General features: G+C 48.7%; 49 protein-coding genes, 1 tRNA gene and 2 pseudogenes (2 of these 52 cut by a window edge). 27 read left to right on the top strand and 25 right to left on the bottom strand.

Annotation, left to right across the window (positions count from 1 at the left end; all coding sequences use genetic code 11):
* From ruvA to H6G50_RS14885, 8 genes are all read left to right on the top strand, one after another.
* A protein-coding gene (gene ruvA / locus H6G50_RS14920; protein ID WP_190717605.1) for a Holliday junction branch migration protein RuvA crosses the window boundary here: on the top strand, positions 1-229 show its final stretch. The gene continues 395 nt to the left of window position 1, outside the view; only the last 229 of its 624 coding nucleotides appear in the window; its start codon lies off the left edge, out of view; it ends in the stop codon at positions 227-229.
* A 219-nt stretch (positions 230-448) separates the two neighbouring features.
* Positions 449-1,183 carry a class I SAM-dependent methyltransferase gene (locus tag H6G50_RS14915; protein ID WP_190717603.1) on the top strand — a complete coding sequence of 245 codons (735 nt, stop codon included), beginning with the start codon at positions 449-451 and terminating at the stop codon, positions 1,181-1,183.
* Between the two features lie 34 nt (positions 1,184-1,217).
* On the top strand, positions 1,218-1,973 hold the full coding sequence (locus H6G50_RS14910) for a glycerophosphodiester phosphodiesterase family protein (RefSeq protein ID WP_190717601.1): 756 nt from the start codon (positions 1,218-1,220) through the stop codon (positions 1,971-1,973).
* A 446-nt stretch (positions 1,974-2,419) separates the two neighbouring features.
* Positions 2,420-4,111: a beta-carotene ketolase CrtO gene (gene crtO, locus H6G50_RS14905; protein WP_190717599.1), complete on the top strand. Its 1,692-nt coding sequence runs from the start codon at positions 2,420-2,422 to the stop codon at positions 4,109-4,111.
* Between the two features lie 216 nt (positions 4,112-4,327).
* Positions 4,328-5,545, top strand: coding sequence for a phosphoadenosine phosphosulfate reductase family protein (locus tag H6G50_RS14900; protein WP_190717597.1), 1,218 nt, complete (start codon positions 4,328-4,330; stop codon positions 5,543-5,545).
* A 6-nt stretch (positions 5,546-5,551) separates the two neighbouring features.
* Positions 5,552-6,031 carry a PIN domain-containing protein gene (locus H6G50_RS14895; RefSeq protein WP_190717594.1) on the top strand — a complete coding sequence of 160 codons (480 nt, stop codon included), beginning with the start codon at positions 5,552-5,554 and terminating at the stop codon, positions 6,029-6,031.
* Complete coding sequence (locus H6G50_RS14890) at positions 6,012-6,206, top strand: hypothetical protein (protein ID WP_190717592.1); 195 nt, start codon at positions 6,012-6,014, stop codon at positions 6,204-6,206. Before H6G50_RS14895 ends, H6G50_RS14890 begins: the two co-directional genes overlap by 20 nt.
* A gap of 25 nt (positions 6,207-6,231) precedes the next feature.
* A complete protein-coding gene (locus H6G50_RS14885) occupies positions 6,232-6,483 on the top strand; it encodes a winged helix-turn-helix domain-containing protein (RefSeq protein WP_190717590.1) in 252 nt (83 codons plus the stop codon).
* 34 nt (positions 6,484-6,517) lie between these two features.
* Here H6G50_RS14885 and H6G50_RS14880 read toward each other — a convergent pair whose 3' ends face one another.
* From H6G50_RS14880 to H6G50_RS14850, 7 genes and pseudogenes are all read right to left on the bottom strand, one after another.
* Positions 6,518-7,774, bottom strand: coding sequence for an ATP-binding protein (locus tag H6G50_RS14880; protein WP_190717588.1), 1,257 nt, complete (start codon positions 7,772-7,774; stop codon positions 6,518-6,520).
* Positions 7,775-7,914: 140 nt separating this feature from the next.
* Complete coding sequence (locus tag H6G50_RS14875) at positions 7,915-8,313, bottom strand: DUF262 domain-containing protein (protein WP_190717586.1); 399 nt, start codon at positions 8,311-8,313, stop codon at positions 7,915-7,917.
* A 151-nt stretch (positions 8,314-8,464) separates the two neighbouring features.
* Positions 8,465-10,426 (bottom strand): DNA sulfur modification protein DndD, encoded by a 1,962-nt coding sequence (gene dndD / locus H6G50_RS14870; RefSeq protein ID WP_190717584.1) that lies wholly within the window; start codon positions 10,424-10,426, stop codon positions 8,465-8,467.
* Positions 10,423-11,798: pseudogene (dndC, locus tag H6G50_RS14865) on the bottom strand (DNA phosphorothioation system sulfurtransferase DndC). The gene dndD and the pseudogene dndC overlap by 4 nt, the downstream one beginning before the upstream one ends.
* Before the next feature lie 131 nt (positions 11,799-11,929).
* Complete coding sequence (dndB, locus tag H6G50_RS14860; RefSeq protein WP_347239940.1) at positions 11,930-13,015, bottom strand: DNA sulfur modification protein DndB; 1,086 nt, start codon at positions 13,013-13,015, stop codon at positions 11,930-11,932.
* A gap of 143 nt (positions 13,016-13,158) precedes the next feature.
* Positions 13,159-14,331 (bottom strand): aminotransferase class V-fold PLP-dependent enzyme, encoded by a 1,173-nt coding sequence (locus H6G50_RS14855; RefSeq protein ID WP_190717583.1) that lies wholly within the window; start codon positions 14,329-14,331, stop codon positions 13,159-13,161.
* Between the two features lie 120 nt (positions 14,332-14,451).
* On the bottom strand, positions 14,452-14,733 hold the full coding sequence (locus tag H6G50_RS14850) for a hypothetical protein (protein ID WP_190717581.1): 282 nt from the start codon (positions 14,731-14,733) through the stop codon (positions 14,452-14,454).
* A gap of 274 nt (positions 14,734-15,007) precedes the next feature.
* Here H6G50_RS14850 and H6G50_RS14845 point away from each other — a divergent pair, with 274 nt between their 5' ends.
* The 3 genes from H6G50_RS14845 to H6G50_RS14835 all read left to right on the top strand — a co-directional run bounded on the left by H6G50_RS14845 (position 15,008) and on the right by H6G50_RS14835 (position 17,325).
* A complete protein-coding gene (locus tag H6G50_RS14845; RefSeq protein ID WP_190717579.1) occupies positions 15,008-16,450 on the top strand; it encodes a TM0106 family RecB-like putative nuclease in 1,443 nt (480 codons plus the stop codon).
* A gap of 219 nt (positions 16,451-16,669) precedes the next feature.
* The gene (locus tag H6G50_RS14840; RefSeq protein WP_242032839.1) at positions 16,670-16,915 is read left to right on the top strand and encodes a hypothetical protein; all 246 of its coding nucleotides are present in this window, start codon (positions 16,670-16,672) and stop codon (positions 16,913-16,915) included.
* Between the two features lie 77 nt (positions 16,916-16,992).
* Positions 16,993-17,325 (top strand): antibiotic biosynthesis monooxygenase, encoded by a 333-nt coding sequence (locus H6G50_RS14835; protein ID WP_190717577.1) that lies wholly within the window; start codon positions 16,993-16,995, stop codon positions 17,323-17,325.
* 197 nt (positions 17,326-17,522) lie between these two features.
* Here H6G50_RS14835 and H6G50_RS14830 read toward each other — a convergent pair whose 3' ends face one another.
* From H6G50_RS14830 to leuB, 4 genes are all read right to left on the bottom strand, one after another.
* The gene (locus H6G50_RS14830; protein ID WP_190717576.1) at positions 17,523-18,023 is read right to left on the bottom strand and encodes a hypothetical protein; all 501 of its coding nucleotides are present in this window, start codon (positions 18,021-18,023) and stop codon (positions 17,523-17,525) included.
* Between the two features lie 30 nt (positions 18,024-18,053).
* Positions 18,054-19,253: a hypothetical protein gene (locus H6G50_RS14825; protein ID WP_190717574.1), complete on the bottom strand. Its 1,200-nt coding sequence runs from the start codon at positions 19,251-19,253 to the stop codon at positions 18,054-18,056.
* A gap of 111 nt (positions 19,254-19,364) precedes the next feature.
* Positions 19,365-19,718: a hypothetical protein gene (locus tag H6G50_RS14820; RefSeq protein ID WP_190717572.1), complete on the bottom strand. Its 354-nt coding sequence runs from the start codon at positions 19,716-19,718 to the stop codon at positions 19,365-19,367.
* An 82-nt stretch (positions 19,719-19,800) separates the two neighbouring features.
* On the bottom strand, positions 19,801-20,889 hold the full coding sequence (gene leuB, locus H6G50_RS14815; RefSeq protein ID WP_190717571.1) for a 3-isopropylmalate dehydrogenase: 1,089 nt from the start codon (positions 20,887-20,889) through the stop codon (positions 19,801-19,803).
* Positions 20,890-21,051: 162 nt separating this feature from the next.
* Here leuB and H6G50_RS14810 point away from each other — a divergent pair, with 162 nt between their 5' ends.
* The 6 genes and pseudogenes from H6G50_RS14810 (at position 21,052) to H6G50_RS14785 (ending at position 26,013) form a co-directional block, all read left to right on the top strand.
* A complete protein-coding gene (locus H6G50_RS14810) occupies positions 21,052-21,456 on the top strand; it encodes a hypothetical protein (RefSeq protein WP_190717569.1) in 405 nt (134 codons plus the stop codon).
* Between the two features lie 25 nt (positions 21,457-21,481).
* Complete coding sequence (locus tag H6G50_RS14805) at positions 21,482-23,617, top strand: NACHT domain-containing protein (protein ID WP_190717567.1); 2,136 nt, start codon at positions 21,482-21,484, stop codon at positions 23,615-23,617.
* 187 nt (positions 23,618-23,804) lie between these two features.
* Positions 23,805-24,005 (top strand): hypothetical protein, encoded by a 201-nt coding sequence (locus H6G50_RS14800; protein WP_190717565.1) that lies wholly within the window; start codon positions 23,805-23,807, stop codon positions 24,003-24,005.
* 211 nt (positions 24,006-24,216) lie between these two features.
* A tRNA-Leu gene (locus tag H6G50_RS14795) sits at positions 24,217-24,286 on the top strand.
* A 487-nt stretch (positions 24,287-24,773) separates the two neighbouring features.
* A pseudogene (locus H6G50_RS14790) lies at positions 24,774-24,959 on the top strand (Uma2 family endonuclease); the annotation flags it as partial.
* A 499-nt stretch (positions 24,960-25,458) separates the two neighbouring features.
* Entirely contained in the window at positions 25,459-26,013 is a 555-nt protein-coding gene (locus H6G50_RS14785; RefSeq protein ID WP_190717648.1) for a Uma2 family endonuclease, read from the top strand.
* Positions 26,014-26,126: 113 nt separating this feature from the next.
* Here H6G50_RS14785 and gpmI read toward each other — a convergent pair whose 3' ends face one another.
* From gpmI to H6G50_RS14770, 3 genes are all read right to left on the bottom strand, one after another.
* Positions 26,127-27,725, bottom strand: coding sequence for a 2,3-bisphosphoglycerate-independent phosphoglycerate mutase (gene gpmI, locus H6G50_RS14780; protein ID WP_190717564.1), 1,599 nt, complete (start codon positions 27,723-27,725; stop codon positions 26,127-26,129).
* Positions 27,726-28,043: 318 nt separating this feature from the next.
* Entirely contained in the window at positions 28,044-29,327 is a 1,284-nt protein-coding gene (gene argA / locus H6G50_RS14775) for an amino-acid N-acetyltransferase (protein ID WP_190717562.1), read from the bottom strand.
* A gap of 38 nt (positions 29,328-29,365) precedes the next feature.
* On the bottom strand, positions 29,366-31,264 hold the full coding sequence (locus tag H6G50_RS14770) for a protein phosphatase 2C domain-containing protein (RefSeq protein ID WP_190717560.1): 1,899 nt from the start codon (positions 31,262-31,264) through the stop codon (positions 29,366-29,368).
* Between the two features lie 211 nt (positions 31,265-31,475).
* Here H6G50_RS14770 and H6G50_RS14765 point away from each other — a divergent pair, with 211 nt between their 5' ends.
* Both H6G50_RS14765 and H6G50_RS14760 read left to right on the top strand, forming a co-directional pair.
* On the top strand, positions 31,476-31,907 hold the full coding sequence (locus H6G50_RS14765; RefSeq protein ID WP_190717558.1) for an NfeD family protein: 432 nt from the start codon (positions 31,476-31,478) through the stop codon (positions 31,905-31,907).
* A gap of 41 nt (positions 31,908-31,948) precedes the next feature.
* Entirely contained in the window at positions 31,949-32,935 is a 987-nt protein-coding gene (locus H6G50_RS14760) for an SPFH domain-containing protein (protein ID WP_190717556.1), read from the top strand.
* A gap of 19 nt (positions 32,936-32,954) precedes the next feature.
* Here the strand turns inward: H6G50_RS14760 and H6G50_RS14755 are convergent, their stop codons facing one another.
* Both H6G50_RS14755 and folD read right to left on the bottom strand, forming a co-directional pair.
* Complete coding sequence (locus H6G50_RS14755; protein ID WP_242032838.1) at positions 32,955-33,137, bottom strand: hypothetical protein; 183 nt, start codon at positions 33,135-33,137, stop codon at positions 32,955-32,957.
* Between the two features lie 190 nt (positions 33,138-33,327).
* Positions 33,328-34,197 carry a bifunctional methylenetetrahydrofolate dehydrogenase/methenyltetrahydrofolate cyclohydrolase FolD gene (folD, locus tag H6G50_RS14750; RefSeq protein ID WP_190717553.1) on the bottom strand — a complete coding sequence of 290 codons (870 nt, stop codon included), beginning with the start codon at positions 34,195-34,197 and terminating at the stop codon, positions 33,328-33,330.
* Positions 34,198-34,394: 197 nt separating this feature from the next.
* On the opposite strand from folD, the gene H6G50_RS14745 reads away from it, so the two are divergent.
* Together H6G50_RS14745 and H6G50_RS14740 are read left to right on the top strand one after the other, a co-directional pair.
* Complete coding sequence (locus tag H6G50_RS14745) at positions 34,395-34,727, top strand: hypothetical protein (protein WP_242032837.1); 333 nt, start codon at positions 34,395-34,397, stop codon at positions 34,725-34,727.
* A 50-nt stretch (positions 34,728-34,777) separates the two neighbouring features.
* The gene (locus H6G50_RS14740) at positions 34,778-37,999 is read left to right on the top strand and encodes an alpha-mannosidase (protein WP_190717551.1); all 3,222 of its coding nucleotides are present in this window, start codon (positions 34,778-34,780) and stop codon (positions 37,997-37,999) included.
* A 743-nt stretch (positions 38,000-38,742) separates the two neighbouring features.
* Here the strand turns inward: H6G50_RS14740 and H6G50_RS14735 are convergent.
* A complete protein-coding gene (locus H6G50_RS14735; protein WP_199303002.1) occupies positions 38,743-39,654 on the bottom strand; it encodes a methyltransferase domain-containing protein in 912 nt (303 codons plus the stop codon).
* Positions 39,655-39,714: 60 nt separating this feature from the next.
* Here H6G50_RS14735 and H6G50_RS14730 point away from each other — a divergent pair, with 60 nt between their 5' ends.
* Positions 39,715-40,665, top strand: a complete 951-nt coding sequence (locus H6G50_RS14730) for a glycosyltransferase family 2 protein (RefSeq protein WP_190717550.1) — start codon at positions 39,715-39,717, stop codon at positions 40,663-40,665.
* A gap of 514 nt (positions 40,666-41,179) precedes the next feature.
* Here H6G50_RS14730 and rppA read toward each other — a convergent pair.
* The 4 genes from rppA to H6G50_RS14710 form a co-directional block, all read right to left on the bottom strand.
* The gene (rppA, locus tag H6G50_RS14725; RefSeq protein ID WP_190717548.1) at positions 41,180-41,881 is read right to left on the bottom strand and encodes a two-component system response regulator RppA; all 702 of its coding nucleotides are present in this window, start codon (positions 41,879-41,881) and stop codon (positions 41,180-41,182) included.
* A 57-nt stretch (positions 41,882-41,938) separates the two neighbouring features.
* A complete protein-coding gene (locus H6G50_RS14720; RefSeq protein WP_190717546.1) occupies positions 41,939-42,328 on the bottom strand; it encodes a hypothetical protein in 390 nt (129 codons plus the stop codon).
* A 295-nt stretch (positions 42,329-42,623) separates the two neighbouring features.
* Positions 42,624-42,713, bottom strand: coding sequence for a photosystem I reaction center subunit XII (psaM, locus tag H6G50_RS14715; protein WP_190717544.1), 90 nt, complete (start codon positions 42,711-42,713; stop codon positions 42,624-42,626).
* Positions 42,714-42,864: 151 nt separating this feature from the next.
* The gene (locus H6G50_RS14710) at positions 42,865-44,196 is read right to left on the bottom strand and encodes a hemolysin family protein (RefSeq protein WP_190717542.1); all 1,332 of its coding nucleotides are present in this window, start codon (positions 44,194-44,196) and stop codon (positions 42,865-42,867) included.
* 84 nt (positions 44,197-44,280) lie between these two features.
* Here H6G50_RS14710 and H6G50_RS14705 point away from each other — a divergent pair, with 84 nt between their 5' ends.
* Positions 44,281-44,598: a hypothetical protein gene (locus tag H6G50_RS14705; RefSeq protein ID WP_199303000.1), complete on the top strand. Its 318-nt coding sequence runs from the start codon at positions 44,281-44,283 to the stop codon at positions 44,596-44,598.
* A 92-nt stretch (positions 44,599-44,690) separates the two neighbouring features.
* On the opposite strand, the gene H6G50_RS14700 is transcribed toward H6G50_RS14705, so the two are convergent.
* Both H6G50_RS14700 and H6G50_RS14695 read right to left on the bottom strand, forming a co-directional pair.
* A complete protein-coding gene (locus tag H6G50_RS14700) occupies positions 44,691-45,662 on the bottom strand; it encodes a DUF6208 family protein (protein ID WP_190717541.1) in 972 nt (323 codons plus the stop codon).
* Between the two features lie 168 nt (positions 45,663-45,830).
* Positions 45,831-48,326, bottom strand: coding sequence for a protein kinase (locus H6G50_RS14695; protein WP_190717539.1), 2,496 nt, complete (start codon positions 48,324-48,326; stop codon positions 45,831-45,833).
* 239 nt (positions 48,327-48,565) lie between these two features.
* On the opposite strand from H6G50_RS14695, the gene H6G50_RS14690 reads away from it, so the two are divergent.
* Both H6G50_RS14690 and H6G50_RS14685 read left to right on the top strand, forming a co-directional pair.
* Positions 48,566-50,107, top strand: a complete 1,542-nt coding sequence (locus H6G50_RS14690) for a pitrilysin family protein (RefSeq protein ID WP_199302983.1) — start codon at positions 48,566-48,568, stop codon at positions 50,105-50,107.
* Between the two features lie 58 nt (positions 50,108-50,165).
* Entirely contained in the window at positions 50,166-51,644 is a 1,479-nt protein-coding gene (locus H6G50_RS14685) for a pitrilysin family protein (RefSeq protein WP_190717537.1), read from the top strand.
* Between the two features lie 240 nt (positions 51,645-51,884).
* On the opposite strand, the gene H6G50_RS14680 is transcribed toward H6G50_RS14685, so the two are convergent.
* Positions 51,885-54,671, bottom strand: a complete 2,787-nt coding sequence (locus H6G50_RS14680) for a leucine-rich repeat domain-containing protein (protein WP_190717535.1) — start codon at positions 54,669-54,671, stop codon at positions 51,885-51,887.
* 153 nt (positions 54,672-54,824) lie between these two features.
* Here H6G50_RS14680 and H6G50_RS14675 point away from each other — a divergent pair, with 153 nt between their 5' ends.
* Entirely contained in the window at positions 54,825-55,475 is a 651-nt protein-coding gene (locus tag H6G50_RS14675; protein ID WP_190717533.1) for a Uma2 family endonuclease, read from the top strand.
* A gap of 537 nt (positions 55,476-56,012) precedes the next feature.
* Complete coding sequence (locus H6G50_RS14670; RefSeq protein WP_190717531.1) at positions 56,013-57,164, top strand: hypothetical protein; 1,152 nt, start codon at positions 56,013-56,015, stop codon at positions 57,162-57,164.
* Positions 57,165-57,466: 302 nt separating this feature from the next.
* On the opposite strand, the gene H6G50_RS14665 is transcribed toward H6G50_RS14670, so the two are convergent.
* On the bottom strand, positions 57,467-57,671 hold the end of the coding sequence (locus H6G50_RS14665) for a DUF928 domain-containing protein (protein WP_190717529.1). It continues 608 nt past the right edge of the window; the window shows 205 of its 813 coding nt (coding positions 609-813); the start codon falls outside the window, past its right edge; it ends in the stop codon at positions 57,467-57,469.

The following is a 57,671-nucleotide window of genomic DNA, read 5'->3' as shown; positions in this document are numbered from 1 at the left end:
AAAAACAAAAATGTCGCAATGGCGGCAAGTTTCTGGCGTTCGCGCCGATGCTGCGGCGGCCCCCTCCCTAGCAATTTTAGAAGATGTCGAAATGACGTTAATGGCGCTGGGCTACGAGAATCAAGAAATCGAACAAGCACTGTCGGCGCTGGGGAAAGATGAATTATTGCTCAAAAATCCGGCAGCCGAAGAATGGATTCGGCGCGCGATCGAATGGTTGAGTCAGTAGCAGAGTGAAGCGCGATCGCGATTCTGCGATCGCGCGTTCTGACACAACCAGCCAACTGGGATAAATACCGAGAAAACTGGGTGATGGGGAGTAGTCCCAGAGGAGAGAATTAAAGCTATAATCGCTTCGAGGAATTAGAGAAGCCGCCGATCGCTGCTTACCCCGAACGATTCGCTCGAAAAGAAGGTAGAGTAGCGAGAATAGAAAAGTAATTTTTCAATGTCAGAACCATCCGAACTCCCCCGACAGAAAGTTCAACGCTTAGCCGCCGAAGCGATCGCGCGTTCCGATCCCTCCGGTTGGTTTGAAGTGATGTACGCCGAAGCAGAAGGCGATCCCCAGCAAGTCCCGTGGGCGCGCCTCACGCCCCATCCCACCTTGCAAGAATGGCTGGAGGCAACAAATCTCAGCGGTGCGGGAAAATCCGCCCTCGTCATTGGTTGCGGGCTGGGTGATGATGCCGAAGCGCTTTCCAAGCTTGGTTTTGCGGTGACTGCCTTCGATATTTCGCCCAGCGCGATCGCGTGGTGCAAGCAGCGTTTTCCCCACTCCAAGGTTCACTACATCGTCGCCGATCTCTTTAAGCCCGATCCCGCCTGGAATCAAGCCTTCGATCTGGTGGTTGAAATTCGCAACCTGCAAGCGTTGCCGATCGCGGTTCGCTCCCAGGCGCTTGCCGAAATTGCCTCGGCTGTTGATGCGGGCGGAACGCTCTTTCTCGTCACCCGCTTTCGCGATACCGAAGCCGCACCCGAAGGGCCGCCCTGGCCGCTCTCAGAAAACGAAATCGCTCAATTTCAGCAACTCGGCTTGACAGAAATTGAAAGACGTGCATTCGATGAAGGTACGCCCGATCCGATTCCCCACTTGCAAATCCTGTTTCGCCAACTGGATTTTAATCGCGTTTGGCTGACCCAAACCATAGAAACGCGACAAGGTGGAGATTGGGATTAAACCCTATAGACTCGCTCCCAAGAAAGCAAAAGCAATGGACTTTGAAATTGTGGCTCACCGTGGGTATTCGGCGATCGCGCCCGAAAATACCCTTGCGGCCTTTGCTGCGGCGATGGAAGGCGGCGCGAATGCAATTGAATTTGACGTTCGCCTCTGTGCCGATAATGTTCCCATCCTCATCCACGATGCGACAGTCAATCGCACCACGGACGGGACAGGCAATGTCAGAGATCTGACACTCGAACAACTCAAACAATTAGATGCGGGACTGTGGTTTAGCGATCGCTTCATCGGCGAACGCATTCCCACGCTTGCCGAAACCCTCGATTTTCTTCAAGATACGCCCGCTAGCGTTTGCGCGGAAATCAAAGATGGCGATGATTGGTCGTCGGAGGATATCGAGCGTTTAATTGAAACGATCCGCGCGCCGCTACGCGGATCCCTGCGGGATCGCAACTGGGAAAGCCGCTTTCGCATCGCCTCGTTCAGCGATGAATTCGTCGATCGCGTCGCCGCGATCGCTCCAACCCTCCCCCGCGCTTACTATCCCCTTACGCCCGCCGACTACCAAGAAAAAGTTCGCCAACTCAAAAGCGAAAAAGATACCATGCTCCTGTGCGAATATCACCTCCTCCTCGAAAATCCCCACCTCATTAAAATCAGTCGCAACTGCTGCATTGATGTTGGCGCTTGGACCGTCGATCGCGCGGAAGATTTAGAAGCGCTCGTGCGCCTGGGAGTCAAACAAATCGTGACCAATACATTGCTGAATTCAAAATCCAACATTTAAACGGCTTTTTTCAATAAAATTCAAGCAATTTTGAAAAGCTTTAAAAAATCTGTAAATCCTTCGGAATCTCGGATAAGCTCAATTGCTCTCGTCTGTTGATTTTTAAGGTTTAATTAACGATCTAAAATTCCCCCTCGTTCTTTTCTAGAGTATGGTAGATAACAGGCAAGTTTTAGGCGGTTAACTTTAGATGCAATAGTCCAACCAATTCAAGGTAACGCTCCATAAAATTGGGGATTGTAATTCCCGTCTGCGCTTAACTTCATTCCATGCAGCTTACTCGAGAACTGGTTTCACTTTACTAACCGTTAATCTAAGAACTTGAATGTTTACTTTGTCGCTCGGTTGCTAGCCATTTAAATTAATAGCTGTCGAGCCAGCATTAACGTAAGTTGCCACCGAGCGAGCGACATCGATCGAGTTCGTTTCCACACAATCACCCAACAATGCAGTCTTACGATATTGTCATCATTGGCGCAGGTCATAATGGACTAACTTGCGCGGCTTACCTCTTAAAAGAAGGCTATACCGTAGCCTTGCTCGAAAAACGTCCGATTCCGGGCGGTGGAGCCACAACCGAAGAACTCATGCCCCAAGATGCCCCCGGTTTTCATTTTAACCGCTGCGCGATCGACCACGAATTTATCCACTTAGGGCCGGTTGTCCAAGAATTAGAACTGGAAAAATATGGACTGGAATATCTCTATTGCGACCCAGTAGTCTTTTGTCCCCATCCCGATGGCAAGTATTTTCTAGCCCGTAAATCCGTTGAAGAAACCTGCGCCGAAATTGCCCGCTTCAATCAGCGAGATGCCAAAAAATACGCCGAATTTATCGATTTTTGGCAGCGACTCCTAAAAGGAATTACGCCAATGTTTAACGCGCCGCCCAAATCGGTAACAGACATTTTAGGCAATTACGACCTATCCAAACTGAAAGATTTATTATCCGTCATCGCGGTTCCGGGGCGAACGCTGGATTTTTTCCGCACTCTACTCTCTAGCAGCGAAGATATTTTACACGAATACTTCGATTCAGAATTCATTAAAGCTCCCTTAGCGCGATTAGCTGCGGAAATGGGCGCGCCGCCCAGCCAAAAGAATTTGGCTCTCGGGGCGATTATGCTGGGGATGCGACACGATCCCGGTATGGCGCGTCCGAAAGGCGGTACGGGCGCTTTAACGGCTGCTTTAGTCAATCTCGTAACCAGTCTGGGCGGCAAAATTTTCACCGATCGCTCGGTTGAGAAAGTTCTCGTCGATGATAAGCGCGCAGTTGGAGTACGCGTCGCTGGAGGAGAAGAGTATCGAGCCACCAAAGCCGTCATTTCCAACATTGATGCCAAACGGGTCTTTCTGCAACTGATGGATGGGGTAGAAGTTGACAAGGCGGACGAAAACCTGCGAGAACGGCTCGATCGCCGCATTGTCAATAACAACGAAACAATTCTAAAAATCGATTGCGCCCTTTCCGAAGCCCCTAAATTTATTCACCACGAGCATAAAGATGAGTATTTAATCGGCTCGATTTTAATTGCCGATTCGGTAAAGCACGTGGAAATTGCCCACAGCGATCCCAGCATCGGGCGCATTCCCGACGAAGATCCTTCTATTTACGCGGTTGTGCCGACGGTGCGCGATCCTTCGATGGCACCCCCAGGACAACACACGCTCTGGATTGAGTTTTTTGCCCCGTACCAAATCGAAAATCGTCAGGATGGGCTGAAAGGCACTGGGTGGACGGATGAGTTGAAAAATCAAGTTGCCGATCGCGTCATTGACAAGTTGAACGATTACGCGCCCAACCTCAAACAATCGATTATTGCGCGAGCGGTTGAAAGTCCTGCCGAGTTAGGCGAGCGGTTGGGGTCTTACAAGGGTAATTATTACCATATCGATATGACCCTAGAGCAGATGATTTTCTTCCGCCCGCTGCCGGAGTTAGCCAATTATAAAACGCCAATTGATGGGCTGTACTTAACGGGAGCCGGAACCCATCCCGGCGGATCAATTTCGGGAATGCCGGGACGTAACTGCGCCCGCGTCTTTTTACACGAGGATCGTCCCATCGCTCAGACGCTCAAAGATGCGCGCGATTCGGTGCAATCGGCGATCGAGTCCGTGTTTAAACGCGATTAAATCCCGCTGTTGCACTAATGCGATAAAAATCGCTCGCTCGGCTCTCTGGAGGCGGGCGAGCGTTTGCTTACCGACAATTCTGGCATTCAACAGTCAGAAAACGAACGATATGCAACTCTTTAAAGAAGACTTGTTGAAAGTTCAAATCTAAAAGAGATAGCGCCGGGAAAATTAGCTGTTAAACTAAGCAAGCAACGCTATTAGCAGTGGATATCTGTGGCAAGAACACTAAGTCTGTTTGAGGAAGATCGCCTAACCCTGTCGAACAGCATTGAGCTATCAGCGGAATCGCTGCGTCATTACGGTTCCTTCTACAAACATTGGGCGATCGCCTTTTCTGGGGGTAAGGACTCTTCCGCCACCGTTACCCTTATTGCCCACCTGATCGAAACGGGGCAAATTCCCAAGCCTGAGAGCCTAACCGTCCTTTATGCCGACACTCGCCAAGAACTACCGCCGCTACACTCATCAGCAATGGGGATTTTGGAGGAGTTTCGCAAGCGTGGGTTTGAAACTCGCGTCGTGCTGCCAGAATTAGACCACCGCTATTTTGTCTACATCTTGGGTCGGGGAGTGCCGCCACCGTCCAATACCTTCCGTTGGTGTACGCCTAAGCTCAAAGTCATGAGCATGGAACGGGAATTGGAAGCCCTGCGGCAGGAACGGGGCGAAAAGTTCCTGATGATTACAGGCGTGCGAGTTGGGGAGAGTGCCGCCAGAGATCGGCGGATTGCGGTTAGCTGTACGAAAGATGGCGGAGAGTGCGGTCAGGGTTGGTTCCAGCATTCGTCTTCGGATGCTGTAGCAGATACGCTAGCACCGATCGTTCATTGGCGGGTCTGTCATGTGTGGGACTGGCTGCTTCACGCCGATTTAGAGCTTGGGTTCCCTACTTTTGAGATTGCTAGGGTTTACGGGCAGGATGTCAGCGATGGGGAGGAACCGCTTAATGCTAGAACAGGGTGTATCGGCTGTCCTCTCGTTCAGAAGGATGCTGCGCTCGATCGCCTAAGCGCTCAACCCGAGTGGGCATATCTTGCCCCGCTTCACAAACTCAGACCGCTGTATTGGCAAATCCGCAAACCGCAGTATCGGCTGCGAAAGCATGGGGAAGAACGCAAGTCAGCAACTAAGTATATTGGTAGAAATCGGCTAGGCCCGCTGCACTTGGATGCGCGACGTTGGATGCTGGAGCAAGTTTTGGGCATTCAGGCAGAAGTGAATGATGCGGCGCGATCGCTCGGCAAGCCAGAACTCAGCTTGATTAATGATGAAGAATTGGCGCGGATTGAAGAACTGATTGCCGCAAACACCTTCCCCGAACGCTGGGATGGGACGGAACATCGAGGCGATGAGTGGCTTCCTGAAATTCTTCCCGATGGGAGCATTCAGAATCTCTTGTTTGATGATTCTGAATTTAATCCCGTTGGATGAGTCTCCATGCCTCGTATTTATTTGGATGTTTGCTGTTTCAACCGCCCATTCGACGACCAAACACAGTCGCGGATTCGAGTGGAGACTGAAGCCATCCTGGCGATTTTGGAGCACTGCGAGAGGGGTGTATGGGAACTGATTAGCAGTGAGATGGTTGAAACCGAGGTGGCTCAAATTGCTGACCCAGAGCGACGGCAAAGGATTGAGGGAGCCTTGCTGATGGCGCGATCGCGCGTTCTGGTTGATGAAATAGCTGCCAATCGAGGCGAGGAATTACAGAACCTGGGCTTTCAAGGATTCGATGCCATCCATCTTGCCTGTTCTGAAATTGCTCGAGCTGATGTTTTTTTATCAACAGACGATCGATTATTGAGAAGGGCGGCTCGATACCGTAACTCCCTGACTGTAGCTGTGGATAACCCCGCTACATGGCTGATTGCAACACTTCAAACAGGAGATTCTGACAATGACCCCAATGGAACTTAGACGACAAGGTTTGGCGGCACTGCGTAAGGAACTGGGCTACGTCGGCATGGTGCGCTTTCTCCATCAGTTTGATACGGGGAGTGGCGACTATACAAAAGAGCGGCACCAGTGGCAAGATGGGCTGACTGTTGCAGATATAATGGCGCAGATGAAAGAACGCCGCGATCGGGCGTAATCTATTACAAGGTGTGAGGCAATTTATGGAAAAGCGAACTATTGCTGAGGCAGCGATCGAGGTGCTAAAGGAAGCGAAGCAACCTATGACAGCAGCAGAAATTACCCAGGCAATCTTAGACAAAGGGTTGTACACCTTTAATACGAAAGATCCAAGAGCAATGGTACGTGGAGCGATCGAGCGGCGATGTGCGGGTGTAAATCGGAAAAACTCAGTTTCCCAGAAAGACTTCACAAAGCTTTCAGACGGTAAATACCAATTAGAGACAACCAAGTAACCTGGAGTGTCATAAAGCTGAAAATGCTCATCTTTCATCTAAAAAGACTATAGACAGCATTAATTTGTTCGCCGGACACTTCTTGGGGCTTTTTCTCATGTCCATCGCGAATGTAGAGCTTGTCACCATACCATGCTGGTTGGTCGCCAGCTTTGACTTCAATCATCAGAACTGTGTGTTCCATGTATGTTATTGGCGTTAGGCTTGTATTTACTAACGTTTTCAACCATTCTTGGAGGGCAGAATCACGGATTTTTCGACTAATAAATAATATGTATTGATCGAGCGTGACATTATGTAGTTTTGCCTCTCTTTCTAACCCCACAACACCAAATGAGTAGAATCTAGGGACACTAATTTTATCTAACTGTTCAATTCGTTTAGTATCTGCTTCCTTATCAGTTACCCCAACAAATATATATCCTTTTTTTCCTTTTCCTAAATTTGCCATCGCTGCTACATTTTGCAGAATCTTTTCAAAGCTTTGTTTATCAAAACTACGATTTTTATTGACCAAGGTATAAAACCCCTGCTTAAAATCGTAATTTGCAGCTTCCGTTTTTGAACGTCTCAAGTAATTTTCAAAATCTACAGCATAGGAACCGCTGCTACGCAGAGAATTGCTTGATTGCTTAAAATAATCCTGAATAAGTCCTTTAGTAAGACTTATGTTATGAATTCTATTTTCAGTTTTTACCGTCGAACTCATCTTAATTTTTTTAATTAATGCCGTAACAGATTTAAAAATTTCTTCACATTCAAAAGGCTCCTTTGCCTCTTTAATGATCAGGTGATAAAAAGCCATGAATAATGTGTAAAAGGGTTCTTTAACAGGATTTCCGGCTCCTGATTTCCTCCTTAAAACATTTCTCAAGAAATTTCTTTCATTAGAATTAGATGCAATCGTAATAGAACTTTTTATATAAGATAGAACTGTCTTGATATCTGCCCGAAGCTTATCCTCTCCATACCTAGCAACAGCTAGTTCTATTTCATCTAGCTTATTATCCTCACCTTTTCCGTAATAGGCATCAAAGTTTTCTTTGCTGGCGGCAAAAGGCTTGCCCAATGCTATAGATAGAATAATATCGGCTAATAGCTGCTCGTCCTCACTATCGCGAAGACCAGAAACGCGCAGAATTCCTTGGCTACACCAAAAGGTATCATCAGCGAGAATGCCATAGCCAAGCGTAATTGATTTAGCATCAATGCTAATCTCAGGCATTTCAGTAAGAGGTAACTCTTCCCTAGATACATCTCCACGAATCTCAGCGGCAAGAGATCTAACCAACCCCGAAAATCTTGTTGTTACACCTGCTTGTCTAACCTCTTGAGGTGATAAATGTTTCCCATTTGCATTAATTCGATTAAAAATATCCTCAATGTCTTTGACCGAATTAGTTCGATAAATTGTGACAGCAAGTGAATACTCTAGGAAGTTAACACAAGTGCTTGCCTTAAAAAAACTGATTTTGCTGAATCTGCTGGCTCAAAAACTCCCTTTTTACTTAACTCATGAGCCAAAGGATGCTTTGTAATATCAAAGAATTTGTCATCAACTGAAAACTCATTTTCAATGAAGCCAAATATGGCATTTAGCCTTTGCATTCCATCAATAATCTCGTATGTTTCTTCTTCCTCATTAGTTTTGAATCCACCAAGTAATATCAGTGGAATTGGGTAATTTAAAAGTAGGCTTTGTATAAGTCCAGCCTTTTCTGCCTTAGTCCAGACGAGCTTACGCTGATACCTACGATTAACGATCAGCTTATTGCTTCTGTACCAACGGTACATCTCAAGGATGCTCATACCTTTAGGAGTGGTACTCATACTCTACTTCTACTCACATCCTTTCAAGTCTACTTATATCCCTTTAAGTCTAACTAAATCCTCTCGCTCTTGGTAGCACGCTTGAGATCGATCGGTCGATCCTTCGCCGCTTGAGAAATACGGACTCGTTCAATAGGAGGTTCCATAGACTCTACCGAAAGTAACCAGATTTTACTTGGGTTTGATGCTTAGTGCGATCGTACTTAAGCAAGTATTCACGAGCGATCGCCCTATTTTCCCGCAACCGCTTCACCTCCGTCTTGCCAATCTCAGTATCCGTCGAGAGGAGCAACACTTGATGGCTGGCTTGTGGGAAGTAGCGATCGACCAGATTCTTGCGATGAGAGGAATCAAGCCGACCTAGTGGAGTATCGATCGCCACAGGTAACTGCCGACCCGAAGCACGGGCTAATCCCCACAACAGGGAAATTGCCAATAGCTGTTTCTCACCCGCAGATAGCCGATGTTTGAGGACAGCTTGCCCTTCGCAGTCAAACAGAGAGAGGCTGAAGGTTTCGGTGTCGATTTGAACCCGATGCACTAAATTCGATTTGTGCAGCAAGTAAAGAAAGCACTCAGTCACCAAACTTTCAAGCTGATTGAGCTTACGGAGTTTCAGCTTGTGCTGAAACACCTTGAGAGTATCTTGGACTTTAGCGATCGCCGCCAAGGTATGTTCGTCATTTTTGCGCTCGATCGCCAGCTTGCTATAATCCATTAGTTCCTGCCCAGTGCGGGCAAGGGTTTGTTCTGCTTGGTCAAGAAGCCGTTGACTGTGTTCGCGATCGGCTTTGAGGCTTACGACTTGTGCCTGTGCCTGCCGCACCTGCTGCACGAGCTTGTCATACATCTCCGGGGAGGCAGCAGTCGCGAGATAGCGTTCAATGGTCTCGATCTCCTCCTGGTAGGTCTGAAGCTGCTTCAAATGCTCTGTCGCTACCTGGCACTGATGAGGCAGACCATACTGCAATGTGTTCGTGAGTTGATGAAAGGTATCTACATCTGCACCCAGCCAAGTCTCCTCTTTCTCCTGTGAGACTTCCTTTTCTTGTTTTGCAAGAAACGAACGAATTTGCTTAAGCTGCTTCGTTCCTAGGTCTAGCGATCTAACAAACTGAAGCAAAGCCTGGTTCCGTTCCTTCAACAACTCACCAGCAGACTCGAGTTGTTGTTGCCGAATCTCCTGCTGAGCTTGAATTTGAGCTTCCTTAAGCAAAGGCTGAATTAATGCCAGAGGCAAAACTCCCGCTGCAACCTCCCGTAAGGCGGCGCGGCGATCGTCAGCTTTGTTCCTCGCCTGTTGGTGCTGCTGTTCTTGCTGGGATTGCTCTGCTGCAATTTTGCCCCCCTCAGCCAGAAACCGTTCCTCCGCCTGCCGCAATTTCTCTTCCGCCTTGTCCAGCTTTTGTTGAATTGCAGCAATTTTCTTTTTAATAGAACGGCGTTCTTGCTCCTGGGATTCCAGACGTTGCTCGAGATCCGATAGCTGCGCCTGTTGTTGAGTCGTTGCCAAGGCTTTACGCTTGCGGGTAGTCAATACATCGAGGTCGGCAGAAAGGCGATCGGGTAATTCGAGTCCTAACAGCGATCGGATGGCACTGGTAACAGATTGCGGCAGCACATCGCGATCGGCTAATTCACCAACTTGCTCGCCGTCAAATAAAAATAAACGGGAGATTCCCAAGGGCAGTAAATCTTCAATGCGCTCATCCCATTTCTGTGCGAGATCGGGCGCAAGTTCACCATTAACCGTAACTTTCAGGGTATCTCGACCACTAATCTGCTCAGTCCAGGTACGGTAAATCCTAAACTCAGTGGCTTGTGCCTCATTATTTAGGGTTTGCTGGAAGCTCAATTCTATCGTAGAGGCCTGCGCTTGCCGATTAATGCACTGTTTGAGGAATTCAGGATAGCTGAGGCTACCGCGAGTCGAGCAGGAGGCACGATGCCCATAGAGTGCCAGACGAAGGGCATCCATCAATGTCGTTTTCCCGCCGCCGTTCAGACCACCGAATAGAATAATGGTTTGCTGGTTTTGACCCGGGCAAAGATTGAGGATCTGTCGTCCTTTATAAGGACCAAAGTTTTCTAATACTAATTCTTGAAAAATCATCCCTGTTCCTTAAATTTCAGGTCTGCCCAAGAAGCTGCTGGCTTATCAGTTAGCTGTTTGACGGTTTCTACATCTCCAGCTTTAGCTGCTTTTTTGATGTTCCAGTTCAGGTGGGCGTTGTCAATCGCTTCTTCTTTGGGACGAGAACTGGTTTCAAAGTGCTTTTCAAGCGCATCAATGATACCGACCCGCCGTGACATTGTTTGAAACCTACGCTCGGTGCTGAGGAGCCGAGTCATTAGTTCAAAGTGCATTGGGTCGTCGCAAATTTCCTCTCAGTCGGTGCATTTTGACGAGCGACTGTCTGCGTTTGAAGCACCCGCCGCAACCATTCTTCTCGCCATTGTTTGGTGTAGGGACCTGGAATATTGACAATTTCTTTGGCATCTATGCCGTCCACATCGCGCTCGTAAAGCTGGATTTGTCCCTGTCGTCGCCGGAAGTCACGGCGATCGAGATCGTCCTCCACATCCAATTCGTTCCGCAAATCCAGAAGCGGTTGCATCCATTCTTTCTCCTCATCGTTCTGAATCATTGCCTCCATCGATTTATCTGCACTGACTAACGTGCAGACCCAGCAGCCGAATCGCGAACTACCACAGCTAGGCGTAGAAGTATCCACCACCAATGGGCATTCATTATCTGCTGTTGCACCCCGATACATCGCAAATAGATCGTTGTTGTTATTGCCCCAAGGGTTTTGCCACTGCATTAAGTAAAGCCAAACTTCATCCGTGCGCCAGTCCTCAATCGGCGTGTAAATCAAGGAGTTCGGGCGACTGGGATTGTAGTTGAGGTGCGAGAAGACGCGCCAGTTGCGGTGTTTTTTCATCAGGGCTGCCCGCGATGCACTCTCAGCTTTTCGGGTTCCAAGCGCTAGAATGACTTCCCCACTTTCCCGAATTGTTTCCCGGATGTAGTTATCGGATGGTTTGATCTTGAGCCGTTCGGTACACCAACGAAAGCCTTGCCTTGGGGCTGGATAGCCCTTACCAATCAAATTGACCCAAAAGGTATCTTTTACAGCAGGTTTTAGCAGAATGGGTTCGATTGGAATGCCTTTTTCTCGAGCGGACTTGCCTACCTGTTCTAAAGATTTGCTGACCCATGCAGACACAACTGGATTTTCAACCATTGTGTCTGTCGTGATGACGTGAATGGTTTTGGTACGTTTTTCGGCTGGGAGAGTGGCGATCGCATTCCACACCAACTGAAGCACTGCTGTCGAATCCTTACCGCCGGAGTAGCCAACAATCCAGGGCAATCGATCCTGGCAGTAGAGTTCTTGAATTTCAATCGTCAGAGCTTCCAAAGCCTCGACAAATTCAGCAACCGATCGTTGGGAGTTTTCTAATTTAACCGTTTCAGTCATTACATTCACCCTAAATAAAACCTAGCTAATACCTCAAAAATACTTAGATTGCTCAGTTCTCCTATGGTTCAATTCTGGGTTCTTAGCGCAGGCAAAAACAACACCCATCTGAAACTCAAACATCGGCATAGCTACCTCCCCGCGAGAGCATAAGCTTTCTCTAGCCGTTCTTCTTCTGTAGTTAACGGCAGTTTCATAGCCTTTTTCAAATAAGCGGTCATAAATGCTACACAAGTTCTCGATTTGGATAGCTTCCCCCCAAACATGACGCGCCCCTCCCAGTCAGGATTGGAGCGCGACCAATCTATTTTGCATAAGGCTTTTAACTGAGTCTCCCACTTATCCGGGTAAGTAGCTAGCAAAACTGCACCCGCTCTCCCAATGCCCGCTAGTGTGACGGCATGGCTGTGAATGTATTCTCGACGGATTTCTCCAGGACTGACTTTTTTATCAAATACTTGCTGCCAGTCTGGAATATTGCTGCTGACTGTTCTCCAGAAACGGACGCTAATTTCAATCTGCTTCTCTATCTCCTCGTTCTTGTGATTGGTCAAAAGTGCTTGAGTAGCCCCGTAGATGCTGCTCAGCGTGAAGAGCTTACTGGAGCGGACTGGCAGGTTGCTGCGCTCCATATCGGTGAGTCTGTCAAAAATTTTGACCTCTTTGACTACTGATTTGGACAGGATGGATTTGCGATCGCGCTGGTCGTATAGAATGTTCAGCGAAGGATCGGGATGAACCGCATAACGGTTCAGATCGGTGAACATCTGCTGCGATCGTTTCAAGCCAATATCCAGAAAGAAGACGACGGAGATCGTCTCATCTCCGAGATCGGGGTTTTCTTTCAATGCCTGTTCAAAAGCAGCACGGCGATGCTGTCCGTCATTTATGACAAACCGCGCATCCATTGGAATGGTTAATTTACCAATGTCTTCTGAACCAATGGGATCGAAAGTAATATCGGCATTGATAGAGACAGTAATCGCCGAAAAAACGTAATCTGCTGGATTATTTACGATGTAGCGAGCGATCTCAGGGACTCGGCTCCGATTCAAGACCCGTTGCGCTCGCATTTCAGGGGGAATTTCTTCGTCATCAAACGAAAAGATTTTTGGGATCAGCCGCACTGGACACATTGAGACGTAATACTCGCGTCCTGCTTGAATCCCTCTGATAGCTGGAAAAACGTACTCGAATGGGAGAGCCATAGAACCCATCCACAACCTTCCCCCGTAATCTATCATTAAATTGACGTACTGTATGTAATTTTTTACATACAGAGCGCTTTTTGAAGAAACGTTCGGCTAAAGCCTTGCCGATCGAGCGGTTCGATCCAATTTTTGTCGCGGGAAAAGGGGGCTTATAACTGCGCGATCGCATCCACTAACCGATCGATTTCGGCGCGATCGCTGAAATAATGAACGCAGGCACGGATACAATCGGGATCGAGAATTGTCCGCAGCAAAAACCCTTGTTGTTCCAATTGCATTACGGCTTGTTTGTGAGAGATTCCGCCCGTCAATTTAAACGAGACTAAACCGGCTTGGGGGGGAGCGCTCCGCAAACAGTTTACGCCGTCCGTTTCTGCGAGTTTTTGCCACAAGAACGCGCTATTTTGACAAATTTGTTGGTAACGCTCCTCGGAGGTTCCCCAAGTGCGATGCGTGGCGATCGCGTGCTGAAGTCCGACGTACTGAGGAAAAGCCGAAGTTGCCACCTCGAAGCGCGCCCCGCCCGGTTTCTGCGCGATCGGATTGCCCGCCTCATCCATCACCACTCCCCGCCAGCCGATAAACGCCGGAGACAGCGTTTCTAAGGCTTCTGGGCGCACGTACAACCCGCCCACGCCCGCCGGCCCGCACAGCCATTTATGCCCCGTAAAGGCGTAAAAATCGGCTCCGAGTTCCGTCAAATTGAGGGCGAGAGAACCGGCAGATTGCGCGGCATCGACGAGAACTTGAATCGGTTTATGGCTTTTGGTTTGGCGACAGCAGGCGATAATTTCGGGGAGGGGAAGGACTTGTCCGGTATTCCAAAGCAGGTGAGAAAGGACGAGAAGGCGAGTGTTGGGGGTTAAATAGCGTTCGATAATGGCGGTGGGATCGCCTTGATTGAGGGTGGCGAGGATGGGACAGATGGCAACTTCCACTTGGAAGCGGCGCGAAATTTCCCTCACGGCGGCGATTACGCCGGGATGTTCGCAATCTGTCATTAAGATGCGATCGCCCGCTTGCCAGTCGATGCCCCATAATGGGATATTGCAGCCGAAGGTAACATTTTCGGTGAGAGTAATGGTATCCGGTGGTGCGCCCAATTCTGTTGCGATCGCTTCCCGCGTCAATTGCGTTTGTTTGCTAATCCAAGCATTAACTTCCGTTGAAAAAGGACCCCGTTCTTGTAAGTATTCGTAAGCTCGATAAATGGCTTCTAAAGCTGGGCGCGGCAACGTTCCTTGACCGCCAAAATTAAAGTAAGCTTTATTGCTGAGAGAGGGGAATTGTTGGCGGTAATCTTCAAGAGAAATGCGAGTCATATCTAAAGGGGAGAGGATGGAAACCGGGCTGTAAATTTTGTGGCTTGGAATTGAGCGGAATGGTGGATTCCTAACTTTTGACCGATCGGTGCTGAATTCTGTTAAGTCGCAAGCGATATTCTATTTTTTTAAGACTGTCGTAACGATCGCGGTTATCGTCGCACTGGCAATGAGAGTAAAAACGAGTTGAACGCCCCATTGAGTCGCTTGTTGGTAGTTAGAGAAACGTTCGTTGAATTGACCCACATCGTTGGATAGATGCTCGACATCGGTTGAGAGCTTATCAACATCGGTTGAGAGTCTCCCGACAGATGTTGAAAGTTTACCGACAGATGTTGCTAAACCATCAATGCGATCGAGGACATCGGAGAGAGTGGGTTCTGGATTGGGAGGAACGCTCATTTCAAGATTTAAAATCCACAATCCTATTTTACCAAGACTTCTCTCCTACTTCTAATCGGGGCGCGTTAGGCGAGCAAACCAACCTAACATCCCCCATAAAGGAACGTCCCTACTCTGTGTCGGCTAGGGTTTGCTCGCGAAAGTAACTTGCTTCCAACTCGATCTATCGGGAACTTTTAAGCTACCTTAAAGTTAAGGCTCTCCGCTCTTTGACCCAAAATTCCTAGCCTCCTCAATTTTTAATTTTTAATTTTTAATTTTTAATTCTTTACCAATGCTGCTGACCGATAACCTGTTGCTCGACTACAAACGCTGCCAGCGCCGCGCTTTTTTGAATCGTTACGGACAGCCCTCGAAAAGAATGCCAGAACGGGAATTTTTACAGAAGTTACAACGGGAAAATCAAAAACAGATCGATGCGATTTTAACCGAATGCGACTATGGGGAACCGCGTTTTGCGCCGGGAGATTGGGAGGAAGGGGCAGGACAAACCGAAGACTTAATGCGTCAGGGAGCCGATTTGATTTACAAGGGCGTACTTTTCTGGGCGGCGACACCTTCGTTTCCGGCGTTGCTCGGGCAGCCCACTTTTTTAAAAAAAATGCCGGGAACGTCGCGGTTTGGGGATTGGCATTACATCCCGATTAACGTCAAGTTGGGGAAGCGCCCGAAACCGGAGTATAAGGCGGTGGGGGCGTTCCATGCTTATCTCCTCGCGCAGGTACAAGGGGAGGTTCCGAGCGGTTCGCGGTTAGTTTTGCGCGATGGTCGGGAATATCAGGTTGCGTTGAGCAATTGGCTGCCGCGTATGGAGCAGGTTTTGAGCGATTGCAATCGGATGTTACAGTTGGGGCTAGAACCGGAGGTGTTTATTTCGCGCCAGCGATGCAGTTTGTGTCAGTGGCAGGAGGCTTGTCATGTGCTGGCACAATCCCAGCAGCACCTCTCGCTGGTTCCCGGCGTAACGCCCAGTCGTTACGAGCAGTTGCAGCAATTTGGGATTATCAGTTTGGAGCATTTGGCGGCAATGAGTTCGCCGCAAATCGATGAGGTGTTGGGGGTAGAAATTGCTTTGCAATTGCAGCAACAGGCGCAATCTTTGTTAGAGGGAAAGCCGCTGTTGCGAGATGGGTTTGAAGGGTTGGGGCGATTGCCGACGAGTGCGATCGAACTGTATTTTGATATTGAGGCCGAACCCGATCGCGATTTAGACTATTTATTAGGGGTATTGGTGCGCGATCGCGTTACCCAAAGCGAGCGGTTTTACCCATTTTTAGCTGAAGTCCCGGAAGATGAAGGCGTAATTTGGCAGCAATTTTTAGATTTAGTCGAGCGTTATCCTCAAGCGCCGATTTTTCATTTTTCTGAGTACGAAGCGGAAACTATCGAACGTTTGGCGCTGCGCTACCCAATTCCGATCGCTCGACTCAAACCTTTGCTGGAGCGTTTAATCGATCTTCATTATTGGACGACGCAGAGTGTTATTGTTCCGGTAGAGAGTTATTCGCTCAAATCGCTGGCGGTTTGGGTGGGATTTGAATGGCGCGATCGCGGCGTGAATGGCGAAAGTGCGGTATGTTGGTACGATCGCTGGTTGCAAAATGGCGATCGCGCTCTCCTCAATGCAATTGTTCGCTACAACGAAGATGATTGCCGCGCTACTCGCTACCTCAAAGATTGGCTTGCAACTTTCCTCAGTCTGAACGCAGCCCGATAATCTTTCCGCGTGTAAAGTTGTACGAAGAATCTTGGCTTTTCGTCGCAATTGTTACCGCGATCGCACTCATTACCGAGTCAGAAGTGTTAGCATACAGCTAGGTATGAAATTGTTGTGAAAGAGGACGATATCGGTCTTACGAGTCGCCCTTTTTAAATCTTTTTTTATTCAGGGTATCTTTACACCCATCCCAAAATTTAGTAATTAGAGGGGATTTTAATGATGATGCTCCCAATTTTACCACTGCTTCTTCTAGGCACGGCAATTTATAGCATTTTTTTATATCAAAAAGGATCGGGTGAGTTACTGCGCGTTCTAGCGGCGGTTACGGCAATCGTTTGCCTGATTTGGGGATTCGCGATCGCTCACTGGTCGATTCTTCTCCTCGGTCTGGTTCTGTTGCTTCCCTCTAAGCGACAGTCCGTAGATTTGGAAAGTTCCAGTTTATGCTTGTGCGACGAATAAATTTTCCATAAAAAAACTCCAGCAACGCGGTAAAGTAAGGAAAAATGGAGTTCGCTAAACAAATTGTTAGGAACAAAATGTCCGAATTTACAGATTTTCTTAAGCACAAATTTGCCTACGTTGCGATCGGAGAATTCAAACCCGGTAAGTTTACAGAAGCCGAACAGTTGTTTGTCAAAGCCGTCTCGACTTACAAACAGGGCTTCAAAGGGGCGTACCTTCTCCAGGAACCAAACAGCGATCGCGGCATCGCTGTCATTTTTTGGGAAAACATCGGGGATATGGATGAGAATCACAACGAAGTTTGCGATGCCATCCTCCAAGAAATGTCTCATTTATTTCTCGCACCGCCTACGACTTCATTCTATGAAGTTTGTAGTGAAATTTCCGAAATTCCAGTCAACTTTTGAATTGATTGAATCGATTTTCCTTTCAAAATTAGGGTGCTTTCCTACTCATCAATAACCAAAAACTCCAGAACTCCATTTATCCCCCTGCATTTTCTGCAAGGGGATTTTTATTGTTAATGAAAAAATCGGAGAATATCCGAGCCGACAATTTCTCAGCATTAATGGGCTTGAGCTTTGCGGCGCTTCAACCTACAATTTTATTCACTCTTCTCACTAACTTCGCGATAAACTCGCTCGGCTTGCTGAAACAAGGGGTTGCTGCCTTCAATATGCGTTTGACACGATCGCAACACTTCAACGCGATCGCCGCTGCGAAAAGTATAAACCGTTTCCGGCCCGTCATAAGCAAGCGGACAAGTGCCGGTAAATGGGCGTGCTTTAATCGCCTCAAAATTCACATTCGCCATGCGTTGTTGAAAGCGTCGAACTTCACCGCGAGACAATCTACCCGTGCGTTGTTTTGGAGAACTATCTGCATAGCGATAAGTTCCATTACTCAGCACTGCCACTTCCGAAAAACAGCCCATCGCAGCACACATCCCCCCTTCTCTACGAATTGACAGGAGAAAATTCGGGGCGGTTGGCGATAAACCGAGTGACGGGCGATTTTGAGCTAGGGCTGTTTTAGCGATCGCAACTCCCGTTAAACTCAGAGAAAGAAGCGCGGCAATCGGTACGAAACGTTGAATATTTTTCATGTTGGAGTTTTGGGTGAAAAAGAATAAAAATTAAGGCACGGGATGCCAAGTTCCAGTTCGGATAAATTCGATGCGATCGCCGAATAAATCGACGTTGTAATGCCAAGACTGATTCGGTAAAGAACCGCCGCCCATCGCCGTCACAACCCAGCCCGCCCGCACGTTCTGGCGACAGCTTAAATCGGAGGTTTTAGCATTCAAGCAACCATTGAAAAATTGGGGCGAAACTTGACGAATGCTGACATTCTCGACGGTAGTGGGGTCTCGCTGCGCCATATCTTCTTTAATGCGCGCGATCGCATTTTCTGGAAAACTCTGCATTCCATCCGGTGCAACCGCCGTGCTGCCTTCTTGCAAATAATAAACATAACGCATCGGCCCCGATCGCACCTTAATTTGCCAACCCGATTGCGTAAAATCGGGACAAGCGCCCATTTCCGGCGGCGTAGGGCCTTCCCCTTGCCCTCCCCGGCACCAATTCCAAGCCGTCGCCTTAATACCCTCAACGCTCAAATTCGCCGTTAAAACGCCGTCTCGGTCGGCAACATCGCGCAACACTGCATTTTTCAATGCGATCGGCAATCCAGCTTCGCTTCGCTGCATTTCTAGCCCGCGCTTCATTTCATTCCCCTGTAAATCGAGGTGAAACATCCGCCCGTAGCTATCGACAACGCGCCAGCCAAGTTTATGTCCCGGCAAGCAATCCGCCTTCGTCTGACAAGCCCCAAAGGTGAGTTCGGCGGCGGTCACTTGCAAGTTTTCGGGGGCAAGATTGAGGCGTTTCGCGATCGCACCTTTAACCGTCGCATTTAGGCTATCCAAACCGTCAAACAAAAATGTCCCGTCGGTTTGACTGGCGTAGTACGTCCAAATTTCCCCTTTTGCTTGGGTTTCCCCCGGAACTTCGAGCTTGACTTTCCAGCCAGAATGTGTTATAGGTTGGCAGTTACCCCCGTATCCCGGCGCTCCCGGCGTGGGGAGACATCCTTCCCAGGTTGCGGGTTCGCGGTGTTTGATGACAGGGCGAAATGCCGGTTCTTCGGGCAACCCTAAACGATTTCTCAAGTCTTCAATAATTGCCGTTTCCATCGTTTTGGGCAGGTTATTGGCGCGAGTTGAGATTCGAGGGAAGGATTGAGAGAAAAGGGGTTGTGTTGCGGTGCAGTTCGCTGCAATCCCTCCGAGGAGAACGGTTGCAATGAGGGCTGCGATCGGTGCAGAATACTTCATGGGCTTTTCGGGTCAAGCAATTTCAAGGTTGCTTCACCCTTTTTAACCTTCTCGCTAGGCTGCCTGTTGTGGCGTTACAAAAACTGATACGCAGTATCTCTCCACATCCTTTCAATTCTCAGATAATAAACCCGATCGCGCTAGAACTTTATCCGACCAATTTTTAGCCCGATCGGCAACATTGCGGCGTTTTTCTTCGTCTCCCCAAATCTTGTCCCAGGAATATTGCCAGCAAGCTAACTGAACTTGCAATTCTACTAACTCTGCGGCTACGTCGATTTCTGCTTCAGCCGCCGTCCATTCAATAAACCATTGACTCTCCCGAAACAAATCTTTAACAACATCGCTATTATTATCTTTTTGACATCGCGACCTTATGCGAGATAAATTCGATGCTAAATTCCCCAAGCGAATGGAGAGATTGTCTCGTAAATATCGTTTTTTCAAAGAACTCCAATCTTTCATCGCTGCTAAAACAACTGGTAAATAATTTCAGAAATCTTTTCTTTTATAATTAGAGATTGAATCTCAAACCAGTATGTTAATTTTAAAACGACCGAAGCGCCTCCAACAAGGCTTCGCCCATCCCTTGACAGCCCACCGCTTTCATACCCTCAGACATGATATCGCCCGTGCGATAACCTTGCTCCAAAACCTGCAAAACGGCTTGCTCGATTTTGTCCGCGCCTTCGGGACAATCCAACCCATACCGCAACATCATCGCAGCGCTCAGCACTTGCGCCAAGGGATTAGCTTTATCTTGTCCGGCGATGTCGGGGGCGGAACCGTGGACGGGTTCAAACAAGCCGGGGCCGTCTGCACCTAAACTAGCAGAAGGGAGCATCCCGATACTGCCGGTAAGCATAGCAGCTTCGTCGGAGAGGATATCGCCGAATAAGTTCCCGGTGACGATGGTATCGAATTGTTTGGGGGCGCGCACTAACTGCATAGCGGCGTTATCGACGTAGAGGTGCGAGAGTTCGACATCGGGGTATTGTGCGGCCATGAGGGTGACGCGATCGCGCCATAATTGAGAGACATCCAGTACGTTCGCCTTATCCACCGAACAGAGCTTACCGCGTCGTTTTTGCGCCGTCTCGAAGCCGACTTTTGCGATGCGATCGATTTCCCCTTCCAGGTAAGCCATCGTGTTTACGCCGCGTTTTTCCCCCGTTTCCGCCTCAAAAATCCCCTTGGGTTGTCCGAAGTAAATCCCGCCGGTGAGTTCGCGCACCACCATAATATCCACGCCTTCCACGACTTCCCGCTTCAAACTCGAAGCATCGATTAGCTGGGGAAAAATCGTGGCGGGGCGCAAGTTGGCAAATAGCCCCAATCCGGCGCGCAATCCTAATAATCCCGTTTCTGGGCGCTGCTGGCGCGCTAAGTTATCCCATTTATACCCCCCGATCGCGGCCAGCAATACTGCATCGCTCTTGCGGCAGGTTTCTAAAGTTTCTTCCGGCAAAGGGCTGCCCGTCGCATCGATCGCCGCCCCGCCAATCAGCGCTTCGGTAAATTCTAATTGCAGAGCGCACTTCGAGGCAACCTCTCGCAGCACTTCTACCGCTACAGCCATAATTTCCGGGCCGATTCCATCTCCGGGCAGTAAGGTAATGCGGTGGTGCTGGGTCATAAGTCTCCTCAAAAAACTTTATAGTTGCGATCGGTAATCGATCGTACCAGATAATCGGGGACAGGTATTAAGCTTTCGGGAAACGTTGCCCAGTTAGGAGGTATAATTAAATTCTTAAATATTGCTCATATTCATTTTGTAAAAAAATGGAGACGGTGTATAATGGAACCTCTTTCGATTATCCTTGCAGCCCTAGCTACGGCTGCAACTAAAATCGCGGCAAGTAAAGCGGCAGAAACAGCTACCAATTTATTTATACCTGATGCTTACAACGGCTTAAAAAATCTAATAAAGCAAAAATTCGAGGCTAAGGGAAAATCGAATTCATCAGCGATTCTGGACAAGTATGAAGAGAAGCCCGAAAAGACCAAAGCTCTATTAGAAGATGAATTAAAAGAGGCGGGGATAGATCGCGATGATGAAATCATTAAAGCCGCTCGAGAACTTTTGGAACAACTTAACCCTCAAGAAGCCAACGACGGAAAGTTTAACGTGCACATTTCAGGCGGGACAGTGCAGGGTTTAACCCAGCAAAATCTCGGCAACATTAATCAAAATTTTAGTTAATTGAGACAAGATTGAGGGCTAAATAATGACTTCTGAATATCTTTCCAGTTCTGTCGAGATTTCGGGAGGGACAGTTCAGGGTTTTATCCAAGAAAATCACGGAACAGTCACTCAAAACTTTATCTATCAAGTCTCAGAATTACTCAGTAGCCCAGCAACGAGTACCGAGCTACCATTAACACAAACGGAATACCGCCAAAGAAAAGTCTTGCTTGGTAAAGTCAAAGAATATTGGATTGAAGGAGTTTTAAACAATTTATTGCAGACCCAAGCAACAATCGAACTCAGTCTAGAAAAGCGATTAGATGCTGTAGAACGTCCCTTCACTCCCTTTGATGCGATAGCCGAAGAATCCCGGCAGATTCTACCAGCCGGAACAAGCGCAACTGAATTTTTCCAAAGCATAGGAGAAGGACGAACTCTATTGATTTTAGGAGAACCCGGTGCGGGGAAAACAATTACCCTCTTAAAACTGACGCAGAATTTAATTGCTAGTGCTGAAGAAAATTTGAGTCGGCTGATTCCAGTAGTCTTAAACTTATCCTCTTGGGGGAATAAAAAACAAACAATTGCAGAGTGGCTAATTGAGGAACTTTACAGTAAATATCAGGTGTCTAAAAGTCTGGGTAAAAAGGCAATCGAACAGCAACAACTGCTGTTATTGCTGGACGGCTTGGATGAAGTAAATGCCGATCTTCGTGAAGCTTGCGTTCAAGCCATTAACCAGTTCATGCAAGAACACGGACAAACTGAAATGGTTGTCACAAGCCGTATCGCAGACTACGAATCTCTATCAAATCGTCTGCAATTACTAGGGGCAATTTTTATTCGTTCTCTGACTCCAGAGCAGATAGAGAGCTATTTGGAGAGCGCGGGCGAGCAATTAAAAGCAGTCAAAACTTTACTTAAAGAAGATACTGTTCTGCAAGAGTTAGCTAAGTCGCCGCTAACACTTAGCGTGATGACCTTAGCTTATCAAGGAAAAAATGTTGAAGAACTCCGACAGATAGGTGCGCTCCAAGAACGTCGTCAAAACCTGTTTGAGGCTTATATCAAGCGGATGTTTCAGCAGGAAAGAATTGGTAAATCCAGCCAATACAACCCTCCCTATCAGCATCAGCAAACTACATTGTGGCTGAATTGGTTAGCACAACGGATGTCTCAAGCGTCTCAAACAATTTTTCTAATCGAGCAAATGCAGCCTACTTGGTTGCAAAGTTGGCTACACAAAATTGTTTATAAAATAGGAAGCTCGCTCTTTTTTGTATTCTCTTCATTATTGTTTTCGGTAATTCTTGCTCTTTTTTTTAGCGGGTTAACTTATCCCTTTTTGTTTTTATCAAAATACCCGATAAAATTCAGTGAGATACTGAAAATGGGACTGCTAAAAGGACTTAACCAAGGAATAATTATTGGTGGAGTTTATGGATTATATATTTTATTGAGTAATGGAGAAATTCAGCTTATTGAAAGCCTCCAATGGTCTTGGAAAGAAGCGAAAAAAAGTCTCCCTAGGGGCATAATTTTGTCTTTACTAATAGGAATAATAATTGGGCTAGTTTTTGGGGTTAGTTACGAGTTAATAGTTTCGCAAGTCGGCGATATTGTAGCTTTGCCTAAATCAGTCCCTATGCCAAGCTTGATGGCGGGGTTGTATGGAGGATTATTGCATGGGGTGAGTGCAGGAATCATTTATTGCCTGAGTCAAGGATTTAAAGGAGCAAAAATAGAAGCCAAAACGTTTCCCAATCAAGGAATTTGGGAATCTGCTAAGAGCGCTGTATTTTTGGGATTAATAGGAAGTGTAATAACTGCCATTGTTTCAGCACTCTTCGCCTTGGTTTTTACAGTTATTATTGCACTCCAGCAAAACATAGTAGCTAATTTAATAGGAGCTTTAATAGGAGGGGGTGTTTATGGGCTATTTCTCGGGCTGATTTTTGGAGGAATTACTGCCTGCATTCAACACTTCACCTTGCGTATTATCCTTTACTTCAACAATTCTATTACCTGGAACTATGCCCATTTTCTCGACTATGCTGCCGATCGTATTTTTCTACAAAAGGTAGGGGGCAGCTATATTTTTATCCATCGAATGTTAATGGAACATTTCGCTAGCAATCTTGGAACCTACAGCAAGTCTCAAAAAACGGTGAGATGAAAATATTAGCGGTTCTCTCTTGCACGAGGTACAGCTTAAGCCTCAAGTTCTCCTTTTTATTCTGATGCTCTCTAACTTGCTGTCGAACTCTCTTTTGGATATTTGTACAAAAAATTTTCGCTGACCTCTTGACAGGCTTGTATTACAAATACTACAATTAGTTTATTGAAGATTGCAGAGGTGAAAAATGGTTCACGTTCGTTTTGAAGGGCGTTCCTACGATATTGCCGAAAACGCGATCGGACTGACAACTGCAATGAGCGACGAGCGCATCAAAGAACGCCTCGCCCAATACTTCGACGTTGATAATAATCGCTTTTCCCACTATGTCGTCGATCGCAGACCTAGCGGCGATACAATTATTCGTCCCGAAGCCGTTTATGGCTGAATAAAATTATTAACAAATCCCGCGCCCGAACTAGCGAAGCATACACCCATCCGGTCTACGAAACCGAAGGTTGTAGGTTCGAGTCCTACCGTCTCCGTACTTGGAGGCGTAGCTCAAATGGAAGAGCATCAAGTGAAATTGCTTTACTCACTCGCGCGGGAATTCCAAAACTTAAAATAACCTTCGCACCCCGACCGAATAAAGCTTACATTCATATAGAGCAATGGTAGCTCGCTCGATTCAGGTTCGAGAAGTAGCAGGTTCGATTCCTGCTATGACCAAAACAATAGCTTTTTTAACTCGTGCGAAGCCAACATTTTTTAACCTCTTTCTCCCGCGCCCCAATGGGCGAAGCTTACATACTTTATTCCAATCCATCGGTCGTAGGTTCGAGTCCTACCAATCGCGTTTTATTGCGATTGTAGCTCAGTTAGGTAGAGCAGTGGGTATAAGTAAGACCCTGGCTTTGTACGACTTGCGCGGGAGTCATAAATAGTCCATAATTTTCGCTCCAACTTTCGCACCCCAACCGATAAAGCTTACATACTGAATAACGGCTCTAAGGTAGCAAAATGCGAGCGATCGCACGAGCGAAATCCTTTCAATTCTCTCGTTAGAAGCGAAAGGCGCGCCCAGTGCCAAGATATCCTTGGTATACGGCAGCCGAAATGTAATGCAATCGCTTTTTCAACTCGTGCGAAGTTGTTGCCTTCCCCGATAAACAAAATACGGCATAATTAAAGAGCAGAACTGCCGGGAAAAACGCTTATGGTTTACACTCCTCCTCAATTCCTGCCCAGCAGCGAAGAACTGCCCTGCTCGGACGATACGCCGGTGGATAACGAGAATCAAAACTATATTCCCAATATTTTGCTGTTTCTGCTCGATTTTCTGTGGGCAGACCGTCAAGATTGGTACTTCGGTGCGGATATGGCAATTTACCATACGACTGGCGTGAGTCATCAGAAAAATGGGTTTGAAACTCCGTGCTTCACTTCGACAAGCGTTCGACTGAGCGCTCACGCCGAAGTCTCAGTGACCACTAGCACGGCTTTACATTAATTTTTGGTAGAATCGTGTTGGTCAATGACCCACCCGCGACGATGGAGACATAAACCCTAACACCAAAGCTTGCGAAACTTCGCAACGGGGAAGAAAAATCGGTAGACCGGGAAAAGAGGACGGGGCAATGGGTAGAGCTATCCCTCGAATCAACCCAAAACATAGAAATTCTTTTCGGAATTTCGACACATGAGAACCGCTGGGCTAGCGGGGATAGTCTGTGGAGCGAACGTAAGACCATAAAACTCCTTGCGGGTGGAGGCAGTTGCAATGAAGCAGAAACCTGAATCGTAGCGTCCTCGTTTTTGAGGAGAACTCAAAAACATGGATGGGCGCGTGAGGTTTAGGAATCACCGCACTTTTAGGGCGGTGAGGATGTCAATTAGTCCCCATCGTCCCCGATGGTTTCTTGAGTTTGGGGGTAGAACGGCACAAAAATGGCGGTTCGCGTCCCAGTTACCCAGTTTGGGAGGAAAACGGAGTCGTCCCAATTTTGGCGTTGGAAGTTGTTTCTTGGACTCCGGGGGAAGAGTACAACGCAAAAGCGGAACAATACGCGGCGTTGGGGGTGCTGTACTATGTCGTTTATAATCCGCAATTTTGGCAGCGCGATCGCCATCTGCCATTTGAGGTGTATCGTTTAAGGAACGGTCGTTACGAGTTACAAATTGGCGAGCCGTATTGGATGCCAGAAATTGGTTTGGGAATCGGTCGTTACGTCGAGCCAAACAGTCCGATTCAACGAGAACTGTTAGGATGGTTTGACGAGAAGGGACAACGCTACCAGCGCCCGGAAGAGTTGTTGCTTTCTGCCAGACAAGAAGCCGAACGGGAACGAGAACGAGCCGAACAAATCAAACAAGGCGCGATCGCGCAATTGTTAAACTTAGGGCTGACTCGCGAGCAAGTTGCTGAAACCTTGGGTTTATCGCCGGATGAATTGTGAAAAAATGGCACTGAATCAACCCAGAACATTAATCGTGATGTTAGGTTTTGCGGACTTAAACCGTACAGACTTTATACTTATTTCAGTGCCATTCGTTGGCTGAGGTTTGCCGCTCAAAGAGCAACGCGCAAGGGCGTGCGATTGGCTCGGACTTCAAGCTCGATGGGAGCTAAGAGCGAGTGTCCGGTCATTTCCTTCGGTTGCTGTAAGTTGAGAATATCTAAGATAGTCGGGGCGAGATCGCACAAACGTCCGTCATCTCGCAGTTGAACTTCAGTACCGTAGCCAGGAATTTTCCGCCCTTCCCCTTCAACGAGAATCAAAGGAACGAGATTGGTGGTGTGCGCAGTCCAAGGGTTGCCTTCTTCGTCGCGCATATATTCCGCGTTGCCGTGATCGGCGGTAATCAGCACGGTTGCGCCCATCCGACTGGCGCTTTCGAGCAATTTGCCCAAACAGCGATCGACCGTTTCGATCGCGCGAATCGCTGCATCGAGTTTGCCGGTATGCCCCACCATATCGGGGTTAGCGTAGTTAACGACAACGAAAGAATAAATTCCTTTGTCGATCGCGCCGCAAACCGCCTGCGTCACCTTATCGGCAGACATAGCGGGCGCTTTGTCGTAAGTTGCAACCATCGGACTGGGGATCAATTCTCGATCTTCTCCGGGGAACGGTTCTTCTAAACCGCCGTTGAAAAAGTAGGTGACGTGGGGATATTTCTCCGTCTCTGCCGTCCGAAACTGCCGCAGCCCGTGCTGGGCAATAATTTCGCCGAGAATGTTGGTTAAACTTTGGGGCGGGAAGGCGACGGGGATCGAGAGAGAGGCATCGTATTGGGTGAAGGTAACGAATTCGAGGGGATGAATGAATTTTCGCTCGAAACCGTTGAAATCCGGCTTGACAAAAGCTGCGGTCAGTTGTCTGGAGCGATCGGGGCGGAAGTTAAAAAAGATTACGCCATCGCCGGGGGCAATTGCGCCGGGAGCGATCCGCGTCGGTTCGATAAATTCATCGGTAATCTCGCGTTCGTAAGAATCTTTTAAGACTTGCACGGCGCTGCGTCCATCGCCCACGCCATCGGTCGTCATCACCTCGTAGGCTTTTTGCACGCGATCCCAGCGGCGATCGCGATCCATTGCATAGTAACGACCGCTAATCGTAGCAATGCGTCCGATCCCAATCTTGGCCATATGGTCTTCGATCGCTTGTAGCGCATCGATCCCATCAGTAGGAGGGGTATCGCGACCGTCGGTGAAAGCGTGAATGCAGACATCGCCAATACCATGTAATTTTGCGAGATCCAGCAAACCTAGCAAATGGAGCGAGTGGGAATGCACCCCGCCTTCCGAACACAACCCCAAAAGGTGGAGCTTGCCCCCCGAGGCGCGCACTTTCTGACAAGTTTGTACGAGAGTAGGATTTTCGAGCAGGGAACCATCTTCCACTGCATCGCTGATGCGGACTAACTCTTGCGGGACAATCCGCCCCGCACCGATATTGAGATGACCCACTTCGGAGTTACCCATTTGACCGATTGGCAATCCCACATCCTTAGCCGAGGCACGGATTAAGGTTCTTGGATAGGCTGCCCAAAGACTGTCCATGACAGGCGTGTTAGCTAGCGCGATCGCATTGGCCTCTGTTGCTTCCCGGTAGCCCCAGCCATCCAGAATCACCAGCACCACCGGAGATACAGGTGCTTGTCTCATAATTCTTACCTTAAGTTATGTAAACGTCGCCGCCTTGATGATACCATTGCTGTCTAGCTCGATCGGCTCCTTTTAGCCTTTTTCTTGAATTTTTTAACAGTATGCTCGACGTTGGAACGTCATGCGCGGTATCAATACCGCCATTCTACCCCACCTTATTTAGGACGATCTCCTTCTAAAGTATCTTTGCGGGTCATAGACATTAGACATCTCCGAAAATCACCTTAAAACCCTTGATAGGCTGTACAAAAATGGGGGTTTCTGGAGATGTCTATTCGCTCGATTGCAACCGTAACGTATTCGCAAGCTTACAAAACCTCACGAGCATCTTGCAATTTGCTTGAATAAAATCTGTGAATTTCGCTGATAGTTATACAGTGACTTTTTGTTATCGGGCAGTTCTTCAATACTTCCCTTGGTGAATTCACGTTCTCGAAACCAGTCGGTGGTTTGAGTTGTCAGTACCAAAAGCTTGGTTTTACCTTGCTTTTGCGCCAACCGAGTAATATGTCCGAGCAGCTTGTCGCCTCGCTTACCGCCGCGATAATCTGGATGAACGGCCAAACAGGCTAGCTCGCCAACTTCAACATTATCGGTATCATACAGGGCCGCACAGGCAATAACTTGGCGATCGCGAGTAATAACGTGGAAGTTCTGAATTTCCATCTCCAGATGTTCGCGAGAGCGTTTAACCAACGTGCCTCCATTTTCTAGGGGGCGAATCACATCTAAGATACTGCTAATATCCTCGACAGTTGCAGCCCGCAGGCACTCGAACTGCTCGGCAGAGATCGTGCTGCCCATGCCATCGCGCGTGTAAAGTTCTACTAACAAAGCACCATCGATCGTCGCATCCAGCAGATGGATCCGCTCGACACCCGCCTCCAGCGCTTCAATAGCAGCAGGAAGGAGAGCGTGCTGATAGGTTTTCGCTTCATCGAGCGTCAGTTCTGGGGGTAAATCTAAGGACTGGTGACTAAAAAAGATTAATTTATCAGCGCTGAGGGCTTTTGCCGCCGCAATTGCAACGTGCTCGTAAAATAAATTGTAAGCTTCTCCAGTCGGAGAATACCCAATCGGCGACAAGAGAACGATGTTATTTGCTTCTAGCTGTTGCCGAATCAAAGCATGATTAATTCTGCGAATCAAACCCGTAAAACCATAGTCAATGCCATCATGGATTCCCATCGGACGGGCCGTCATAAAATTGCCAGAGATAATCCCCAATCCGTCGCTGGAAACTGAAGGTTGATTTAAGATATGAGTCAGAAGATTTTCAATCCGAATCCGGGTAAAACCGATCGCTTCTTGTGCGGCAAGTAAGGCGGGCATATCCGTGACGCGAATACCCTTGTGAAGATGAATCGGCACATTATTGTGGTGAAGGCGCTTGTCAATTTGGGGTCGCGTGCCATGCACCAACACCAGCCTTGCACCCAAGCTAGAGACAATCGCCAGGTCTTGCAAAATTTGCTGAAACTGGCTGCTATTAACAACCTCACCGGCGAACGCAACGACGAAAGTTTTGCCGCGATGAGAGTGAATATAGGGAGCCGCTTCACGAAAAAAAGCAACGCGGTTGCCATCCTTTACCGTTTCCATATCCTCGTTACTTATGATTATGAATTACAAACGACGAATTAATTCGTCGTTTCTGGGACGGGAGCCGTCGGTGAGGGTTGGGTCTTATCTTTGGAATCGATCGACCAGCGCATTAATAAGACTAAAACACCGATTAAAAGTGCTAAAAGCAATCCTTTAATGCCCCAACGCAATCCCTCTAAATAAGCGGGGGATTTTTCGCTGTTCAGTTCCTCTTCAATGTCCAGTTCTGGCATTAAAATTGGCTCGGTTTCTGCCGCTTTTTCTTCGGTTTCGGGCTGTTCGGGGGGCGTTTCAAGGCCGACTTGAATCGGTTCGGAGGCTTCGGTTTTGGGCAGTTCGGCGAGATTAACGAGGACGGACGGTTGAGCGGCAACACTGTAGTGCGCGGCAACGACGGAGATATTATCTCGACCATTTTTTTCGTTGGCGCGACGAATTAGCCCTTCTACGGCTGATTCGAGGGAAATTTGACCGCGAATGACGGGCGGAATATAAGTTTGCCATGCTTCTTCTAGCACGTCGCCATCGCTCATTCCGTCGGAACACAGCAACAATACGCCGTCTTCTTCGATGATGAAACGCTGGAGGGTGGGACGCAGGGATTCGCCGCTGCGGGTTCCGAGGGCTTGGGTTAGGGCTTCTGCACCGGAAATGGTGAGGCTTTCTCGATAGAGTTTGCGCCCTCGGCGGACTTCCCTCGAGGCGATGTCGTCGTCAACGGTGAGTTGCTGGCAGTAGTTGGGCGTAATCCAGTAGGCGCGACTGTCGCCGACATGGGCGATGTAGAGTTCGTGTCCGTTGGCGGGTTCCCCGTTGAAGCAGGCGATTTTTTGGGGGAGTTGTAGCGCCATGACGAGGGTGGTAGCCATGCGCTGGCGGGCTTCGCGTTTCTGTTGGTCGTTGCGCGCGGCGATCGCGTTGTTGGCAATGCGAATTGTAGCAGCAATCTGATCCTGCACCAATCCGGGGGTCATGACTTTGGGATCTTCGTCGAGTTCGGCGAGGAGCGATCGCGCTTGCAACCGGATCGATTGTACGGCGATATGGCTGGCAACTTCGCCGCCTTCGTGTCCGCCAATGCCATCGCAGATGACGAGTAAGTGAGAGGTGAGGCGTTCGGGAACGTTGTGGCTGTCGATGCCGAGATCGGCGCTGGTGGGATAATAACTATCTTCATTGTGGCTGGGAATGCGGCCGCGATCGCTCCCGCCCGCTACGCGCACCCGCAAGGGCTGTTTGGCAGCGCGATCGAGTAAGAGTTCGTTGAGGGCATCGGCAATGCTGTCAAAGGGTACGCCTTCGATCTTTAATCCGGCAATTATTTCCGACAGCAGCGAAGCAATTTCTGGGCGCGCCGAACTGGCGAGGGATTCCCAGCTTTCGCCCAGCGCGGCTAAGGAGACGCGGGAGGAAGCGCCGATAACTGCAACGCCCCCGGCTGAGGAACGCGCCGACTCAAACTCTTCTCGCGCCGCGCGATCGCTAAAAAGTTGTCGCAAGCGCACTCGCCATCCTTCCACGCGCAGATTTTCCGGAATCAGCAAGCTCGAAGTAACTCCCTGTTCGCTCAACGGAGTCCAGAGGTTGAGAATTTGCCACAACCAGTACAATTGCCGCGTTACCGATGCTTGCGCCCACATTTCGCTTAGCATCGGATAAAAGTTCCCTTGGCGATCGATGGGAACGTTACTCAGCAACAATAATTCTTCGCCGTCTATCGGTAATAAACCGTAGACTTCAGGAACGTGCAGGCGTTGGGGAAACAGGTGCAAATAGGGCGCGAGCGAGTTAGGGAGCGGCTCGGGGGTGGGTAGGGCGCGATCGGGGTGCAAATCTTGCCAAATTTGTGGGGCGAGGACTTGGAAGCGATTGCCCACTTGTTGGGGATATAAATGTTTAGCAGCCGTGGGGTTTGGAACCCAAAGATAGTTCATAAAAATTATGAATTATGAATTATGAATTATGAATTGTGAGTAGTTATTTATGAATGATAAATTGTGAGTGGTGAGTTAAGTTAAGGGGCATTTAAATTAGGTAGACTCAATATCCCTCTCCCGATCGCCCCCTCACAGATAGATTCTTTCTAACTTTTTCGGGAATCATTTCTATCCCTCGTGTAGGCTAAGGAGTAAGGAAGTGAAAGTTATGTCCGATCCTACACTACTGTGGGCGCTTGCTGGAGCCATCCTCTGTTTGATGGAACTTTTCTTTCCCACAGCCTTTATTGAATTCATGATGGGGCTGAGCGCCTTTCTCGTTGCTATTGTGTCTTTGCGGTTCCGTTCTTTGACGCTGCAAATCGCTTTGTGGCTGCTTTGTTCCGTCCTGTTCGTCGTTTTGACGCGGCGCTTCCTCTCGCCCAAACCCTCTAACTTAGCCTCTGGGGACGATCGCTGCGGCGAAACCCTCACTGAAATTCCGCCGGGAAAGGCAGGGCGCGTGTTGTATGAGGGGAATTCTTGGCGGGCGAGATGCGGCGATGAGAACTGCGCGATCGCGCCTTCCGAACCCGTCTACATTATCGGACGCGAAGGCAACACTTTAATCGTAATGCCCCAAAATATTTTGAATTCATAACCGCTCAACACTTTTCAAAACTTTATTGCCCCTCAAAGATTATGCAACAATTTCTACTCTTAATCTTCTTAGCCCTAGGCGGTTCTGCCCTTGCAGGTTCCGTCAAAATCGTTAATGAAAAGGATGAATGTCTCGTTGAAAGTTTGGGTAGTTACAATCGCAAACTCGGCCCGGGCTTAAACTTACTCGTCCCCTTCATCGACAAAATCGTTTACAAACAAACCATTCGCGAAAAAGTTCTTGACATTCCCGCTCAAGCGTGTATTACCAAAGATAACGTTGGGATTAGCGTCGATGCGGTGGTTTATTGGCGCATCATGGATATGTACAAAGCCTACTATAAAGTCGAGAATTTGCGCGACGCGATCGTTAACCTCGTTCTGACGCAAATTCGCGCTGAAATGGGCAAACTCGAACTCGATCAAACCTTCACCGCCCGCAGCGAAATCAACGAAATTCTCCTGCGCGAACTCGATTTAGCAACCGATCCTTGGGGGGTAAAAGTGACGCGGGTTGAGTTGCGCGATATTATTCCTTCTAAAGCGGTTCAGGATTCGATGGAATTGCAAATGGCCGCCGAACGCAGAAAGCGCGCCGCCATCCTTACCTCAGAAGGCGAACGCGAATCCGCCGTCAACTCTGCTAAGGGGAAAGCCGAAGCGCAAGTCCTGCAAGCCGAATCCGCTAAAAAAGCCGCTATCCTTAAAGCGGAAGCCGACGCACAGCAGGAAGTCCTGCGAGCGCAAGCCACCGCCCGCGCGCTGGATCTCGTCACTGAAAAACTGAGAACCGATCCTAAAGCTAGAGAAGCATTACAGTTTCTGTTAGCGCAAAACTATCTAGAAATGGGCAAAACTATCGGCAGTAGCGGCAGCAGTAAGGTCATGTTTATGGATCCGCGCAACATGATGTCTACCCTGGAAGGCGTGCAAGCAGTGGTCGGTGGAAAAATCGGAGAAAATGGGGTTTCTTCGGTTTCCCCGCCGCAGGATCGCTTGCATCAAGCAGTTGACAACTCCCCGTCCTAAAGGAGCGGGGATTCTCGCATCATAGGGAGACTCTAGAAGGGGCATAGACCCCAACCCCGATATCTTTCCCCTCAACGAGCGTTGATGCGATCCGCCCGACCGCATTTAATCCTCTTTCTTTCACCACTTGCGCGGCTGCCACATCTCGATTTGTGGTATAGCCGCAACTGTTGCAATGATGGACTCTTTGAGCTAATACCATTTCCTACAAGTTTTGCACTAAATTTGTCGCCGTAGGGGCATAACACTGTTATGCCCTCTTGGGTAATCGTGCAAAATCAATGAGAATTCGATGCAGTTTCACTGAGTTCAAATAATTCGCAATTCGTAACGATCGCCCCAACTAAAGGTAAAGGCTTATTCCCTCAAGGAATTGAAGCATTAATTCTGAATTACGAATTACAAATTATTTGGTAACTCAATACGGTATTCTGCAATAACATAGCCACGGTCATCGGCCCGACTCCGCCGGGAACGGGCGCGATCGCGCTTGCCACCTCTTTGACGGCTTGAAAGTCTACATCCCCCACCAAGCGCGCTTTTCCCGATGCGTCTTCAATACGGTTAATGCCGACATCCACCACCACTGCGCCCGGTTTAACCATCTCTGCGGTAATCAGTCCCGGTTTGCCCACCGCTGGGATGAGGATATCGGCGCTGCGGGTAATGGCGGCTAAGTCGTGGGAACGGGAATGGGCGACGGTGACGGTAGCATCTTCAGCCAGCAGCATCATCGCCAGCGGTTTTCCGACTAAAATACTGCGTCCGACGACGACAGCTTGTTTGCCAGCCACTTCGATGCGATCTTCCTTTAACATTCGCATTACGCCCGCTGGGGTGCAACTGCGAAGTCCGGGTTCGCCGCGCAGCAAGCGTCCGAGGTTAACGGGGTGCAAGCCATCTGCATCTTTGTGGGGCGCGATCGCGTTGAGAAGCGCTACGGAGTCGAGATGAGCGGGTAGCGGTAATTGAACGAGAATACCATCAATGCGTTCGTCTTGGTTGCAGGCGGCGATCGCGTCTTCCAATTCCTCCTGCGTCGTCTCGGTGGGGAAATGCCGCCCGAAGGAAGCAATTCCCACTTTCGTGCAGGCGCGTTCTTTGTTGCGAACGTAAGCAGCGCTAGCCGGGTTATCGCCCGCCATGAGTACCGCAAGTCCCGGCGGACGGCCAATTTGGGGTTGCAGGGCGGCGATGCGATCGCGTAATTCTTGGTGGATTTTTTCAGCGAGGGCTTTTCCGTCTAAAATTCGAGCGGGCATTGAGCGTTTTTGGGGGTTACTAATTCGGGAATTTAGCGCGAGTGCGCTTGCGCGTCGAACATAGCTTAGTGTATCTCTCCGAGCAAATCTTCAGATCTCAAAAATATTTCACGAGTCGTTTGAGAGTGCGATCGCGGATAGCAGTCCTGGCGAGTTATCCTACAGATTAGAAACAGCGCGATCTGAGGGTGTTAAAGATGATGAGATTATGGCGGTTGAGTTGGCAGTCCGTTCTGCGTCTGAGTCAGGAACATCCCCCGCGTTTTGTCGAATCCTTTATGCTTTTTTTAGCCAGCGCCCTACTTTTAGTTTTAGCTTTGATTTGGCACAGTTGGCAGCAGTGGCCTTATATTGTGTTGAGTTTGAGCTATAGCATCGGCGCTTCAATCTCTTTAGTCGTGCGGGAAATTTGGATTGAGTCGTCGTCGCCTCGCTTAACGCCGGTTGCCCTCATCGCCTTGCTTTTCTTGCTGATTCTGATGAGTGGTTTGGGCTATACGGTTCGGCACGCGATCGCGCTTCATGCTTAGAATAATGAATAATGAATGGTAAATGATAGAATTCCTCGGTCGTTCCTGTAATGCAAGACCTCTCTAAAGAAATTACCGCTCAACTCGATCGCTTGCGTCAGTTAACCCAAACCGACGTACAAAATTCTTGGTATTGTTCCTTCCAAGATTTCGCGATCGCGGAACGCAGTTGTCCCCCCATTCAACCCGAAACTTGGCAAACTGTTACCCTCAATCCTAAAGATTATATCGTCTGGGAAGCTGGGAAAAAAGTTTGTTGGCTGGCGCAACGCTTCGTTATTCCCCACGATTTACAAAGGTATCCAATAACCGGATTTTCCCTGCGTTTGAGCTTGGTTTGGTGGGCAGAGAATGTCAAAATCTTCGTTAACGGTCAATTCGTTCAAGAAGGCGATCTCTTTGAATCTTCGGTCAGAATTTTATTAACACCATCTGCAATCCCCGGTGAAGAATTTATCGTTGCTCTGCGCTTAATTAGCCCCGGTCACGATATCGGAGGGTTGATGAAATCGACGCTCATCTATGAAGTTCCGGATTATCCGATAAACCCAAATAACCCTCGCCTCGATCCAACTTTTATTGCAGACGAACTCACAGTTTTACATCAATACTGGCAAAGGTTTCAACCGGAAAACTTACCGATTCTTGCTACTTCCTTAAAGCCAATCGACGTTACAAAAACTAGCAATAGACCCGAATTCAATGCCTCTCTCGATCGCCTGCGTCGTACCTTACAACCCCACGCCGCCAGCCTCAAAGAACGCTGCATCAAAATACTCTCTCACGCCCATCTAGATTTAGCCTGGTTGTGGGAGCTTGAAGAAACTTGGGACGTTTCCCAGCGCACCTTTGAGTCAGTTTTGAACTTACAAAAAGACTTCCCAGACCTTACCTTTTGCCATACTAGCCCCGCGCTATATGAATGGGTCGAAAACAATCGTCCGCAACTTTTTGAAGCTATTCAAGCCGCTGTTAGAAACGAATCCTGGAATGTTTTGGGCGGGATGTGGGTCGAGCCGGAAATGAATTTAATTTCGGGGGAATCGATCGCGCGCCAACTGCTCTACGGACAGCGTTACACCCGAGAGAAATTCGGTAAAATAGCGGCGGTGGCGTGGCTGACGGATAGTTTTGGATTTTGTTGGCAATTGCCGCAATTTTTGCAGCAGGCGGGAATTGAATATTTTGTAACGCAAAAACTGCATTGGAACGACACCACTGAGTTTCCTCACGGGGCGTTTTGGTGGCAGTCGCCGGATGGCAGTCAAATTTTTACGTTGATGTCGCCGCCCAATCGCGAGGGCGTAATGGATACCAATCCGAGGGTAATGAGTGCTTACGCGGCGGGTTGGGAGGCGCAAACGGGATTGCAGGAGAGTTTCTGGTTGCCGGGAGTGGGCGATAAGGGCGGCGGGCCGAGTCGCGATATGCTGGAAGTGCAGCAGCGTTGGCGACATTCTCCGTTTTTCCCGCGTCTTGAATTTACCACCGCAGAAGGCTATTTACAGTCCTGTCGCGAAAAAATTGCCTCGACTGCGCCGGTTTGGAACGATGAATTATATCTAGAATTCCATCGCGGTTGCTATACGACTCATGCCGACCAAAAACGCTACAATCGCCGTTGCGAAGCATTATTATATCGGGCGGAGTTATGGTCAACGCTGGCGGAAATTATCGATCGCGTCGGAGTTAACCAGAAAGCAGAGAAATCCAAGAAAAATGTAGAAGAAAAAGCACTTAATTCTGCCCCTCAAGCTGAGATCGAACGGGCTTGGAAAAAGGTTTTATTCAATCAGTTCCACGATATTTTACCCGGAACCTCGATTCTTGAAGTGTTCGTGCGCGCGAATCGAGATTGGGAAGAAGCGATCGCGATCGCGGAAACGATCTTACAACAAGCTTGGAGGGCGATCGCATCCCGCATTATCCTCCCCCCGCCGCCCCATCCCGACGCTAAACCCCTCCTCGTCTTCAACTCCCTCAACTGGGAACGTTCCCACCTCGTCGAACTGCCAAGCGACGGGACGGACTGGGAAATTTATAACGCCGAAGGGCAGCAACTTCCGGTGCAACGAAGCGAACAGGGAATAATTTTTCTGGCTGAAGAAATTCCCGCGATCGGTTATCGTCTCTTTTGGGGACTGAGTAAGGAGGATAAGAGGGAGATCGCAAGCGAAAACGTTAGTGAATTTATCCTCGAAAATCAAATCCTAAAAGTCGCTATTAATCCCCAAACCGGCGACATCGATCGCATCTTCGACAAAATCCACCAGCGCGAAGTCCTTAACGGGGCGGGCAACCAACTGCAAGCGTTCCAAGATGAGGGACAATATTGGGATGCGTGGAATATCGACCCCAACTACGCGCAGCATCCCCTACCGCCAGCCCAATTAATCGCGATCGCGTGGCAAGAACGCGGCAACCTTCGCCAACGCCTGCGCGTCATCCGCCAACTCAACCAATCCCAATTCACCCAAGACTACATTCTCGATACGCATTCGCCAGTCCTTAACATTGCCACAACCGTTGATTGGCAAGAACGTCACGTTCTCGTGAAAGCCGCCTTCCCCCTCAACCTCGAAGCAGACTTCGCAACCTTTGAAATTCCCTGCGGTGCGATCGATCGCCCAACCCAACCGCAAACCCCCGCCGAGAAAGCCAAATGGGAAGTTCCGGCGTTGCAATGGGCGGATTTAACTTCACCGGCGGGCTACGGCGCGAGCTTACTCAATGATTGCAAATATGGCTACGACGTGCAACCGCAGCAGTTGCGCCTGACGTTACTGCGGGCTTCCATGTGGCCTCATGCCGATGCCGATCGCGGTTTGCATCAGTTTACTTACGCAGTTTACCCCCATGCGGGTTCTTGGAAAGACGCGCAAACGGTACGTCGCGGCTACGAACTCAATCAACCGTTACAAGTGTTCTTTGGAGTGGGACAAACCGACGATTTAACCGATTTACCGCCCGTCGCGAGTTTACTCGATCTCTCGGCAGAAAACTTGGTATTGATGGCGTTTAAACGGGCGGAAGATTGTCCCGATGCTTATATTTTGCGCTGCTATGAATGTTGCGGTCAAGCGGCAGAAATCGCGATCGCGACTCCCTTCAACTTAACGGTGGATGCCGCCGTCGATTTACTAGAGAGAGAACGCGGCAAAGCTACAACAATTCAGCCGTGGCAAGTCGTCAGCCACAGTTTGACTTTACCTCCTAGCATTAATACCAATTCTCAGTTACAATGCACTAAATTTTTCGTCGTAGGGGCATAACAATGTTCATTGATGTCAACTTAACGTGAAACCCCACTCAGAAAGTGGAATCGCCCTCACCCCCAGCCCCTCTCCCAACCCTGGGAGAGGGGAGCAAGAGAGAATTCTTCTCCCCCCTCGCCCAAAATTGGGAGAGGGGGGTCGGGGGGGTGAGGGCTGGGATGACGCTATACCAAACACTCGTGCTTAAGTTGACACTAATGAACAATGTTATGCCCTCTTCGGGAATCGTGCAAAATCAATGAGAATTGGTATAAGTAGGGGGGCATAAAAAAAGTTAACAAGACCTGTCGGGGCGGGTTTAGCTGAAACTGTGGTTATAAGAGCGATCTAGAAATAAAAAACCGCCCTCCTCGCATTTTATTTAATTACAACTGCCGCCTACTGATACCAATTTAAGATTGCGTTGCCTAGAATCAACTCTCCTAAATTCTCAGGATAACGGTGCGTTACGCTTCGCGCTCCACACCCTGCTTTTCATTCTATGCAGCTTCACATCAATCTGGTATGAGCATTAAAGATTATACCAATTCTCCGAGTTCGGACGACACATCTTGAGGCTGAAACCCCTAATAGATATAGGTTTCTTAATCTTTAATTTTTAATTTTTAATTTTTAATTGGCATTAGTCTAGTAGGGCGGGCAGCGCCCACCAGCTAATACTTCGGTGCATTTAGAAACGTAGCTTCACCTTTCAAGTAGCGCTATAAAATTATCCCAATGATGGCGAAAGAACCGGATTTCTATATCCTTTTCCTTCCCCTGGCAAAAAAGATTGTAATATCGTTCCAGATGCCGCGATCGCCCTGCAACGCCTTTAACGCTGTCTCAAACTCTCGTTCTGCTTGTTGTAACTCAATCTCAGAAAGCCGAGCTAGAGGATTGGGAAATTGACCGGGCGCGGGATAATCTTTGCCCGTCCACATTCTTCTTGCATACTCAAAAGTCACGTAACTTCCGTACTGTTCCGGCTCGATTTTAATCGCTTCAAATCCAGCGTTTTTCAACAGTTCGTAACATTTTTCGATCGTTCCCGTCGGTTGATTTAAGGTTAACGATACGCCGTACTTTTGCAAAATTTTTTGAGAAAGAACGCCGCCAATAAAAGCGGTATCGGCGAAGGCATGGAAACCGATTAATCCGCCCGGTTTGAGGAAGCGATGCCAGAGGCGTAGGGCGGCGGTTAAGTCCGACATCCAAATTAAAGCAGAAGAACAGAAGACGCGATCGAAATAATCTTCGGGAAAGTTTAAGGTTTCGGCATCTGCCAGCAATAATTCGATATTCTTGAAGCCAAGGGCATCAACTTTGCGTTGCGCTTTCTCTAACATCCCTTCGGAAATGTCCACACCAATCACTCGTCCTTGGGAACCGACAATTGGCGATGCTTCTAGGGCAATTAACCCCGTTCCGGTGGCGATATCCAAAATGCGCTGTCCGGGGGCAAGGTGCGTATATTCAAGCAGGCGGCGCGCGATTCTCGGATGCCAGTCTCCCTCATCGTAGCTCGGACTGCGACGACTGTAGAGGTCGGCAATTTGTTGTTTGTAACTGTTTAGGTTCAGGGAATTTGCCACGATCGCGAGTAAGGTAAAATATTCAGTCGGTTTGCCAAGTTGAGTTTTGCTGCGGACGCAATGCGTCAATTCCAGCATCTTACTATCAATTTCAATATCCCATTATCCAAATAAATATCCACCTCTCAAACATTGCCGATGGTACTCCCTAGCTTTTCTATCGTTCTTGAAACCGAAAACTTGGCAAACGCCGATCTTGAGGGATTGACGAAATCCTTAGCCTCCCTCGCCCATCAAGATTTGTCGCCCAACTGCGCGAACGAAGTTTGGTTAATCGAAAGCGGCGATACGCCTCTCGATTTGCTCGATCGCTTATGCAAGCAGTACCCTTGGATTAAAATCCATCAAGCGCCCCTCGATACTGGGTACTATAAAGCCAAGATGCTCGGTGCGGAACTCGCAACGGGGGAAGTGGTCGTTTATTTCGATTCCGACTGTATCTACGAACCGCAATGGTTGCGAATGCTGTTAGAGACTTTTTCTGAACATGAAGAAGTTCAAATTGTTGCGGGCGAAACGATGACGCGGGGAGTCGGAATTTATGGAACGGCGATGGCGATTGCTTACATTTTTCCGCCCTTCTCCGGGCAAACTTCCCCCAGCAAAACTCGCCAATATTTTCTCAATAATGTAGCGTTTCGTCGCGATTTTCTCTTGCAGCATCCGATTCCCCTCGATTTACCGCTATATCGCGGCAATTGCGATATTCACGCCCGCAATTTAATCCGCGAAGGTTACGTGCTTTGGAAACAACCGCGCGCAAGGGCAACCCACGCACCGCCTTCGAGTTTATCGCACTTTTTCTGGCGATTTTTGCTCATCGGTCACGATTATTATTGGCAAACGCGACTGGCTGCACAGAAAAATTTGCGATCGGAGGAAAGCTTGAAGGGCGCGAACGGAAAGTTGCAAATCTTCCGCGATCGCTTTGCTAAAATGATAGCAGAAGATTCCCGTCATTTAATCTATTTTCCTTTAGCAATTCCCGTTGCGTTGAGTTCGGCAGTTTTAGTTGCCATCGGCTATTTTATAACGGCTTGGAAGCCGCATTTATTGCTAGCAACCTACGAACAAATTTTAATAGACTAGATAGGAATTGGCACTGAAATCAAACATCTCCGTAGGGACGTTGTATACAACGTCCCTACAGATATAGCCATCGCCCGGGCCGTTAGGACAAATTTGGGTAGGGGCGAATGGCATTCGCCCGGTTTTCTACCGATCGGATTGTCCTCATCGATATGTCTGTTGCTATAATAGCCATCGCCCGAGCCGTTAGGCAGTAGGGTGTGTTAGCAAAGCGTAACGCACCGTTATCCCGATCGATTAGGAGAGTTTATTCTAGGCAACGCAATCTTAAATTGGTATTAGGTCTAGTAGGGTGGGCAGCGCCCACCAGCCAAGATTTTGGTGCGTTTAGAAACGTACATTTACAAGCCAGTTGACACCAATGTGCAAGCCAAGATTTTCAGCGTTTAGCTCTCTAGTAGGGTGGGCAGCGCCCACCAGCCAAGATTTTGGTGCGTTTAGAAACGTACATTTACAAGCCAGTTGACACCCATGTGCAAGTCAACGTTCCTACCCCTATTTCAAACAATAAAAATTAACGCTCAATAATGCCGAACCGATAGCCTTTTCCATAAACGGTATGAATGAGCGGAATTTCTCCTTTCTGCTCGATTTTTCGGCGCAATAATCGGACTAAAGCAGCCAAAACATTGCTGCTGGGCGGTGCATCTTCTGCCCACAACTGTTGATAAATTTGTTCGTGAACGAGAAGTTGACCGGGATATTGCATAAAATATTCGAGTAATTGCGTCTCTTTTTCTGAGAGTTCGATCGCGCGATTGTTGCGGTAAGCGAGTTGATTGTCGCGATCGAGTTCGAGATCGTCAACTTTGAGTTTTTGGGAAAGGTTCGCGGGGGCTGGAGTGGGGATTTGTTCGACGGCGCGGCGCAACAACGCCCGCACTCGCGCCAACAATTCTCGCAACTCAAAGGGTTTAACTAAATAATCGTCCGCCCCCGCATCCAAACCGACAACGCGATCGTCGATGGTATCCTTAGCGGTTAAAAATAAAATTGGGGCAACCGAACCGCGATCGCGCAATTGCTGGCACAACGACAAACCGGATAATTGCGGCATCATCCAATCCAGCACCAGCAAGTCGTAAACTTTTTGTTGCGCGAGTTGCAATCCCAACGTTCCGTTCCCCGCCACATCGACTTCATAGCCTTCGCGAGTCAGAATTTCACTTAAAGATTCCGTAAATTCAACTTCATCGTCAACCAATAAAATACGCATAGCATGGACTTAAGCTTTAAAGCAGGAACTTGAATTCCTTATTGATTCCACCCTTAATCATTCATTATTTTCTGTTTTTTTCTCCAACCAGACAACGCGACGTTGATTGCGAGCGATTCTCGCACTTTGTTCCTGCATGACGCTATTGGCTTGATGGGGATCGAAGGTATTGCTAAATTTATTGCGCAATTCATCGACTTGCAGTTGCGTTTCTTTCACTTGTACGCGAATTTCGCGCAGCTTGACTCGATTTGACTGAAGGTAGGGCAATAAATCGCTCAGCGCTGTAATTGCGGCAACTGACAAAACGCCGTTGACTAAAACTTTGACTAGATTTTCGATCGCGATCGCGCGATAAGAAGAACGCCGGTTGCGCTGGGACTGTAAGGATCTTGCCGGACGACGTTCGGGATTGAAGGGTTCTGTTCGTTTTTGCAGGGCGCTCATGTAAAGACAATCTAGTCTGGGTATCGATCGACAACCTCCAGGCTGGCGGACTTCAACCCCGGTACGCTTCCGCTCCGAGCCGGTTGGGTCGGAAAATGCCTTTGGCTCTGTCGTTCTCTCTGATTAATACTGAATTAGAGAATAATTGTCAACGTACCTTATCCCCCTCAAATGGGGATCGCCCGCGCGTGCCGCTACGCGGCTCCCTGCGGGATCGCAACTTTAGTCCATAGGATGGAAGGGGAACATTTCCTGTTCCCCCTCCTCGATACTAACGTTTGTTAAACGATCGCGCTTATTTATAGAGTTCGGTCGAAAGACGAATCGCTAAAATGCCGGGGATTAAAGCAATCACCAAAGCAATGAGAACTTGCGCATCGGTCATGATTTTAAACTCCTCAAGAAAATGGGGATAAATTGATGTCCTCCCCAGTTTCCGCCATTGTTGCCCTCGGACAAAATAGTTTGTTACAAAAGTCAATAGTCCGAGCGCAACTTCGGACAGCGTTTCTCGGTTGGCTGGCTTTGAACGAGCTTTAATCCGCTCCCGATTCTGGCAGTGTTGGTTCTGCCGGTAATTCGCTCACCAGCACCTTATCGACCCGAATCCCATCCATATCCATCACTTCAAAGCGCAATCCGCTCCACTCAAAATATTCTCCTGCTGTCGGAATATGCCCCAAATGGGTCATCATCAAGCCGCCGAGGGTATGATATTCGCCCCGCGCTTCGTAGGGCAGGACTTCTCGATTTAAGAGATCTTTCAAGTCATCGGCAGAAAGCAAGCCATCCAGCAACCAAGAACCATCTTCTCGTCGCACCGACATCGGTTCGTCTAAATCTTCTAAAGAAGGTAGTTCGCCGACTAAAGCTTCTACTAAATCGCTGAGCGTCACCAAGCCTTCGATTCCCCCGTACTCGTCACTCACCAGCGCAACGCGGGTTCCTTCTTTTTTAAAAAGTTCCAGCACCTTTAAAGATTGCATGGTTTCGGTCACGTACAGGGGCGATTGCAGTTTAGCTTCCAGATTGATAGTCTCGCCAGCCATTGAAGCTTCAAATAAGTTGCGAAGGCGCGCAATCCCCAAACAGCGGTCTAAACTGCCATGTCCCACCGGAAATCGAGAATAACCGCTCGCGATCGCGATTTCCCAGTTTTCGTTTAGAGGTTTATTGAGATCGAGCCAGACAATTTCGGTGCGCGGAGTCATCAACGCTCGAATCGGGCGATCCCCGAGCCGAAACACTCGCCCCACCAGTTGGCGTTCTGCTTCTTCAAAAGTTCCCGCCTGCGTTGCCTGATCGAGCAAAATTTTAATTTCTTCCTCCGTCACGGGCGACTCTTGAGATTCCCGCAAGCCCAACATTTTGAGCAAGAGATCGGTGGATATCCCTAACAGATACACGACGGGCGCAGCCGCGCGCGAGAGCCAGCGCATTGGTCCTGCGACGGCGCAGGCAATCGGTTCGGGGCTATTGAGGGCAAGGCGCTTGGGAACGAGTTCGCCGACGACTAAGGATAGGTAAGTGATGATGCTAACGACGATCGCGAAACTTAGAACCTCCCGGTAGGGGTACAGGAGGGGAATGCTGCCCAGCAATCCTTCTAAGCGTTGGGCCAGAGTCGCGCCGCCCACCGCACCACTAAGAATACCGATTAGGGTAATGCCGATTTGGACGGTGGAGAGGAAGTTGTTGGGCGAATTGGCGAGTTTGAGCGCGAGTTTGGCTTTGCGATCGCCATTTTTGGCCAGTTGCTCCAAGCGTACCCGTCGGGAGGAAACGATGGCGATTTCCGATCCGGAAAAGACTCCGTTAGCAACGATGAGCAGAAGGATGAAAAAGATTTCAAACGCGATCCCGGACATGATAATGGTTTTAGTTGGCGAAATATTTATAAGTGTACTGGCCTCGTTGCAAGCCGCAGCAGCAAACTCCATTTCTCGATTGCTATGAACTTTCCGCGCGCTTTTACCCCTTTCGCCGTCGCGATTTCCAGCCTCGCGATCGCAACCTCCACCCTAACTCCCGCTTTTGCCCTACCGCCGCCGGAAGATATCCCCGAGGAAGTCCTCAGAAACGAAATCGCCACCGAAGCGCGATCGCTCCTGAACGGCGAACCCCTCACCGCTGCCGAATACGCCGAATTGCGCGATCGCCTCCAACAACGCGGTTATCCTCCCGAAGTTTCTTCTAAGCTGCGCGAGCTTATTTTCCTGCTCCAAATTCGCCGTCTGATTAATACGGTCAGTCCCGTACCGCTGTTATGAATTATGAGTTATGAATTATGAGTTATGAGTTATGAATTATGAGTTATGAGTTACAAATTACAAATTACGAATTACGAATTACGAATTACGAATTACGAATTACAAATGACCTTTATCGCTTTCATTTCGCTATCTTGCTCGACATCTCTCGATTGTATCGAGGATAATTCTATCTCCGAACTCCGACCGACTTGATGGCGAATTCGCATTAAATAAAAACCATTCTCCCGCACCGGCTCAGTCGAGAACTCTTCGACCTCAATTTGAAAGCTTCCTACTGGTAAACTCGCACGGTTGTAAATTGTCAAGTAAAGGTTACAACAATTTACAATTTGCGGTGCGATCGCAATTTTTAAAGCTTGCCCACGTTCGAGATACCCGTACAAAAATTGCGTATCGGGAGAACCAACGGGCAGGTATTCCCCTTTAACAAAGGCTTCTGGCAGCCATTTGCGCCATTTTAAAATCGTGAAGATATAGTAGTGCAGGCTGGCGTAGAATAAATTGGTGCGATCGCTTAAATGGTCGTAGAATTCATTCACCTGCGGCGAAACCGGCGTGACTTCCGCCTGCAATTCCCCATCAACTTTAACCGCAGGCAACTCGACGCGATCGCGCCATCCATAATACCGCAAACCAATACTATATTGACCCGCAGACAGCCCTAAAGTCTCCCATCCCGTCGCAGACTTGAGTTGATTTGATTCGAGAGTCGCGATCGTTTCGTAAGCCGGAAAACTATAAAAAACAGCAATCCAAGACTCAGTAGAACGATTCGCCGTTTCCGTATCTAAAGCAACCTTTTCTTTCACCGTAAAAGGCCCCAGTGTCCCGATAATCGCATGAGTATTCCAACGCGGCCCCTTCGTCATCAACACCGGCAAACTCAGCGGCGATTTTAAATTTTCTGCCGATAGCACGCGCCAGCGCGAAGCTTGTTTGCGATTCAGCATTAAATACAGCGTATAAAGATTGCCGATCGCGAACTTTAGCACCTTATAAAATAGAAAAGAAAGTAGGGCTAACGGCAGTTCCCACAATAACGAAATCGGATTTTTGCTCATTGAACTCTCTGTTTAATTACCAAAAACGTTATTAATTATCAATTCGATTGATTGGAGGGTGCGTTACGGAAAGAAGCTCGGTTAACCCCTTTTTACCAAAGATTTGAATCGCACCTAACGCACCCGATGAGTTATCGATCCTATAAAGAACGCAATTTTAACAAATTATTACGAACTTGCGGGACTTGGAGAATTATCGGGAGAAGGGGACTGCTCTGAATTCGGTGGATTATCGTTCGGGGTTTCTGGATTATTCTCTTCCCCGCTGCAACTGTAACCCTTACCTTCTATAAATTCGGCTGGTTTTCCATCCCCACAAACAGGAGGATTTTCACCGTCCGAATTATCCGTTGTGTTTTCTTTGTTGAGCGCTTCTCGAGCCGATTGAAAGGCTTCTCGATAACCTTGCTCGCAGCCCTGTTTGTAACCTTTAAGATAGTCGGGATTCGTGCTAACTTCGCTAATAGCGCCATCGCCGCAACTTGCCTCAAGGTGCATCGCGCCCTGCCCTCCATTGGCTTCCCCATCGATTTTTCCGAGTTCCCGCCCGCGAGTTTGTCCGGCTTTCAAGCCCTGTTGATAAGAGGCTGTTTTTTTAGCGTCTGAGTCTTCTTTATTGTCTGGAACGGATGAGGATTTCGCCGGTTTTGAAGATTGAGGCGGTTTGCGAGTTGGAGCTTGGGAAGCGGTTGTGCTGGGGCGAGAAGTAATTAAGGATGCGGCATTAACAAGCGCGAAGGATTTACCTGATTTTTTCAGACAAGATTCAATTTCCGAGTAGTTCGCGATGACCGTATTATGTGCGTAAGCTAAACGCTGTCCGGGTAAGTTCAGTTGAACCCAAAATTTACCGTTTTCTTCAATCGTTTTAGTTCCCGTAACGGGGAATTTTTGTTCGAGATTCTGTGCGGAAAATTCTGGAATAATATTATTATCGTTATCGGCAGTGGGTTCGGTGCGAATATTATCATTGGCAATAATGACGGCTTCGCATTGTTTCGAGGAATTCAAAGAATTGATGGCAAAAGGAGCGCCTCCGGCTAATAAACCGATCGCGATCGCTCCTGCAATCCAAGCTAATTTATTAGGCGAAGAAGTTCTGGGTGGTTCGGGAAGGGGCGGTGTTGGCGGTGGTACAGGCGCGGCGATTGGCTCGGGGGCGGGCGGCGTTGGCGGCGGCACAGGCGCGGCGATTGGCTCGGGGGCGGGGGTAGGTGGCGGTTGTACGGTGGGGGCGAGGGATTGAGGCGGTTCGTTCTGGGGCGGGGCGGGCGGGCTGTAAGGAGTGGGCGTATAGCCTCCCGCAGATGACCGAATTGCCACATCGATCGCTCTTAAATCCAGTTGTCCCAATCGCAGGGTACTCCCGCGATCGAGGATTGCCTCGCCGCTGGGAAGTGCCATACCGTTGAGAATGGGGGGATTGCTGTCGCGCAAGGAACGCACGTAAAAACAGTGCTGTTGGGGATTGTAGAAAATTTCGGCGTGCAACCCCGAAACGCTGGGATCTGACAAAACCAAATCGCATTGCGCGGGATCGCGTCCGATGCGGAACGTTCCTGGATATTTGCTGGGCTGGCGATCGCGAATCACCTGAGTTCTCCGCTGTCCGCCTTCGATCCACTCTAACGTCAGTTCGCACCCCGGCATCGCGCCGACGGCATTTTCTTCGGCTTGGGGGACAGCTTCAGTCGGCGGACAGATGGGGGGATTCGGTAAAACCGTCACCGTCGGGATAGCAGCCAACCCTTTCATCCGAGACAGTGCTTCCCAGACTTCGGCAGCGGACTGGAAGCGATCTTGGAAATGCTCGGAAATCATCTTACTCAGCAAATTCGCGAGTCCCGAACTCACTGTAGCGCGATGCTGCCAGAGCATTTCGCCGGTTTGTGCATCTTCGGGCAAATTGTTGGGATACATCCCCACCAACGATTGAATCGCGATCGCGCCCAACGCATAAATATCGCTATTGGCTCGAGGTCTGCCCAATCTTTGTTCGGTTGGCATATAACCCGGAGTCCCCACCGCTACCGTAACATTCGAGATTTCGTTAGGAAGGGCGGAAGTAACGGCTCGCACTTGCTTCACCGCGCCAAAATCAATTAAAACTAATTTACTGTCCTGCTTGCGCCGGATGATATTAGCCGGTTTAATATCCCGATGGATCACATCTTGCCGGTGAATAAACTCTAGCACCGGCAAAAGACCTTCGAGCAGCGCGATCGCATAAGACTCGCTCAATTGTTTTCCGGGAGTTAATTCATCCGCCAAAGAATGACCTTCAATGAATTCTTGAACTAAAAAAAACTCTTGTTCTTGTTCAAAAAAAGCCAAAATTCGGGGAATTTGGTCGTGGTTTCCGAGTTGGGCGAGGGATTCGGCTTCGCTGTGGAACAACCGCCGCGCCGTCGTTAAAACATTAGGGTCGTTGCTGATGGGTTTAAGATGCTTGACCACGCATTTCGGATTGCCCGGTATGCGTAGATCCTCGGCAATGTAGGTATGGCCGAATCCTCCCGTCCCGAGAGTTTTAACGATTTTATAACGCCCATCCAGGATTTGACCGATCGCGATTCCCTGCACTGGTAATAACCCTACTTTTTTCGACTGTGCTACTTGGAGCGACTGAAAAGCGATCGTACCCGTTTGCTCTCCAGCCTTCACCTTCAACACTCTATCTTAATTGACACTCTAGCGCCCTAGAAGAGCGGAGATTCTTAAGAGATTTTCACTCCACGTAAACCGGCAATTTATCCAGGTCGAGAAAACTCGCTTTCGAGGTGTAAGGCTGCTATCTCTGTCCAATCCGGCGCGATCGAATTTCGAGCAGCTTTGCATGGCAATGCGCCCCTATCTCTGCAAATTCAGCACGCAAGTCGCTATCCTGGTAGAGATAGTCTCTTATGCAACGTTGTATGAGTCAGTTTTGGCAGATGCGTAAGCCGCGTCGCGCTATAGCAGTTTGGAGTCTCGTGCTGTTGTTCTGGGTTTCGCTGGCAACTCCGGTGCGAGCGCAACAATCCATTCAACCTTATTTAGATCGAGTGGTAAAAAATGTCACTGAATTTACCCTCGATAATGGCATGAAATTTATTGTTTTGGAACGAACGACCGCCCCGGTTGTTTCCTTTTTTACCTATGCTGACGTGGGCGGTACGGACGAGCTTCCCGGCAAAACGGGAGCGGCGCACTTCCTCGAACACCTCGCCTTCAAAGGAACGCCCAGCATCGGCACGACGGATTACGCTGCCGAACAGAAGGTTTTAGACCGTCAAGATGAGGTCTTCGCTCAAATTCAGGCGGCGAAGGCAGCCGGAAAAACAGAAGAAGTACAGCGCTTGCAAGCCGAATTCGACAAGCTAGAATCACAAGCTGATGGATTTGTCAAGCAAAACGAATTCGGTCAAATCGTAGAATCTGCGGGCGGTGTGGGCATGAATGCAGCGACCTCTGCCGATTATACGATTTACTTCTACAGCCTCCCCGCGAACAAGCTCGAACTGTGGATGTCGTTGGAATCAGAACGCTTTCTCTCTCCTGTTTTTCGCGAATTTTATAAGGAAAAACAGGTAATCCTGGAAGAACGAAAACTAAGGACGGAAAATTCCCCCATCGGCAAAACGATTGAAGCCTTTCTCGACAAAGCTTATACCGTGCATCCCTACAAACGTCCGGTTATCGGCTACGACGAAGACATTCGCAACCTAACCCGTCAAGACATTAAAACCTTTTTCCAGACGCACTACACCCCCAAAAAACTTACCGTAGCCGTCGTAGGCGATGTTAATCCGGCGCGAGTGAAAGAGTTGGCGCAAACTTACTTCGGGCGCTATCCGGCGCGTCCGGAACCGAAAAGCGAAATTACTCCAGAACCGCCGCAAACCGGAACCCGGGAAGTCACCTTAAAATTAGACTCTCAGCCGTGGTACATCGAGGGCTACCATCGCCCTGACTTAGATCATCCCGATAATGTTGTCTATGACTTGATTACCAGTTTGATGAGCGACGGGCGGACTTCGCGCTTGTATAAAGCTTTGGTGGAAGGCAAACAATTGGCACTCAACGCCCAAGGATTTAGCGGTTTTCCGGGGGATAAGTACCCCAATTTGGTCTTTTTCTACGCACAAACTGCCCCGAATCGCAGTGTTGAAGAAGTGGCCGCTGCGTTGCACGAAGAAATCGAACGTTTGAAAACCGAACCCGTCAGCGAGCAAGATTTAGACCGAGTGAAAACGCAAGCGAGAGCGGATTTGTTGCGATCGCTCGATTCAAATTCTGGGATGGCGCAATTGCTCGCCGAATATCAAGCAAAAACCGGCGATTGGCGCAATTTGTTTGAGGAATTAGACCGCATTTCCAAGGTGACTGCCGCCGATGTTCAGCGCGTCGCACGGGAAACTTTTACCGAAAATAATCGCACCATTGCTCGGATTTTGCCGAAGTAAAAGGGGCAGGTTTTGAACCCTCATTCGTTACTTTCATTTTTTGGATGACTAGACTTCGATGAAAACCTCGAAATCATCTTTTTTACGCCGAAATTCTCCGTTTAATTGGTTGGGATGGCTCGCGATCGCGCTATTTTTAGTGGTGTCGTTACGCGCGCCCGCGATCGCTTCTTCCCCCCAACATTACACCAATCTCGTATTCCCGACGCTCAAAGACATTCAAGTTCCCCAGTACGAACGCTACCAACTGGAAAACGGCTTAACGGTTTTCTTAATGCCCGATCGCGAGTTACCCTTAGTCAGCGGGACGGCAATGGTACGCGCGGGTTCTCGATGGGAACCGGCGGAAAAAGTCGGTTTGGCAGAACTGACGGGAACGGTAATGCGTTCGGGTGGAACGCTCGAACATCCCGCCGATGAGTTGAACCAAATGCTCGAACAAAAAGCGGCGATTGTTGAAGCAAGCATCGGCGACAATTTTGGATCGGTGAGTTTTAATACCCTCAGCGAAGATTTGAGTACAACCTTCAAACTGTTTGCCGAAGTTATCCAAGAACCGGCTTTTGTGCAAGATAAGCTGGATTTGGCGAAAAAGCAAACTGAAGGCGCGATCGCGCGGCGCAATGACGATCCCGACGATATCGCCAGCCGCGAGTTTCAAAAGTTGCTTTACGGTAGTGCCAGTCCCTACGCTCGCACGGTGGAATATAAAACGTTAAATAATATCTCGCGCGCCGATGTCGTGCAGTTTTATCAAACCTATTTTCGACCGGAAACGACGATTTTAGGGATTGTCGGCGATTTCGAGCCGAGCGCGATGAAAGCGTTGGTACAGGAGGCGTTCGGAAGTTGGAAATCGAGTTCGCCCAAACCGACGCTAACGCCGCCAAGCGCTACCCAGGAAACAACTAGCGGACTGTTTTTAGCCGATCGCCCGCAACTCAATCAAAGTTACATTCAAATGGGGCATATCGGCGGCTTGTTGAATAACCCCGATTACCCGGCGCTGAGTGTCTTAAATGGCGTGTTGAATGGCTTCGGCGGGCGCTTGTTCAACGAAGTGCGATCGCGCCAAGGATTGGCTTATGTGGCGTATGGTTACTGGAGCGCGCAATTTGACTATCCCGGAAGTTTTATTTTAGGGGGACAGACGCGATCGGAAGGAACCGTTCCTTTTATCAAAGCCATGTATTCAGAAATCGATCGCATTCGTACTACTCCAATTTCTGCTGAAGAGTTAAACTACGCCAAAGAATCGATCCTGAATTCTTTCGTCTTTAACTTCGACGATCCGAGTAAATTTCTAGCCCGGTTAATGCGTTACGAATACTATGGTTATCCCGCTGATTTTATCTTTAAATATCAGCGCGCCGTCAAAGCCGTAACCGTAGAAGACGTGCAGCGCGTCGCTGGAAAATACTTGCAACCCGGACAAATTTTAACGTTAGTTGTGGGCAACCAAGCAGAAATTCAATCGGCTTTAAAAGGCCTTAACTCTAACGTACAAACAGTAGATGTAACTATTCCTCAACCTTAAAGTCGAAGTGCTTGACAAGGGACGTTATTTATGTAATTTATAATGTCCCTTGTTGCGATCGTTATACCAAATTTACGATGACGCTGTAGAGATTATGCGACCCCTAAAGGGCCGTTCAAAATAAGGGTGCATCAGCGACTCTAAGACGGTTTTACTCCTGGGTGTATTTCACTCGCGCGAAAATCGTTTTATATACGCCTATGCAAACATTTGCCCAACAACATTTTGGGAATCAGTTCTTTAACCGCTTTCAGTTTGCCTATTTTCATTGTTGAGAACGAGGAGGATACTGTGGCATTGATTGCCACCGAGCTTGAAACTCGTCAGTTGCGTCAGATTGCCCAAGGATTCGGGTAACTGTTTGAGTTGATTGTAATTTAAGGAAAGACTTGTCAGTTGCGTCAGGTTGCCCAAGGATTCGGGTAACTGTTTGAGTTGATTGCCCATGAGGTGGAGACTTGTCAGTTGCGTCAGGTTACCCAAGGATTCCGGCAACTGTTGCAGTTCATTGCCCCAGATGTAGAGACTCCTCAGTTGGGTGAGGTTGCCCAACCATTCCGGCAACTGTTGCAGTTCATTGCCCTCGATGTCGAGACTCGTCAGTTGGGTGAGGTTGCTCAACCATTCCGGTAGCTGTTGCAGTTGATTGTTCGCGATGTAGAGACCCCTCAGTTGGGTGAGGTTGCCCAACCATTCCGGTAGCTGTTGCAGTTCATTGCCCCCGATGTAGAGACTCGTCAGTTGCGTCAGGTTGCCCAAGGATTCCGGTAGCTGTTGCAGTTGATTGTTCCAGAGGTTAAGACTCGTCAGTTGCGTCATGTTGCCCAACCATTCCGGTAGCTGTTGCAGTTGATTGCCACCGATGCCAAGACTCGTCAGTTGCGTCAGGTTGCCCAACCATTCCGGTAGCTGTTGCAGTTGATTGAAACTGATGTCGAGACTCGTCAGTTGCGTGAGGTTGTCCAGCCATTCCGGTAGCTGTTGCAATTGGTTGAAACTGAGGTAGAGAGTTGTCAGTTGCGTGAGGTTGCCCAACCATTCCGGCAACTGTTGTAGTTTATTGTTCGCGATGTCGAGAGTTGTCAGTTGCGTGAGGTTGCCCAGCCATTCCGGTAGCTGTTGCAGCTGATTGTTCGCGATGTAGAGACTCGTCAGTTGCATCAGGTTGCCCAACCAGTCCGGCAACTGTTGCAGTTGATTGTCATTGAGGCGGAGACTCGTCAGTTGCGTGAGGTTGCCCAACCATTCCGGTAGCTGTTTTAGCTGATTGTCATTGAGGTGGAGACTCGTCAGTTGCGTGAGGTGGCCCAACCATTCCGGCAACTGTTGTAGCTGATTGCCCCCGATGTCGAGAGTTGTCAGTTGCGTCATGTTGCCCAGCCATTCCGGTAGCTGTTGCAGTTGATTGTTCGCGATGTAGAGAGTTGTCAGTTGCATCAGGTTGCCCAACCAGTCCGGCAACTGTTGCAGTTGATTGTCATTGAGGCGGAGACTCGTCAGTTGCGTGAGGTTGCCCAACCATTCCGGTAGCTGTTGCAGTTTGTTTCTCCCAATATCGAGAGTTGTCAGTTGCGTCATGTTGCCCAGCCATTCCGGTAGCTGTTGCAGTTGATTGTTCGCGATGTAGAGAGTTGTCAGTTGCATCAGGTTGCCCAGCCATTCCGGTAGCTGTTGTAGCTGATTGCCCCCAATATCGAGAGTTGTCAGTTGCGTCATGTTGCCCAACCATTCCGGTAGCTGTTGCAGTTGATTGCCCCCAATATCGAGAGTTGTCAGTTGCGTCATGTTGCCCAACCATTCCGGTAGCTGTTGCAGTTGATTGCCCCCAATATCGAGAGTTGTCAGTTGCGTCATGTTGCCCAACCATTCCGGTAGCTGTTGCAGTTGATTGCCCCCAATATCGAGAGTTGTCAGTTGCGTCATGTTGCCCAACCATTCCGGTAGCTGTTGCAGTTGATTGCCCCCAATATCGAGAGTTGTCAGTTGCGTCATGTTGCCCAACCATTCCGGTAGCTGTTGTAGCTGATTGCCCCCGATGTCGAGAGTTGTCAGTTGCGTCATGTTGCCCAACCATTCCGGTAGCTGTTGTAGCTGATTGCCCCCGATGTCGAGAGTTGTCAGTTGCGTCATGTTGCCCAACCATTCCGGTAGCTGTTGTAGCTGATTGCCCCCGATGTCGAGAGTTGTCAGTTGCGTCATGTTGCCCAACCATTCCGGTAGCTGTTGTAGCTGATTGCCCCCGATGTCGAGAGTTGTCAGTTGCGTCATGTTGCCCAACCATTCCGGTAACTGTTGTAGTTGATTGTGACTGAGGTCGAGAGTTCTTAGTTGGATGAGTTGCGAAATAAAGGCGGGAAGTTCGGTAATTTGACTGTGAAAAAGCCTTAAATTTCGCAATTTAGTGAAGTGCTTAATTTCGTTGGGAACTTCCGTCCAAGTTTTGCCGGATATCGAGAAATGCCGCAGGTTAATCAACTGCTGACAACTCTTCGGCAACCGAGCCAGCGGATTAGCCAACAGATACAATCCTTTAAGAACCGGCAACATCCCCAACTCTTCCGGCAACTCTTCCAACAGATTTATTTCTAGCACCAAGGTTTCTAGGCGTTGCAGCTTTTGGATTTGGGGGGAAAGGGTGGCGATGCGGTTGTCCCCGCAGTTGAGATAAACGAGGTGGGGGAGCGCGAAGACGGAATCGGGGATTGCATCGAACTGATTTCTAGGAAGGTGCAACGCGCGCAGTTCTTGCAGTTGGCTAATTTCTGGGGGCAAGCTCGCCAAGCGGTTAAAGCCGAGTTTGAGGATTTTCAGGCTCTTCAGTTGACCGATTTCTGGCGGCAGAGTAGTAAGGTTATTACCGATACCGTTCAATCTGTCTTTCCCATCGCCCAGAATCAGCCGTTGCAGTTGGGTGCAGTTGCCGATTTCGGGGGGCAGTTCGGTGAGTCCCAAGCATTTGAGGTCGAGGGTTTCCCAGTTTTCGGCGGCGGCGCGCGCGATGCGTTCTCGGGCTTCCTGGTACGTCATGAGGGCTGGAGGGAAATGGTTGTTTCTATTCTGGCAGAGGCAACCGCAAATTCAAAATTCTCGTCCCATTGCTAGCGTTTATCCCATTAAAATAAGTCAAAATAATGGTGCGTTACGCTGTCATTAACGCACCCTACATATAAAGATAAAATTATGGTTACTCTTCAACTGCAACAACTCGATGTACCTCCCGGTCAGCGATTGCTAATCCGCGAAGTTGATTGGTCGGAATTTGAACAAGTTTTGAAGGAGTTGAGCGAAAAACGCGCCGCTCGGATTGCTTACAGTCAGAAAACATTAGAAATTCGGATGCCACTCCCCCAACACGAACGAGAAAAATCTCTGATTGGCGATATCGTCAAAATTTTGTTAGAAGAACTCGAAATAGACTGTGAATGTTTTGGTTCGACAACTTTTAAACGTCAAGAGATGGGTTATGGGATTGAACCGGACAAATGCTTTTACATTCAAAATCATGCTCAAATGCGCGGAAAACGACGACTCAATCTTTCGGTCGATCCGCCGCCCGATCTGGCGATTGAAGTCGATGTTACCTCGAAAACTCAATTGGATGCTTACGTTAGTTTAGGGGTTGCCGAACTTTGGATTTATGCCAGCGGGGAACTAAACATTTACGAGCTACAATCGGGACAATATCAGCCCGTTTTAATAAGCTCTACTTTCCTAAATTTCCCGATTGTAGACCTCGTAGCTGAAGTTTTGGCACAAAGTCAGCAAGTCGGAAGAAGTCCCGCTCTCAGAGCCTTTCGCCAGAAAATCCGCAATCTTAATGATACGAATTGAAGATGGCGTTGCACAAATTAGGTTTTCCTTAATTTTGGCTTTCCAGTATTAGTCGCGATCGCTAAAGGTATAGCAACAATTGGCAAGGGCATAACAGTGTTATGCCCCTACAGGATTTGGCGATTTATATAATACTTTTTCTACGATGATGTTAGAATAGCCGTCCTCTGCTTTGGCGATCGCTTTGAACTTCTACCAATTCTCAGTTACGATGCACTAAATTTTTCATCGTAGGGGCAGCCACATTGTTATGCCCTCTTCGGGAATCGTGCAAAATCAATGAGAATTGGTATTACTATGTCTGCTGAAAATTGGGAAGTATTAAGGTATTGCACTACTTGAAACGTGAAGGTACGTTTCTAAATGCACCAAAGTCTTGGCTGGTGGGCGCTGCCCACCCTACCCGATCTCTTGATTTGATGCAAATTATATCAATTGAAGATTGAGAAATGTTAAGGTAAATTAAGCCTATCCCGCTTCCGGAATTGAGATAGTATCGAGTGTAGATCCGACTGTTTACCCTCAACCCTTCGAGCCGTGGTAACTTCCCGAACTCTCCCTTCACCGAAACTTCTCCGCAATCTTTCTTTCAGCGCGCTCGCGGGTTTGTTAGCTGTGGGTGCGATCGCGCTCGTGCAAGATAACTTAGCGCTGGAACGCCAAGAAAGCGCGATCGAGAGCGAAACAACAGCGTTTATTCGGCGTTCTTCCCTTCAATCTGACAATGGCTCCGCGATCGCGCTAAAAAAGAAAGCCGCCGCATTAGGAATTGCGATCGAATATCCGTCCTCCGCATCCTCCGTTCAAGTGAATGCTAGCGAAAAACGGATTTTTAGCCAACTCGAAAAACCGCTCGATCGCTACATCACAGCCCAGGGTAAAACAGGCTTCGATAAGACTCAGCGATCGCGCTTTGACGCACTGCCGCCAGAACTCACCAGCTACCTAAACGCACGCGAACAAAAACTAACACTCCTGCGTAACACTTTGCGCTTCCACAAAACGCCCGAATGGGAAAGAAATGGCAACTGGCTCGAAAGTGGCGATCCTGGAACGATGCCCGACTTTGGCGGGTTACTGCGCTTGCAAAACTTACTGTTAGCCGACGCGATCGCGCAGTACGATCGAGGGAATCAAGCTCGCACGTTTGAAAACTTAGATGCAGCTTGGGTGCTATCAGAGTCCCTCAAAAATCGTCCCGAACTCAAAGCTCAACGAACCTACTTCAAGCTCATACGCACCCATCTGGGAATGTTGCGCCGCCTCGATAACCTCCCTCCGCAATGGCAGCAGCGCCTTTCTCAACGCAACTATCGCTCCACCTTCAACCGCGCGCTCGAAAGCGAGGCTTTGTTGCAATATAACGCTACTCAGCGGTTCCGCCCCACCAAAGCGGAGAAATTAGCCCCGATCTTGACTCCGGAAGAGTTACAGGCGTTGAAAGGGGGAGGAATGCCGGCGCGCAACCAGATCCGGCATATCGGGATCGATCGCTATCAAGCGATCCGCAGACTGCACGATAGCCTACCTCATGCAGATCTATACGCGATTGTGTTTCCCCAAGAATCCGAAAAAGAAACTTTGTTGCAACGCGACTTTGCGATAATGTCTCCTTCTATTCAAGAAGCACTGCGAGAACTGACGCGCGTCGAACTCGAGACGAAATCGACTTTGATAATGGATAATTGATAATGGACAATGGATAACGTCTTAGATAGTTGAAAAATCGCCTGTAGAGACGTTGACTTGCAACGTCTCTACAGATAATTCCGTAGGGTGGGCAGCGCCCACCAGCCTTAAGTCAGTGTCATTCGATAATAGACAATGGATAACTTTCGGGGCTGTTAATTGCTCTGTTGAGACCAAGGCTAGAATCGCTATAATCGCACCAATTCATCTCAAACCGAGCTTAAGGATTTCGTTACCCATTATCAATTATCAATTACCAACTGGTATTACGCCTTTCGTTGTCCATTATCCATTATCAATTATCAATTATTCCCCTGACAGCAATCGACGAGCGGGCGTTTAGCAAATTCTTCGAGATCTAATGAATCTAAAAGTTGTTCCCAATCATCTCCCGCCTCGCCCGCGCGCCGGAGGTTGCCAATTTCGGTAAAAGTATCGTACCAAAAGCCGTTGCGGGCATAGATGAGGGCGCGCTCTCTGGGGGTGCGAGCTTCTTTGAGTTCGCGA

This window comes from Oscillatoria sp. FACHB-1406, assembly GCF_014698145.1.
GTDB lineage: Bacteria > Cyanobacteriota > Cyanobacteriia > Cyanobacteriales > Spirulinaceae > FACHB-1406.
This window is presented reverse-complemented; position numbering and strand designations above follow the sequence as displayed.

Excerpts from the sequence above, each read along its gene's own strand:
- dndB (WP_347239940.1), bottom strand. The coding sequence starts at position 13,015 with ATGGGTTCTATGGCTCTCCCATTCGAGTACGTTTTTCCAGCTATCAGA.
- dndD (WP_190717584.1), bottom strand. The coding sequence starts at position 10,426 with ATGATTTTTCAAGAATTAGTATTAGAAAACTTTGGTCCTTATAAAGGA.
- argA (WP_190717562.1), bottom strand. The coding sequence starts at position 29,327 with ATGGAAACGGTAAAGGATGGCAACCGCGTTGCTTTTTTTCGTGAAGCG.
- H6G50_RS14850 (WP_190717581.1), bottom strand. The coding sequence starts at position 14,733 with ATGAGCGTTCCTCCCAATCCAGAACCCACTCTCTCCGATGTCCTCGAT.
- H6G50_RS14875 (WP_190717586.1), bottom strand. The coding sequence starts at position 8,313 with ATGAGTACCACTCCTAAAGGTATGAGCATCCTTGAGATGTACCGTTGG.
- H6G50_RS14675 (WP_190717533.1), top strand. The coding sequence starts at position 54,825 with ATGGTTACTCTTCAACTGCAACAACTCGATGTACCTCCCGGTCAGCGA.
- H6G50_RS14915 (WP_190717603.1), top strand. The coding sequence starts at position 449 with ATGTCAGAACCATCCGAACTCCCCCGACAGAAAGTTCAACGCTTAGCC.
- H6G50_RS14770 (WP_190717560.1), bottom strand. The coding sequence starts at position 31,264 with ATGAACTATCTTTGGGTTCCAAACCCCACGGCTGCTAAACATTTATAT.
- H6G50_RS14730 (WP_190717550.1), top strand. The coding sequence starts at position 39,715 with ATGGTACTCCCTAGCTTTTCTATCGTTCTTGAAACCGAAAACTTGGCA.
- H6G50_RS14720 (WP_190717546.1), bottom strand. The coding sequence starts at position 42,328 with ATGAGCGCCCTGCAAAAACGAACAGAACCCTTCAATCCCGAACGTCGT.
- H6G50_RS14800 (WP_190717565.1), top strand. The coding sequence starts at position 23,805 with ATGGTTCACGTTCGTTTTGAAGGGCGTTCCTACGATATTGCCGAAAAC.
- rppA (WP_190717548.1), bottom strand. The coding sequence starts at position 41,881 with ATGCGTATTTTATTGGTTGACGATGAAGTTGAATTTACGGAATCTTTA.
- H6G50_RS14680 (WP_190717535.1), bottom strand. The coding sequence starts at position 54,671 with ATGACGTACCAGGAAGCCCGAGAACGCATCGCGCGCGCCGCCGCCGAA.
- psaM (WP_190717544.1), bottom strand. The coding sequence starts at position 42,713 with ATGACCGATGCGCAAGTTCTCATTGCTTTGGTGATTGCTTTAATCCCC.
- H6G50_RS14705 (WP_199303000.1), top strand. The coding sequence starts at position 44,281 with ATGAACTTTCCGCGCGCTTTTACCCCTTTCGCCGTCGCGATTTCCAGC.
- H6G50_RS14845 (WP_190717579.1), top strand. The coding sequence starts at position 15,008 with ATGCTGCTGACCGATAACCTGTTGCTCGACTACAAACGCTGCCAGCGC.
- H6G50_RS14755 (WP_242032838.1), bottom strand. The coding sequence starts at position 33,137 with ATGGTATTAGCTCAAAGAGTCCATCATTGCAACAGTTGCGGCTATACC.
- folD (WP_190717553.1), bottom strand. The coding sequence starts at position 34,197 with ATGCCCGCTCGAATTTTAGACGGAAAAGCCCTCGCTGAAAAAATCCAC.
- H6G50_RS14885 (WP_190717590.1), top strand. The coding sequence starts at position 6,232 with ATGGAAAAGCGAACTATTGCTGAGGCAGCGATCGAGGTGCTAAAGGAA.
- H6G50_RS14890 (WP_190717592.1), top strand. The coding sequence starts at position 6,012 with ATGACCCCAATGGAACTTAGACGACAAGGTTTGGCGGCACTGCGTAAG.
- H6G50_RS14895 (WP_190717594.1), top strand. The coding sequence starts at position 5,552 with ATGCCTCGTATTTATTTGGATGTTTGCTGTTTCAACCGCCCATTCGAC.
- H6G50_RS14685 (WP_190717537.1), top strand. The coding sequence starts at position 50,166 with ATGAAAACCTCGAAATCATCTTTTTTACGCCGAAATTCTCCGTTTAAT.
- H6G50_RS14805 (WP_190717567.1), top strand. The coding sequence starts at position 21,482 with ATGACTTCTGAATATCTTTCCAGTTCTGTCGAGATTTCGGGAGGGACA.
- H6G50_RS14765 (WP_190717558.1), top strand. The coding sequence starts at position 31,476 with ATGTCCGATCCTACACTACTGTGGGCGCTTGCTGGAGCCATCCTCTGT.
- H6G50_RS14710 (WP_190717542.1), bottom strand. The coding sequence starts at position 44,196 with ATGTCCGGGATCGCGTTTGAAATCTTTTTCATCCTTCTGCTCATCGTT.
- H6G50_RS14700 (WP_190717541.1), bottom strand. The coding sequence starts at position 45,662 with ATGAGCAAAAATCCGATTTCGTTATTGTGGGAACTGCCGTTAGCCCTA.
- H6G50_RS14820 (WP_190717572.1), bottom strand. The coding sequence starts at position 19,718 with ATGAAAGATTGGAGTTCTTTGAAAAAACGATATTTACGAGACAATCTC.
- leuB (WP_190717571.1), bottom strand. The coding sequence starts at position 20,889 with ATGACCCAGCACCACCGCATTACCTTACTGCCCGGAGATGGAATCGGC.
- crtO (WP_190717599.1), top strand. The coding sequence starts at position 2,420 with ATGCAGTCTTACGATATTGTCATCATTGGCGCAGGTCATAATGGACTA.
- H6G50_RS14840 (WP_242032839.1), top strand. The coding sequence starts at position 16,670 with ATGATGATGCTCCCAATTTTACCACTGCTTCTTCTAGGCACGGCAATT.
- H6G50_RS14735 (WP_199303002.1), bottom strand. The coding sequence starts at position 39,654 with ATGCTGGAATTGACGCATTGCGTCCGCAGCAAAACTCAACTTGGCAAA.
- H6G50_RS14760 (WP_190717556.1), top strand. The coding sequence starts at position 31,949 with ATGCAACAATTTCTACTCTTAATCTTCTTAGCCCTAGGCGGTTCTGCC.
- H6G50_RS14810 (WP_190717569.1), top strand. The coding sequence starts at position 21,052 with ATGGAACCTCTTTCGATTATCCTTGCAGCCCTAGCTACGGCTGCAACT.
- H6G50_RS14830 (WP_190717576.1), bottom strand. The coding sequence starts at position 18,023 with ATGAAAAATATTCAACGTTTCGTACCGATTGCCGCGCTTCTTTCTCTG.
- H6G50_RS14855 (WP_190717583.1), bottom strand. The coding sequence starts at position 14,331 with ATGACTCGCATTTCTCTTGAAGATTACCGCCAACAATTCCCCTCTCTC.
- H6G50_RS14745 (WP_242032837.1), top strand. The coding sequence starts at position 34,395 with ATGATGAGATTATGGCGGTTGAGTTGGCAGTCCGTTCTGCGTCTGAGT.
- gpmI (WP_190717564.1), bottom strand. The coding sequence starts at position 27,725 with ATGAGACAAGCACCTGTATCTCCGGTGGTGCTGGTGATTCTGGATGGC.
- H6G50_RS14740 (WP_190717551.1), top strand. The coding sequence starts at position 34,778 with ATGCAAGACCTCTCTAAAGAAATTACCGCTCAACTCGATCGCTTGCGT.
- H6G50_RS14690 (WP_199302983.1), top strand. The coding sequence starts at position 48,566 with ATGCAACGTTGTATGAGTCAGTTTTGGCAGATGCGTAAGCCGCGTCGC.
- H6G50_RS14835 (WP_190717577.1), top strand. The coding sequence starts at position 16,993 with ATGTCCGAATTTACAGATTTTCTTAAGCACAAATTTGCCTACGTTGCG.
- H6G50_RS14825 (WP_190717574.1), bottom strand. The coding sequence starts at position 19,253 with ATGAAGTATTCTGCACCGATCGCAGCCCTCATTGCAACCGTTCTCCTC.
- H6G50_RS14910 (WP_190717601.1), top strand. The coding sequence starts at position 1,218 with ATGGACTTTGAAATTGTGGCTCACCGTGGGTATTCGGCGATCGCGCCC.